This window comes from Streptomyces sp. NPDC046931, assembly GCF_040644655.1.
Taxonomy (GTDB): domain Bacteria; phylum Actinomycetota; class Actinomycetes; order Streptomycetales; family Streptomycetaceae; genus Streptomyces.
Genome location: NZ_JBEYWX010000007.1, coordinates 227359 through 285029 on the forward strand (window position 1 = coordinate 227359; position 57671 = coordinate 285029).

Sequence of the window (57671 nt, forward strand, 5' to 3'; positions counted from 1 at the left end):
CGTCGCCAACATCCCCGCCGGGGAGATCGAGCGGGAGCTGAAACTCGGTCCGGGCGGCCTCAGGGACGTGGAATTCGCCGTACAGCTCCTTCAGCTGGTGCACGGGCGCTCCGACACCTCGCTGCGCAGCCGCACGACCCTGGACGCCCTGAAGGCGCTCGCGGCCGGCGGCTACGTCGGGCGCACCGACGCCGTGCAGCTGGACGAGGCGTACCGCTTCCTGCGTTCCATGGAGCACCGCATCCAGCTCTTCCGGCTGCGCCGCACCCACCTCGTCCCCGAGGACGAGGCCGACCTGCGCCGCCTCGGCCGCTCCCTCGGCCTGCGCACCGGCCCCGTCGAGGAGCTGCTGCGCGAGTGGAAGCGGCACACCGGCGTCGTACGCCGGCTGCACGAGAAGCTGTTCTACCGGCCACTGCTCGACGCTGTCGCCCAACTCGGCCCCGGCGAGGCGCGGTTGAGCCCCGAAGCGGCCCGGGAACGCCTGGTCGCGCTCGGCTACGCGGACCCGGCCACCGCCCTGCGCCATCTGGAGGCGCTGGCCTCGGGCGTCACCCGCAAGGCCGCCATCCAGCGCACCCTGCTGCCCGTCCTGCTCGGCTGGTTCGCGGACTCCGCGGACCCGGACGCGGGCCTGCTCAACTTCCGCAAGGTCTCGGACGCGCTCGGCAAGACCCCCTGGTATCTGCGGCTGCTCAGGGACGAGGGCGCCGCCGCCGAGAACCTCGCCCGTGTGCTGTCCGCGGGCCGGCTCGCCCCCGACCTGCTGATGCGCGCGCCCGAGGCGGTGGCCCTCCTCGGCGACGGCGAGGGCGGCGGGCTCGAACCGCGCGGGCGGGCCCAGTTGGAGCAGGAGATCCTCGCCGCCGTCCGCCGCGCCGAGAGCGCCGAACAGGCGGTGACGGTGGCACGCGGGGTGCGCCGGCGCGAGCTGTTCCGTACGGCCGCCGCGGACATCGTCGGCTCGTACGGCAGCGAGGACGCGCCCGCCCGCCCGGACCAGGGCGAGCTGATCGACCTGGTCGGCGGCGCGGTCTCGGACCTCACGGCGGCCACCCTGGCGGGCACGCTCCGTGCGGTCGTGCGGGCCGGCTGGGGCGACACTCTGCCCACCAGGTTCGCGGTGATCGGCATGGGCCGTTTCGGCGGACACGAGCTGGGCTACGGCTCGGACGCGGACGTGCTGTTCGTGCACGAGCCGCGGGAGGGCGTGGACGAGCGGGAGGCGGGCCAGGCCGCGAACAAGGTGGTCGCGGAGATGCGGCGGCTGCTCCAGCTGCCGAGCACCGACCCGCCGCTCCTCATCGACGCGGATCTGCGGCCCGAGGGCAAGTCGGGACCGCTCGTGCGCACCCTGGCCTCGTACGAGGCGTACTACCGGCGCTGGTCGCTGGTGTGGGAGTCGCATGCGCTGCTGCGGGCCGAGCCCGTGGCCGGGGACGAGGACCTGGGCCGGCGCTTCATCGCGCTGATCGACCCGCTGCGCTATCCGGCGCGGGGGCTGGGCGCCGAGGCCGTACGCGAGATCAGGCGCCTGAAGGCCCGCATGGAGTCGGAACGGCTGCCGAGGGGCGCGGACAAGACGCTCCACACCAAGCTGGGCCGTGGCGGACTGTCGGACGTGGAGTGGACGGTCCAGCTGCTCCAGCTGCGGCACGGCTGGGCGGAACCGGGCCTGCGCACCACCCGCACCCGCGCCGCCCTGGCCGCCGCGCTCGAGGCGGGGCTGATGTCCGAGGAGGACGCCGCGATCCTTGACGAGGCCTGGGTGCTCGCCTCACGGGTGCGCAACGCGGTGATGCTGGTCCGGGGCCGGGCCGGCGACACGTTTCCGTCCGAGAGCCGGGAGCTCGCCGCGGTGGGCCGCTACCTGGGGTACGGGCCGGGGCACGTGGGCGACATGCTGGACGACTACCGGCGTACGACGCGCCGGGCCAGGGCCGTGGTGGAGGAGCTTTTCTACGGCTCGTGAGGGAAGGGGCGGCGGCGGGCCGCCCCTCATGCCTCCGCGGGCAGCAACACGGGGCCGCCGGCCCCCGCCACCCGGCGCGGCAGCGCGTACGGCAGGGCGCCGTACCACAGCCACGCCGCCGCGAAGCCGACCGAGACGCAGAGGGTCCCGCCGACCGCGTCCAGCCAGAAGTGGTTCGCCGTGGCGACGATCACCGTCAGTGTCATCGCCGGGTACAGCAGGCCCAGAACCCGCACCCACCGCACCGTGCTCAGCGCGAACAGCGTCAGGCCGCACCACAGCGACCAGCCGATGTGCATCGACGGCATGGCCGCGTACTGGTTCGACATGTGCTTCAGGTCGCCCGACGCCATCGAGCCCCAGGTGTGGTGCACCACCACCGTGTCGACGAAGTCCCCGCCGTTCATCAGGCGGGGCGGGGCGAGCGGGAAGAAGTAGTAGCCGAGCAGCGCGACCGCCGTCGTGGCGAACAGCGCCAGCCGCGTGGCCGCGTACCGGCCCGGATGGCTGTGGAACAGCCACACCAGGACCCCGAGGGTCACCACGAAGTGCAGGGTGGCGTAGTAGTAGTTCATTGCGACGATCAGCCATGTCACTGAGTTGACGGCACGGTTGACCGAGTCCTCGACCGCCATCCCCAGGAGGTGTTCGAGACGCCACAACCCGTCCGCGTTGGCCAGCGCCGGTGCCTTCTGCTCCGGTACCGCGTTGCGGATCAGGGAGTAGGTCCAGTAACTGACCCCGATCAGCAGGATTTCGAACCAGAAGCGTGGGCGGCGCGGAGTGCGGAGCCTGCGCAGAAGGCTCGCCCCCGTGCGGTCCTCCGTCGTGTCCGTGACGCCCTGTGGTGCGGCCGGCACCCGGCCTTCCACTGTCGTCACGGTCCTGTCACCCATAGGCACAGAGTCTGCCAGAAAAGCGTTGCCGACCGATCATCCCCCGGAAGGGTGGCGGTCGCATGTTCTCCACCTGGCGGACCCCTGCGGGGCCCCGAAACTCCTGCTCAGGTATGAGTCCGGTCCCCAGGCGCCGAAGCGGTCGATCCCCGCACCACCAGCTCCGGCATGAACACGAACTCACTGTGCGGCGCGGGTGTGCCGCCGATCTCCTCCAGCAACGTCCGCACGGCCGCCTGACCCATCGCCGGGACCGGCTTGCGGATCGTCGTCAGCGGCGGGTCCGTGAAGGCGATCAGCGTGGAGTCGTCGAAGCCCACGACCGAGATGTCCGTGGGGACTTCCAGCCCGCGCTGCCGTGCCGCGCGTATCGCCCCCAGCGCCATCATGTCGCTCGCGCACACCACCGCCGTGCACTCCCGGTCCATCAGTGCGGTCGCCGCCGCCTGGCCGCCCTCCAGGGTGTAGAGGGAGTGCTGGATCAGCCGCGACTCGACGTCCTCGGGAGCCAGCCCGAACTGGTCCTGCATCGTGCGGACGAATCCCTCGATCTTCCGCTGCACCGGCACGAACCGCTTGGGCCCGAGAGCCAGCCCGATCCGGGTGTGCCCCAGGGACGCCAGGTGGGTGACCGCCAGCGACATGGCGGCCCGGTCGTCGGGGGAGATGAAGGGCGCCTGCACCTTGGGGGAGAAGCCGTCCACCAGTACGAAGGGCACGCCCTGGGCACGCAGCCGCTCGTAGCGCTGCATGTCGGCGGTGGTGTCCGCGTGCAGGCCGGAGACATAGATGATGCCCGCCACCCCGCGGTCCACCAGCATCTCCGTGAGCTCGTCCTCGGTGGAGCCGCCCGGGGTCTGGGTGGCCAGCACCGGGGTGTATCCCTGCCGGGTCAGCGCCTGGCCGATGACCTGGGCGAGTGCCGGGAATATCGGGTTCTCCAGCTCCGGGGTGATCAGGCCGACCAGGCCCTCGCTGCGCTGGCGCAACCGCACCGGACGCTCGTAGCCCAGCACATCGAGAGCGGCCAGCACGGACTGGCGGGTGGTCGCGGCGACGCCCGGCTTCCCGTTGAGGACGCGGCTGACGGTCGCCTCGCTGACCCCCGCCTGCACCGCGATGTCGGCAAGCCGTGTGGTCACGGGATGGGACTGTACCGGCCGTGTCTCGGCTTGCCCACCAATCCGACGCCGGGCCCGGGCGGTCGGTCGGCCCGCTGCGGGTTGCTGCGTCATCGAACTCCCTCGTGATCGTGTTCGGCGTCCGTGTCCGCAAGAGGATGGTCCCTGCGCCGGAGACGTGTGGCAAGAGCTTTCAGAGTCTTGCACAAGTGCCCCTGACCCGGCAGACCAGCCGGTAGACCAGGTATACCAGGCCTCACGGCGAGGTCACGGACGGGTAACCATCACCGGTTCTTGCACTTTTTTTCTGCAAGCTCTTTCGCGCCGATTGCATCGCTGTTACGTTCACGTCGCCCGGCGGCAGCAACGGCGCAGTCGGAGTCGGCAGGGGCGGCGGACGGGACCGCCACCTGGAGCTACACGGGCTTTCACCCTCAAGGAGAACTCATGCGGCGTGGCATAGCGGCCACCGCGCTGGTGGCGTCCGTCGCCCTCGCGGCGACGGCCTGCGGCGGAAGCGACAGCGGCAGTGACAAGGCGGACGGTCCGGTCACCATCACCTGGTGGGACACCTCCAACGCCACCAATGAGTCGCCGACGTACAAGGCGCTGGTCCAGGACTTCCAGAAGGCCAACCCCAATATCAAGGTCCAGTACGTCGACGTCCCCTTCGACCAGGCGCAGAACAAGTTCGACACCGCGGCCGGCTCCAAGGGCGCCCCGGACGTGCTGCGCTCCGAGGTCGGCTGGACCCCCGCCTTCGCGAAGAAGGGCTACTTCCTGCCGCTGGACGGCACCGAGGCCCTAGCGGAGAAGGACAAGTTCCAGTCCAGCCTGATCCAGCAGGCCCAGTACGAGGGCAAGACCTACGGCGTGCCCCTGGTGACCGACACCCTCGCGCTGGTCTACAACAAGGCCCTCTTCAAGAAGGCCGGGATCACCGAGGCGCCGAAGACCTGGGACGAGCTGAAGTCCGACGCCGCGAAGGTGCAGGAGAAGGCCGGCGTCGACGGTTACTGGGGCTCCACCCAGGCCTACTACGCGCAGAGCTTCCTCTACGGCGAGGGCGCCGACACGGTCGACGCCTCCGCCAAGAAGATCACCGTGAACTCGGCCGCCGCGAAGAAGGCGTACGGCACCTGGCTGAGCACGTTCTCCGGCAAGGGCCTGCACAAGGCCGACACCACCGCCGACGCCTACGCCCACATCCAGGACGCGTTCGTCAACGGCAAGGTCGCCGCGATCATCCAGGGCCCCTGGGAGATCACGAACTTCTACAAGGGCTCGGCCTTCAAGGACAAGGCCAACCTCGGCATCGCCACCGTCCCGGCCGGTTCCGCCGGCAAGGCGGGCGCCCCGACCGGCGGTCACAACCTGTCCGTCTACGCGGGCTCGGACAAGGCCCACCAGGAGGCGGCACTGAAGCTCGTCAAGTTCATGACCTCGGCGAAGTCCCAGGAGACCATCGCCCTGAAGAACTCCACCCTGCCGACCCGTGAGGACGCCTACAGCGCCCAGGTCAAGGCCGACCCCGGCATCGCCGGCTACCAGAGCGTGCTCACCGCCGCCCAGCCGCGCCCGGCGCTGCCCGAGTACAGCTCGCTGTGGGGCCCGCTCGACACCGAGCTGCCCAAGATCGCGGGCGGCAAGGAGCCCCTGGACAAGGGTCTGAGCAACGCCGAGCTCGCGATCCAGAAGCTGGTTCCGGACTTCAGCAAGTAAGCCCCGAGTGGCCGCCGGATCTCCCTGAGACACAGGGGGAGAGATCCGGCGGCCACAGGCCGTGCCCGGCCCCTCCCCCTGCTCCTTCAGAAGGTGTCGAACCATGACAGTCGCCATCGACCGCGCGACCGGCAAGCGCCGCGGTGACCGCGCGCCTCGGCCCGGGCTGGGCCGGCGCCTCAGGAACGGATTCCACAAGCACTGGTACGCCTACGCGATGATCGCTCCGGTGGTCGTCGTTCTCGGCGTCATCGTGGGATACCCGCTGGTGCGGGGCGTCTACCTGACTCTCACCGACGCCAACAGCCTCAACTCGGCGCGCACGATCGGCGTCAACCACATCGACGCCACCTACAAGTTCATCGGGCTGGACAACTACAAGGACATCCTGTTCGGTCCGACGTCGTACGACCGCTTCTGGTCGCACTTCCTGTGGACCGTCTTCTGGACGGCCGCCTGCGTGCTCCTGCACTACACCATCGGCCTCGGCCTCGCGCTGATGCTCAACCAGAAGCTGCGCGGCCGCACCTTCTACCGGCTGCTGCTGGTGCTGCCCTGGGCCGTGCCGACCTTCGTCACCGTCTTCTCCTGGCGGATCATGCTCGCCGACTCCGGCGTGCTCAACCAGGTCCTCGACGCCCTCCACCTGCCCCAGCCGCAGTGGCTGGAGGACACCTTCTGGCAGCGGTTCGCCGCGATCATGGTCAACACCTGGTGCGGCGTCCCGTTCATGATGCTCTCGCTCCTCGGCGGCCTCCAGTCCATCGACTCCTCGCTCTACGAGGCCGCCGAGATGGACGGTGCGAGCGCCTGGCAGCGCTTCCGGCACGTCACCCTGCCCGGCCTGCGCTCGGTCAGCTCCACCGTGGTGCTGCTCGGCATCATCTGGACCTTCAACCAGTTCGTCATCATCTTCCTGCTGTTCGGCAAGAACTCCGCCCCGGACGCCCAGATCCTCGTCACCTGGGCCTACCAGCTGGGCTTCGGACAGCAGCCGCGCGACTTCGCCCAGTCCGCCGCGTACGGCGTGCTGCTGTTGTCGCTCCTGACCGTCTTCACCTCCTTCTACTTCCGCTGGCTGAAGCGCAATGACCAGCTCGCCGTCTGACGCCGCAGGAGCCGCCGCCATGAGCACCACGACCCTCGAAAAGACCCAGGCCGGGCCGATCCCCGCAGCGCTGCCCCGGCGCCGGACCCGAGGGCGGGGAGAGCGCGGCCCGCTGGGCGCCGCCCTGCTCCACGGCGGCCTCGTCGTGGCGAGCCTCATCGCGCTGGCACCGGTGGCCTGGCTGTTCTACCTGTCCCTCGGCCCGGACAAGGAGGACTACCTGCACCCGGGCGAGATCGCCGGCAGGCTCACCTTCTCCAACTACAGCTTCGTGCTGCAGCACACCGCCTTCTTCGACTGGTTCAAGTCGACGATGATCGTGGCCCTCGGCACCACCGTGATCGGTGTCTTCGTCGCCGCCACCACCGGCTACGCCGTCTCGCGCATGCGCTTCCCCGGCTACAAGCCGCTGATGTGGGTGCTGCTGCTCACCCAGGCCTTCCCGATCGCCATCCTGATCGTGCCGATGTACGAGATCTTCAGCGAACTCGGTCTCGTCGACACCTACTGGTCGCTGATCGTGATCAACTGCACCACGGCCGTGCCGTACAGCGCCTGGCTGCTCAAGGGATACTTCGACACCATCCCCTTCGAGATCGACGAGGCCGGACGCGTGGACGGGCTCACCCCCTTCGGCACCTTCTTCCGGCTGATCCTGCCGCTGGCCCGCCCGGGACTGGCCGTCGCCGCCTTCTACAACTTCATCACGGCGATCGGCGAGGTCGCCTTCGCGACCACCTTCATGCTCGACGACTCGAAGTACACCTTCGCCGTCGGACTGCAGACGTTCGTGAGCGAGCACGACGCGCAGTGGAACTACATGGCCGCCACCGCGGTGTTGATCGCGATACCCGTGACCGTGTTCTTCTACCTTGTCCAGAAAAACCTGGTGACCGGCCTCACCGCGGGCGGCACGAAGGGCTGACCACCCTCCCGGGGTTCCCGCGCGCCTGACCCGCGCGGGTGGCGGCCGCGGTGCTCGTCCGACCCCGCTGTCACCGCGGCCGCCAGTCACCTCCGCCCCGCCCAAGCCCCATGACCCGAACCTCTCCCCACTTTCGGCTTCGCTCGACCGGGGGGACCCTCATCGCATCAAGGACGCCATGAGCCAGCACTCCGCCGACCCGGCCCCGAACACCGCCCTCGCCACCGTCGCAACCCACCGCGACTGGTGGCGGGACGCGGTGATCTACCAGGTCTATCCGCGCAGCTTCGCCGACAGCAACGGCGACGGCATGGGCGACCTGGAGGGCGTACGTTCCCGCCTTCCGTATCTGCGCGACCTCGGTGTGGACGCCGTATGGCTCAGCCCCTTCTACGCCTCGCCGCAGGCCGACGCCGGCTACGACGTCGCCGACTACCGGGCCGTCGATCCCATGTTCGGCAACCTCCTGGACGCCGACGCCCTGATCCGTGACGCCCACGGGCTGGGGCTGCGCATCATCGTCGACCTGGTCCCCAACCACTCCTCCGACCAGCACGAGTGGTTCAAGCGGGCGCTCGCCGAGGGCCCCGGCTCCCCGCTGCGGGACCGCTACCACTTCCGCCCCGGCAAGGGCGAGAACGGCGAACTCCCGCCGAACGACTGGGAGTCCATCTTCGGCGGCCCGGCGTGGACCCGCGTGCCGGACGGCGAGTGGTACCTGCATCTGTTCGCGCCCGAGCAGCCCGACTTCAACTGGGAGCACCCGGCGGTCGGCGACGAGTTCCGCTCGATCCTCCGCTTCTGGCTGGACATGGGCGTCGACGGCTTCCGCGTCGACGTCGCCCACGGCCTGGTGAAGGCGGCGGGCCTGCCCGACCTCGGTACCCACGACCAGCTCAAGCTGCTGGGCAACGACGTCATGCCGTTCTTCGACCAGGACGGCGTCCACGACATCTACCGCCAGTGGCGCACGATCCTCGACGAGTACTCCCCGGAGCTCTCCGAGCAGGGCGGACCCCACGAGCGCATCTTCGTCGCCGAGGCATGGACCCCGACCGTCGAGCGCACTGCCAACTACGTCCGTCCGGACGAACTGCACCAGGCCTTCAACTTCCAGTACCTGGCCACCGACTGGGATGCGGGGCAACTGCGTGCCGTCATCGACCGGACCCTCGACGCGATGCGCCCCGTCGGCGCCCCCGCCACCTGGGTCCTGTCCAACCACGATGTGACCCGCCACGCCACCCGCTTCGCCAACGAGCCCGGCCTCGGCACTCAGATCCGCACGGCCGGAGACCGCGAGCTGGGCCTGCGCCGCGCCCGCGCGGCCACCCTGCTGATGCTGGCGCTGCCCGGCTCGGCGTACGTCTACCAGGGAGAGGAACTGGGCCTGCCGGACGTCGTGGATCTGCCGGACGAGGTGCGCCAGGACCCGGCGTACTTCCGGGGCGAGGGCCAGGACGGCTTCCGTGACGGCTGCCGGGTGCCGATCCCGTGGACCCGCACCGGGCCCTCGTACGGCTTCGGCAGTGGCGGCAGCTGGCTGCCGCAGCCCGCGAGCTGGGGCGACCTCAGTGTCGAGGCCCAGCAGGGCGTCCCCGGCTCCACCCTGGAGCTGTACCGCACCGCCCTCTCCGTGCGGCGCGAGCAGCACGGGCTGGGCGCGGGCGACTCGGTGGAGTGGCTGAGGGCGCCCGGGGGGGTGCTCGCCTTCCGCCGCGGGCATGTGGTCTGCGTCGCCAACACCGGCGGCGAGGCGGTCGTGGTCCCGTCGTACGGCCGTGTCCTGGTCGCCAGCGGTGAGGTGACGGAGGCGGACGGTGAGACCAAGGTGCCCGCCGACACGACGGTGTGGTGGACCACCGGCTGACCGCCGCGAGCCGTCTCATCCGGTTTCAGGGGCCCGTCGTCCGTAGGGGACGGCGGGCCCTTTCGGCTGCCGCGGGGGCCTATGCGGCCCCAACCGGCTTCAATCCGGCGCTATTTCGCGTATGTGACAGGAACATGTCCTGGGGGTTGACCGCCGAGGTCGGGACTCGTACGGTCTGCTGCACTGCAAGTAGTTGAAAACTTGCAGCAATTCCCTTCAGGGGATCTCCCGGGGGTACCCCAGACCCCCTCAGCAGATCCTTCAACGGAGAAGGACCCCCACACATGGCCAGCAGAACGCTGCCCGGCGCCCTCGCCCTCGCGGCGGCCGCGTCGGTCGCACTCGCCGTCCCCTCCGGGACCGCGCACGCCTCCCCGCCCGGCACCAAGGACGTCACCGCGGTCCTGTTCGAGTGGAACTTCGCCTCGGTCGCGAAGGAGTGCACCACCACCCTCGGCCCGGCAGGCTACGGATACGTCCAGGTCTCCCCGCCCGCCGAGCACATACCGGGCTCACAGTGGTGGACCTCGTACCAGCCGGTGAGCTACCGGATCGCGGGCCGCCTCGGTGACCGCACGGCCTTCAAGAACATGGTCGACACCTGCCACGCCGCGGGTGTGAAGGTCGTCGTGGACACCGTCGTAAACCACATGTCGGCGGGCAGCGGCACCGGCACCGGCACCGGCACGGGAGGCTCGTCGTACACCAAATACGACTACCCGGGCCTGTACTCGTCCGCCGACTTCGACGACTGCACCGCCCAGGTCACCGACTACCAGGACCGCTGGAACGTCCAGCACTGCGAACTGGTGGGCCTCGCCGACCTGGACACAGGGGAGGAGCACGTCCGCAGCACGATCGCCGGCTATATGAATGACCTGCTCACCCTGGGTGTGGACGGGTTCCGCATCGACGCCGCCAAGCACATCCCGGCCGGCGACCTGGCCGACATCAAGTCGCGCCTGACCAACCCGTCCGCGTACTGGAAGCAGGAGGTGATCTACGGCGCGGGCGAGGCGGTCCAGCCGGGTGAGTACACGGGCAACGGCGACGTCCAGGAGTTCCGCTACGCCTACGACCTCAAGCGGGTCTTCACCGGCGAGAAGCTCGCGTACCTGACCAACTACGGCGAAGGCTGGGGCTACTTGAGCGGCTCGATCGCCGGAGTCTTCGTGGACAACCACGACACCGAACGCAACGGCTCGACGTTGAACTACAAGAACGGCGCCGACTACACCCTGGCGAACGTCTTCATGCTGGCCTGGCCCTACGGCGCTCCCGACATCAACTCCGGCTACGAATGGTCCGACACGGACGCCGGCCCGCCCAACGGCGGCCGGGTGAACGCCTGCTGGCAGGACGGCTGGAAGTGCCAGCACGCCTGGCCGGAGATCAAGTCGATGGTCGCCTTCCGCAACGCCACGCGCGGACAGGCGGTCACCAAGTGGTGGGACAACGGCAACAACCTCATCGCGTTCGGCCGCGGCAGCAAGGGCTATGTGGTGATCAACCACGAGAGCACGACGGCCGACCGCTGGTTCGAGACCGCGCTGCCCGCCGGCACGTACTGCGATGTTCAGGGCAACCGGACGGTGACGGTGAACGGCAGCGGCTGGTTCCAGGCGTCGGTCGCCCCGAACACCGCCCTCGCCCTCTACGCGGGAAAGTCGAGCTGCTGACCCGCTGAGCAGGCCACCCACGGCCCGGCGCCCCCCGGAAGATCCATCGGAGGGCGCTTCTCCGCGCCCGGAACCAACGACCGCGGGGCGGGCGGAAAGTCGGCAAGATTGGCTCTGAAAGTCCTTGCTATGAGTTTCATAACTCTTGCTGTAAGCCTTTCTTCGGCGGTACGGTCGCGCCGGGCGCCGGGCGACGAAGCCGTCCCGCGGCGCAGGGGTCGGACCCAATCGAGCCGCATTCGCAAGGAGTTCACGCCTGTGATACCGAGATGGCCGGCGCCCCCGCGGCGCCGTACCCCCAGCCGGAGAAGGGTCACGGCCCTCACCGTCACCGCGCTCGCCGCGGCGCTGCTCCCGCCCCTCGCCGCCAGGGCCGACACACCGCCCGCGCCCCCGTCCGACGCCCGGCTCGCGGCCGAGCCCGCCCGGCACGACGACACCCGCGAGCAGTTCTACTTCGTGATGCCGGACCGCTTCGCCAACGGCGACCGGTCCAACGACCGGGGCGGCCTGACCGGTACACGTCTGGCCACCGGGTACGACCCCACGGACAAGGGCTTCTACCAGGGCGGTGACCTCAAGGGCCTGACGAGGAAGCTCGACTACATCAAGGGGCTCGGCACCACCGCCATCTGGCTGGCCCCCATCTTCAAGAACCAGCCCGTGCAGGGCACCGGCGCCAACGCCTCGGCCGGGTACCACGGTTACTGGATCACCGACTTCACCAAGGTCGACCCGCACTTCGGGACCGACAAGGACCTGGCGAACCTCATTTCCCGGGCGCACGCCAAGGGCATGAAGGTCTTCTTCGACGTCATCACCAACCACACCGCCGACGTCGTCGACTACGAGGGCCAGTCCCACGACTACCTGTCCAAGGGAGCCTTCCCGTACCTGACCAAGGACGGCCGCCCCTTCGACGACGCGGACTACGCGGACGGCACGAGAAGGTTCCCCGCCGTCAGCACGGGCTCCTTCCCGCGCACGCCGACCGTCCCGGCCGCCAAGAGAGACGCCAAGGTCCCCTCCTGGCTCAACGACCCGACGATGTACCACAACCGCGGCGACTCGACCTATGCCGGCGAGAACGCCGGCTACGGCGACTTCTCCGGTCTCGACGACCTGTGGACCGAGCGTCCCGAGGTCGTCAGCGGCATGGAGAGGATCTACCAGCGCTGGGTGCGGGACTTCGCCGTCGACGGCTTCCGGATCGACACCGTGAAGCACGTGAACATGGAGTTCTGGACGCAGTGGGCAACCGCGCTCGACCGGTACGCCGCCGCGCACGGCCGCAGGAACTTCTTCATGTTCGGCGAGGTCTACTCCGCCGACCCGTCGATCACCTCGCCGTACGTCACCCGGGGCCGCCTCGACGCCACCCTCGACTTCCCCTTCCAGGAGGCGGCCCGGGAGTACGCCTCCCAGGGCGGCAGCGCGCGAAAGCTCGCGGGGGTCTTCGCCGGCGACTACAGGTACACCACCGACAAGGCCAACGCGTACGAGCAGGTCACCTTCCTCGGCAATCACGACATGGGGCGGATCGGGTACTTCCTGAAGCAGGACGCCCCGAAGGCGTCCGACGCGGAGTTGCTGCGGAAGGACGAGTTCGCCAACGAGGTGATGTTCCTCAGTCGCGGCAACCCGGTCGTCTACTACGGCGACGAGCAGGGCTTCACGGGCTCCGGCGGGGACAAGGACGCCCGCCAGACGATGTTCGCCTCCAAGGTCGGGGACTATCTGGACGACGACGAGATCGGCACCGACCGCAGCCACGCGAGCGACGCGTACGACCCCAAGGCACCGCTCTACCGGGAGATCGCCGCTCTTTCCAGGCTCCGCAAGGCCAACCCGGCCCTCGCCGACGGCGTCCAGACCGAGCGCTACGCGGCCGACGGCGCCGGCATCTACGCCTTCTCCCGCACCGGCACCGACGGCGTCGAGTACCTCGTGGCCTTCAACAACGCCGACGAGCAGAAGACGGCCACCTTCGCCACCGGTTCCGCGGACATGACGTTCCGGGGCATCCACGGGACGGACGCGTCGGTCAGGAGTGACGCCGACAAGAAGGTCACCGTCACCGTCCCGGCCCGGTCCGCCGTCGTCCTCAAGGCCGCCCGTCCGCTCGGCGCGCCGGCCGCCGAGCCGACGATCACCCTGAAGGCCCCGGACGCGGGCGCCACCGGCACGGTGGAGGTCTCCGCGGGCGTCGGGGGCGGGCAGCTCAACCGCGTCGTCTTCGCCGCCCAGGTGGGCAACGGCCCCTGGCGGACGCTCGGTTCCGCGGACCACGCCCCGTACAAGGTGACCCAGACCCTCGCCGGGGACGTTGCGGCGGGAACCGCTCTGCGGTACAAGGCGGTCGTGGTCGACGCGGCGGGCCGTACGGCGAGCGCGACGGCCACGAGCACCACCGGCACCCCACCCGCCCCGCCGATCCCCACCGCCTCCTCCCGCGACCACGTGGTCGTCCACTACAAGCGCGCGGACGGCGACTACGGCAACTGGGGCCTGTACGCCTGGGGCGACCTCGCCGACGGCGAGGCGACCGACTGGCCGGCCAGCCACCCCTTCGCCGGCCGCGACTCCTATGGTGCCTTCGCCTACGTCGGGCTGAAGCCGGGTGCCTCGAACGTCGGGTTCCTGGTCATCGACAAGAACGGCACCAAGGACGTCTCCGCCGACCGCACCATCGACGTCACCAAGACCGGCGAGGTCTGGGTCGAGCAGGGCAAGGAGACCGTTCTCACCGAGAGGCCGGCCGCGGACTACCCGGCGCAGGACACGGCGAAGGCGGTCCTCCACTACCATCGCGCGGACGGGAACTACGACGGCTGGGGCCTGCACGTCTGGACGGGCGCCGCGAACCCCACCGACTGGTCCGGTCCCTTGAAGCCGGTGCGCACCGACGCGTACGGCGCGGTCTTCGAGGTGCCCCTCGCCGCCGGCGCCACCAGCCTCAGCTACATCGTCCACAAGGGCGACGAGAAGGACCTGCCGGCCGACCAGTCGCTCGACCTGAAGGCGAACGGCCACGAGGTGTGGCTGCTCAACGGGCAGGAGCACTACCTGCTGCCGCAGCCCGCGGGCAGCGCGGCCGCCCTGGACCTCACCACCTCCAAGGCGATCTGGATCGACCGGAACACGGTCGCCTGGAACGGTGTCGAGGGCGCTGCCTCCACGCAGCTGCTGGCCTCCCGCGACGGTTCGATCGCCGTGAAGGACGGCACGCTGACGAGCGACGACGAGCGCTGGCTGCGTTTGGGGAAGACCACGCTCACCGACGCCCAGAAGGCGAGATTCCCGCATCTGAAGGACTACACGGCCTGGTCCGTCGACCCGCGCGACCGCGACCGGGTGGGTGACGCGCTGCGCGGTCAGATCGTCGCCTCGCAGCGGGCCGCCAACGGGGCGGTGCTCGCGGCGACGGGCGTCCAGATCGCCGGAGTGCTCGACGACGTGTACCACGCGACGAAGGCCGTGCTCGGCCCGTCGTTCCGCCACGGCCGTCCCACGCTGGCCGTGTGGGCGCCGACGGCGCAGTCGGTGAAGCTGGACCTGGACGGCTCCACCCTCGCCATGAAGCGGGACGACACCACCGGGGTGTGGTCCGTCACCGGACCCGCGTCCTGGAAGAACAAGCCCTACCGGTACGTCGTGAAGGTGTGGGCGCCCTCCGTCCGGAAGGTGGTCACCAACAAGGTCACCGACCCCTACTCGGTCGCCCTCACCGCCGGCTCCGAGCGCAGCCTCGTCGTCGACCTGAACGACCGAGCGCTCGCGCCCGGCGGCTGGTCGACGCTCGTCAAGCCCAAGGCCGTACCGCTCCGGGACGCCCAGATCCAGGAGCTGCACATCCGGGACTTCTCCGTCGCGGACAAGGCCGTGCCGGCGAAGGACCGGGGCACCTACCTGGCCTTCGCCGACAAGAACGGCGACGGCTCCCGGCACCTGCGCGCGCTGGCGAAGGCGGGCACCTCGTACGTCCACCTGCTGCCGGCGTTCGACATCGCGACGATCCCCGAGAGGAAGTCCGAGCAGGCGACACCCGACTGCGACCTCGCGTCCTACGCCGCCGACTCCGACCGGCAGCAGGCCTGCGTCGCCGCGACCGCCGCGAAGGACGCCTACAACTGGGGCTACGACCCCTACCACTACACGGTCCCGGAGGGCTCGTACGCCACCGATCCGAACGGCACGGCCCGCACCCTCCAGTTCCGGCAGATGGTCAGGGCCCTGAACCAGGACGGCCTCAGGGTCGTGATGGACGTCGTCTACAACCACACCGCGGCGAGCGGCCAGGCGGGCACCAGCGTCCTGGACCGGATCGTGCCGGGCTACTACCAGCGGCTCCTCGCCGACGGCTCGGTGGCCGACAGCACCTGCTGCGCGAACACGGCGACCGAGAACGCCATGATGGGCAAGCTGGTCGTGGACTCCATCGTCACCTGGGCCGAGGAGTACAAGGTCGACGGGTTCCGCTTCGACCTCATGGGCCACCACCCCAAGGCCAACATCCTCGCCGTGCGCAAGGCCCTCGACGCGCTGACCCTCGAGAAGAACGGCGTCGACGGCAAGAAGATCATCCTGTACGGCGAGGGCTGGAACTTCGGCGAGGTCGCCAACGACGCCCGCTTTGTGCAGGCCACCCAGAAGAACATGGCCGGCACCGGTATCGCGACCTTCTCCGACCGCGCCCGTGACGCCGTGCGCGGCGGCGGCCCCTTCGACTCCGACCCGGGCGTCCAGGGCTTCGCATCCGGTCTGTACACCGACCCCAACTCCTCGGCGGCCAACGGCACGACAGCCGAGCAGAAGGCCCGCCTCCGGCACTACCAGGACCTCATCAAGGTCGGTCTGACCGGCAACCTCGCCGCGTACCACTTCACCGACGACGACGGCAAGGAGGTCACGGGCGCCGAGGTCGACTACAACGGCTCACCCGCCGGCTACGCGGACGCGCCCGGCGACGCACTCGCCTACGCCGACGCGCACGACAACGAGTCGCTGTTCGACGCGCTGACGTACAAGCTGCCGAAGGACACCTCCGCCCCCGACCGGTCCCGGATGCAGGTGCTCGCCATGGCCACGGCCACCCTCTCGCAGGGCCCCTCGCTCTCCCAGGCGGGATCCGACCTGCTGCGCTCCAAGTCCCTGGACCGCAACTCCTTCGACAGCGGCGACTGGTTCAACGCCGTCCACTGGGACTGCCGGGACGGCAACGGCTTCGGGCGGGGACTGCCGATGGCGGCCGACAACCAGTCCAAGTGGACCTACGCCAAGCCGCTGCTGGCCTCGGTCAAGGTGGGCTGCGAGCAGATCGAGGGTGCTTCCGCGGCGTACCGGGACCTGTTGCGGATCCGTACCGCCGAACCCGTCTTCTCCCTCGCCACCGCGGGTCAGGTGCAGTCGAAGCTGTCCTTCCCGCTGTCCGGGAAGAACGAGACCCCCGGTGTGATCACGATGAAGCTGGGTGATCTGGTCGTCGTCTTCAACGCGACGCCGGCGAAGCAGCAGCAGACGGTGGCGGCTCTCGCCGGGACGGGCTACACCCTGCACCCGGTGCAGGCCGCGGGCGCGGACCCGGTCGTCAAGACCGCCTCCTACGCCGAGGGATCCGGCACGTTCACCGTTCCCGGGCGCACCGTGGCGGTCTTCTCCCGGACCGCGCGCTAGGGCACCGTCGTGCGGGGGGCGTGCGAGGCCGGAATCCCGGCCTCGCACGCCCCCCGCACTACCGGGCTAGGGTGAGGGCGCCCGTAGGAGAACAGGAGCACCCTCATGCCGCAGATCACCGTCGACTACTCCGCACCGCTCGCGGACTCCTTCGACCGGCACGGGTTCGCCTCGGCGCTGCACGCCCAGGTGGTGGAGATCGCGGCCGCGCGGATCGAGGCGTGCAAGACGCAGTTCCGCCGCACCGAGGACACCGTGGTCGGCGCCGACCCGGAAGGTCACGCCGTCGTGCATGTCACCGTGGGGCTGCTGGCCGGGCGCACCGACGAGACCAAGGCCAGGCTGACGGAGGCGACGCTGGAGCTGCTGCGGCGGTATGCGAAGCCCGCCGGGCCTCTCGTCCTGCACGCGTCCGCCGAGGTACGGGATCTGGACGCGTCGTACCGCAAGTTCGAGAGCTGACAGTCCTCAGGAAGCCAGGGAGATCAGCCGGGCGGCCAGGTCCGCGAAGGGCCCGTCGGCCGGCTCGTCGCGGAGCACCCGGCGCAGCAGCGCCCCCATCTCGTCGTCGCGGGCGGCACTCACCGCCGTCAGCGCCACGAAGTCGTTCACGAGCTGCGCCTCCAGCTCCTGCCGCGGGATCCGCCGCCCGTCCAGCCAGATCAGCGCCGTCGACTCGACCAGCGAGATCCAGGAGCGGACCACCAGCTCCAGCCGCGCGGGCGGATCCTGCACCCCCAGATGCGCGAGGACCTGGACGTACGCGGCCTGGCGCACCGAGTCGACGAGCGCGTTGGTCCGCGAGGAACCGACGGCGGGCCCGCCGCGCATCAGCGCCGAGAAACCGGGCCCGTGGTCGTCGACGAAGTCGAAGAACCGGCGCATCACCCGCAGCAGCCGCACGCCCAAAGGGCCCTCCTGCGGCTCCACGAAGCGCTCCGCGAGATCCTCGGACGCCCGCTTCAACGCGGCCTCGTACAGATTGAGTTTGCCGGGGAAGTAGTGGTAGACCAGCGGCCGCGAGATGCCTGCGGCCGCCGCTATCTCGTCGATGGAGACCTCGTCCGGGGAGCGCTGGCTGAACAGTTCGAGCGCGACGCCGATCAACTGCTGCCGCCGCTCCTCGACTCCCATCCTGCGGCGTACCCCGATTGTCATACGAACACCTTACCGATTGAATCCAGCCTTGAGCAGGCCGGATCCGATTGGCGTGTTCACAAAGCCGGCACAGCTTCCTCAGCGAACCCCCACGACCGGCGGGCCGGTTCGGCGCGGTCACCGCAGCCCGCCGACCGTCCTTCCGTCCCTCAGCGTTCCCCGCAGCCCGGCCCGCGCCCCCCGCTGGGTCCGCACCGCCAGCAGGTTGCCCCGCGCCGAACCGCTCACCCCGCCGGTCGCCCGGACGGACGCGGTGTCCTCGCTGCCGGCGGCGAGCAGGTACCAGGTGCCCTCCGCCGACTTCCACAACACCCCGGCCAGCACATGGGGGTCCTTCGCCCCGCACGCCGCGACGCCCTCGGCCTGCGCCGCGACCGCCGCGGACCGCCCGCCCGGGGTGCGAAACTGCGCCAGTGCCCGTGGGACGTCGCCCCGCCATGTGTCCGCCCGGGTGCACACCCATGCCGCGGCCCCGGACCCGTCCGGCAGCGACTGCCGTGCGTACTCCCACGCGTTCACGGAGCGCACACCCTGTGACCGCACCACCCCCAGCGAGCACGCCAGCGGCGCCCAGGTGCGCAGCGCCGCCGCCCCCGAGGACTCCCGCGGTGCGGCCGGCCGGCCCACGGTGAGGCGGGCCGGGACCAGCTCCCCGAGGTCGGCCAGCAGCCGCGTGCCCGAACCGTCCGTGAGCTGGAGCACGTTCCACGACGTGCACGGGCCGGTCTGCTGGGCCGGACTCGCCAGCGGCGCGGTCACCCCGTCCACCGGATGCAGGTCCATCGCCGCGGACGACGGCTTCAGCAGGTCCCGCTTGGCCGTGCCCGTCACCCAAGGGGCCGTCAGATAGCGGACGTCGTGATCGGCCCGGTTCAGTACCAGCGCCTGCGCCTCCGCCCCGGTCGCCGCGTCCACCCGGGCGAAGTCGAGCGCGGCCCCGCTCGCGCCGTCCTTAGGCTCGGCATAGCGCACGATGCGCAGACCGTCGTGGAAGATCACCACGCGGGCCGCGTCGACCTGCCCCGCGTAGAGCAGCTGCGGCGGGCCGGCCGGTCCGCCCGAAGGGGTGCCGGGGGTGGCCGAGACCCGCACGGACTCCCCGGGCCGCGCCCATACGGCCAGGGCCCGCCGCAGCAGCGCCCTGTCACCGGTCAGACTGCCACGTGCGGGCCACACGGAGAAGTCGGTGCGCGCCGACGTCCGCCACACGGTGGGCGCCACCCGCGTCACCCGGTCCGGATCCAGGGCGGCCAGGGCGGCCGGGTTCTGCGCGTTGGAGGGGGCGGCCGCGCCGTCCGGGCCCCAGCCGCCGCTCGGCAGCGCGAGCAGGGCGCCGCACACCGCGACGGCCGCCGCGGCGGCGAGCGCGGCCTTGCCGTGCTGCCGGCGCCGCATCAGGTCGGTCGGCCGGGCCTGCAAGGAGCACGGATCGAACTCGGCGGAGTTCAGCAGGGTGTCCTGCGCCGGTACGGCCGCGGCCTCGCGGATCGCCGCCGAGGGGTTCGCGACGCCCGCCGCGCCCAGCAGCCTGCGCACCCCGTCCTCGGGGAGCCGCTCCAGACCGCGCAGCACATGGGCGGCGCGGGCCGGGGCGGACAGCGCGGACAGCCGCTGGTCCAGGGCGAGTTCGTCGGCGCCGCCCGAGCGCGGGAACAGCCGCAGCCCCCACACCTGGGGCAGCAGCGGCGGCAGCTGGGACCGCTTGGGCCAGGCCGTGCACCGAAGCGGCAGGCCCGCTTCCAGCGCCGACCGCAGCACCCGCAGCCGCAGCAGCAGGTACGCCGGGTCGCCGTCGCGGCCCCCGGCTCTTCCCGGACTGTCGGCCTCGCCCGGGAGGGGGGACCCCGGAGCGCCGTGGCGCCGCCCGCTCTGCGACGGGATCACGGCGGCGACGGTGCGCTTGCGGGGCAGCGCCCGCTGGACGAGGGCATGCGCGGTCAGCACCCGTCGGTTGCGGCCGAGGCCCGGCGGCAGCACCAGATAGGCGATCCGGACCAGCCGGGGGTAGTGCTCGACGAGCGCGGCCTCGGCCTGCTCGACGTCGATGACCGGTCCGAAGGCCGATGCGTGGTGGGGGGCGACGTCCTGTGACTGCACGTTCAGCAGAACGAACGAAACGGTGGTTGGTCACCTGGACGCGGGAGCGGCCCGTCCGGGGGCTCGGCACCTTCCGTCACGGTTCGGCGAGCGAGTGGGCGTCCGGTCCCGCGGGGCGGCACTCAAGCAGGCGGTCAGTCGCCGGGTCCGACCAGCAGGCGGGCATAGTTCGCCATCGACCGCTGGTAGCGCGGCAGATGGGGGGCGAGCGCGCCGAGCACCAGGGACAGTCCCTCGCGGTCACGGCCCAGGCTGGACAGACACAGGGCGAGGCAGGCGCGCACGGCGTCGTCCAGTTCGTCGCCGGGGGCGTCGAGTTCGGGGGTGAGCAGCCTGACGCCCTCCTCCGCCTGCCCGATGTTCCGCAGCGAGCTGGACAGCTGGATCTTCGCCCGGCGGCCGCGGTATCCGTCGAGACCACGTGCCAGCGCCTCCCGGTACAGCGGCACCGCCTTGTCCGAGTGGCCTGTGGAGTCCCAGGCGCAGGCCCGCTCGAAGGGGCCGAGCGGACTGCCGTCGGGCAGCTCGGCGGCCAGGGCGTCGATCACCGCCCGGAACTTCGCCGCATCCTCCTCGGCGTAGTCGTCGAGGGTCGCCCATGCGGCGGCCACCCGCTCGTCCCAGTCCTGCGTGCTCACGCTTCTCCCTCGTCCCGGGTGCCCGGCCGCTCACCTTCGCACATGCGTGCCGATCGGGGCAGCGGGTTTGTGTGATCCCGGAGGTGGACGGGGTGCGGTTGAGCACGGGACGCGTCACAGCCGTAGGGAAGGGCAGGGCCCTCGTGGGGGCTTCCAGCGGCATGGGCCGGAACGACCGGAGGAAGACATGAGGACGCGCGAGAAGCTGGCGGCCGGTGCGGCCGTCGCCCTGCTGATGCTGACCGGCTGCGCCGGGTCGGGCGAGTCGGGCGGCGCCGGGGGCAAGGCCCCGGCGACCGCGACCGGCAGCCTGGAGGATCTGGCGGCGGACGTGAAGTGCAAGCCGAACATCCAGACGGACGCAGACGAGATCCGGCAGGCCATCTGCACCAATCCCGACGGCAAGTTCGTGCTCGCCACCTTCGCCACCGACCGGGGTCAGCGTGAGTGGATCAACGACGCCAAGGACTACGGCGGCTACTACCTCGTGGGCCGCAAGTGGGTCGCCGTCGGGGACGACGGAGTGGTCAAGGCGCTGCGCGGCACGCTCGGCGGTGACGTCGAGATCGGGGTCGACCACCACGCGCACACGCACAGCGGCTGACCGGGAGCAGGCAACGGCGAAGGCCGGTGGCGGGATGACCCGCCACCGGCCTTCGTTTCCACTCGGGGATCAGGCGCAGTTCTGACCGCGGTTGATGCAGTTCGCGATCTTGTTCGCCAGACCGTTCTTCGTGACGCTGATGAAGTCGTCATGGTCGGTGGCCGACTTGTGGAGCTGCTCCGGGAAGCCGTCCACCGCGTAGGCGTTCTTCACCTGGCCGTTCTGGACGGTCGGCGGGGCGATGTCGTACACCAGCCGCATCGTCAGCTGCGGGATCGCCTTGAAGCCGTTCTGGCAGTTGCCATTGGCGTCGGCGAAGGCGACATGCGTGCGGTGGTTGGCGCTGTCGATGTTCTGACCGTCCCAGCAGCTCTGGAACGCGAACGTGCGGACCACCTTGCTGCCCTGCGGGCAGATCGGGTACTGCGTCGTCAGCTGGACCTTGTTCTCGAAGCCGGTGCAGCTCCAGTGCGCGTTGGCGTTCGCCAGACCGTTGGTGGTGGTCTTGGCGTCACCGGTGATGATGCGCAGGAACTGCGGCATCGCGACGACCTTGCTGGTCGGGCTGCCGACGTACTTGATCTGGGCCTGCACGGGGGTCAGGATCTTGCCGACGTTGCCTTCCTTGCCACCGCCGTCGGCGTTCTGGTCGAAGTCCTGGCTGCCGTCCTGGATTCGGACGACCGGCCAGTAGTACGACGACAGGTCGTTCCCGTTCTGGCAGCTCGTCCCGCCCTGGAGGAACGTGTTGTTGCTGGAGAACGCGTTGACCTTCTGATTGCCGACGTAGTCGTGCAGGTGGTGCGCGCCATTGGTCACGCCGGGCGCCACGATCACGTTGTCGGTGTTGTGGTTCTTGTTCGCGTTCACACCGCACCGGGTGGTGAACGTTCCGGTCGAGGCATTGCCGGACTTCTGCGGCTTGCCGGCGACATTCGGCTGCACCTTGGTGATGTCGACGAAGTCCGCCGCCACCGGGCCGTTGCCGGCCTGGCCGCCGATGTTCTGCTGCTGACCGCCCTGCTGCTGGCCGCCCTGCTGCTCACCACCGTTCTGCTGCTGTCCGCCGTTCTGCTGCTGACCGCCGTTCTGCTGCTGACCGCCCTGCTGCTGATCGCCGGTCTGCTGCTGTCCACCGTTCTGCTGCTGTCCGCCGGCGGTGGTCTGGTTGGCGGGGGTGCCGGTGCAGGAGGCGAGGACGTTCAGATTGCCGGGCGCCGTGCCGCCGACACGGGTGATCTCCAGCTTGATCCGGTCCAGGATCGCCTGACGCCGGTCCTTCAACGGCTGGAGGATGGAGTTCTGAACGAAACTCGCATCCCTGGTCTGAGCGTCTCGCGTGGTCGCCAGACGCTGGTAGGCGTCGGTGATCTGGCGGTCGAGGTTGGCCAGTTCACCGGCGACCTCGTTCCGAGCCTGGTTCGGTACGTTGGTGAGCTTCTGGCCCACGTCCGGGCACGAGATGGTCGCCACCTGCGCGCCGGCGGCCTTCGTCTGGTTGCCCCAGGCGTTGTTGCTCGTCTCGTGGGCCGATGCATAGTAGTTCGCCCAGATCAGCCCGCCCCCACCGAGCGCTAGGGCAGCCGAGGCGGCTATGGCCTTGGTGGCCAGCGGCGTACGGCGTTTTCGAGTGTTGCGTCCCATGGAACTCCTCTGACTTCCTTTCGGGGCGGAGGCGCCCGACAGGGGTGAAGCGGTGTCATCCCATACGCAGGAGGCCCGTGGGGTGTTCAGAAACCTAGGAAAAACTTAGAGGTTCATGAGGCCATTTCGGGCGCAAGGCTCACAGAAGCCCCTGTTTCAGAGGGAGTTGAGAAGGGTAGCCGGACATTCTTTGAATTCGATTCAACGTACTGCACCGTCCTCGCTTTTACCGGCCAGCACTTTCTCCTCCACCGCTGGATCGAGGCCCACCCGGGGACGGCCGGGCCGCCGGGGCGCCTTTCCGCCGATGCTCCGCAGCCAGTCCCAGGTGTCCGCCACGGTCTCCGCCACGGGCCGGCAGCGCAGCCCGTCCCGTACCGCCCGTGACACGTCCGCACCGTGCAGCGCCGCGTGGGCGTCGCTGTCCGGCGGCACCCACACCGGCAGCTGTGTCCAGGGCTCGATACCCGCGCCGAGGATCGCCTCGGGCGCGGTCCAGCGCAGCCGGGCACCGCTCCCGGTCACCCGTACGCACGCCTCCAGCAGCTCGCCCATGGTCGTGTGACCCCGCGGGCTCATCAGGTTGTACGGCCCGCTCAGCCCCCGCTCCACCGCACCGAGGATCCACTCCGCGAGATCCCGGACGTCGACGTACTGCAACGGCAGATCGCGCGGCCCGGGAGCGAGGACGGGACCGCCGCGAGCGATCCGGTCGAGCCACCACGGCAGCCGGTGGATGTTCTCGTACCGGCCCAGGATCAGCCCCGACCGCACCAGCAGGGACCTCTCCGTGCCGAACGCCGCCTGTGCGGCCAGCTCACCACCCCGCTTGTCCCGCGGGTAATCGGTGTGCTCCGCGTCCGCCGCGGCGTCCTGGACGAGGGCGGCGCCCTCGTCGTAGCCGGGGTCGGGTGCCCAGGCGTACACCGAGCAGCTCGACACGTACACATACCGCCCGGCCCGGCCGGCGAGCAGCCGGGCGGACTCGTGCACCGCGCGCGGCGCCGCCGACCACGTGTCCACGACGGCGTCCCACTCGCCTGCGGCCAGTGCGGCCGTGCCGCCGGGGGCGGTGCGGTCACCCCGTAGCAGCCGTGCTCCGGGCGGTGGCTCGTGCCGTCCCCGGTTGAAGACGGTCACCTCCCAGCCCCGCCCGACCGCCGCCTCCGCGACGGCCCGCCCCGCGAACTCCGTACCGCCCAGGATCAGAAGTCTCATGCCGACGACTGTGCCCGGCCGGCCCGCGGGGCGGAACCCGGATCTGCTGACAGAAGATCCGTTCGCCGATACGGCGGGTCAGCGACCCGGCGCGTACTTGTAGCCCACGCGCCGTACCGTCTGGATCGCCCGCCGGTGCTCGGCGCCGAGCTTGCGCCGCAGACGGGCGATGTGGACGTCGACGGTGCGCCCGTCGCCCACGTGTCCATAGCCCCACACCGTGCTGACCAGCTGGTCCCGGGTGTGCACCCGGTGCGGGTGCGCGACCAGATGGGCGAGCAGCTCGAACTCCAGATAGGTGAGGTCGAGTGGCCGCCCGGCCACCTCGGCGGTGCGCCGCGCGGTGTCGATGCGGACGAGCCGGTCACCGGTGGTGCGGTCGGCGGCCTGCCCGGCCGGGGCGTCGTCGTCCGCGGGGCCGGGCACGGCGACCGGCAGGAAGGGCGGCCGCTGGTCGGCCGGTACGAGCACCAGATAGCCGATCATCGGCGGCCGGCCCGGCAGCTCGGGCAGGGAGTGCGGCGGCGCCGGCAGCCAGGTGGCGCCCGGCGGCAGGAAGTCGGGCACCCCGGCGACCTCGTCCCGGTCGACGGCACGCAGCCGGTGCCGTACGGGGCCGTTCACCGGGGCGGTCTGGGCGTTGAGGGCGGCGGTCGGGAACGAACGAGTGGTAGCCATGGCAGGTCAGCTCTTTCGCGCGAGAAGTTCGTCGGGGAGGCCGACGACCGCGAGTGCGTGGCCGGGGTCGTCGAGGACGTTCGTCGTGCGCGCTGGCCGAAGGCCGGGGTGTACGGCTTTAGAGGGCCCGCGCGTTCCTCGCGCGACAACACACCCGGTCGAAGTCGTGGTGCTGACGGGAAGGCCAGAAGGGCTCGAGGTCGCGGCGACCCGTCGCGTTGTACTTCCGGATGCTGGCCATGGCTCCATTCAACCAGACCGTCGGGCCGGGCAGGAGTCTCCTCTCACGCATCGGACGCTTCCTTCCGGACGGCGCGAAGGGGGCGCCCACCGAGCGGTGGGCGCCCCCTTCGGAAGGCAGCGGTGCCGGTCAGACCTGGCCGGCCTTCTCCAGAGCCGTGCAGCAGGTGTCGACCATCAGGCGGGTGACCACGTACGGGTCGACGTTGGCGTTCGGGCGGCGGTCCTCGATATAGCCCTTGCCGTCCTTCTCGACCTGCCACGGGATGCGGACGGAGGCGCCGCGGTTGGAGACGCCGTAGGAGTACTCGTTCCAGGGGGCGGTCTCGTGCAGGCCCGTCAGGCGGTCGTCGATGCCGGCGCCGTAGTTCTTGACGTGGTCGAGGGGCTTGGAACCCTCGCCGAGCGCCTCGCACGCGGTGATGATGGCGTCGTAGCCCTCGCGCATCGCCTTGGTGGAGAAGTTGGTGTGCGCGCCCGCGCCGTTCCAGTCGCCCTTCACCGGCTTCGGGTCGAGCGTGGCGGAGACGCCGAAGTCCTCGGCGGTGCGGTACAGCAGCCAGCGGGCCACCCACAGCTGGTCGGCGACCTCCAGCGGGGCGAGCGGGCCGACCTGGAACTCCCACTGGCCCGGCATCACCTCGGCGTTGATGCCGGAGATGCCGAGGCCGGCCTTCAGGCAGTTGTCGAGGTGCGCCTCGACGACGTCGCGGCCGAAGATCTCGTCGGCGCCGACACCGCAGTAGTAGCCGCCCTGCGGGGCCGGGAAGCCGTTCTCCGGGAAGCCCAGCGGGCGGGAGCCGTCGAAGAAGGTGTACTCCTGCTCGATGCCGAAGACCGGCTCCTGCCCGGCGAACCTCTCGGCGACCTCCGCCAGCGCGGCACGCGTGTTGGAGGAGTGCGGGGTCATGTCCGTGTTCAGGACCTCGCAGAGCACCAGGACGTCGTCGCCGCCGCGGATCGGGTCGGGGCACACGAAGACCGGCTTGAGCACACAGTCCGAGGAGTGACCCTCGGCCTGGTTGGTGGAGGACCCGTCGAAGCCCCAGATCGGAAGCTCGGCGGCCACGGCTGCTTTCCCGGGGTCCGCCAGGATCTTCGTCTTGGAACGCAGCTTGGCCGTCGGCTCGGTGCCGTCGATCCAGATGTACTCAGCCTTGAAGGTCACGGGCCACATCCTTCGGGGGGTGGGTCTTGGCGCACTTGCGGGTGCCGCGGCGCAACGGCACCGCGTTTTCTGCCCGGCAGCGTGTCAACAGGCGATTTCTCGGCCATTGCCCCGGTGTGAACCCCGTGTTACCCGGGGCGTGTGTGCGTGACCTCACGCTGTGCCGGGCGCGGTGCCGGGGGAACGCCCGCCGCTCGGCGCCCGGCACGCAGACGGGTCCTGCTGCTCGTGGCCGAACAGCAGGACCCGCCCCCCGTCCCCGTCAGACGGCCGCCCCGGCACCGCCGGGCCGCTGCGGTACGGCGACCCGGCGGTCACCGACCACCGCCTGGTGGGGTCTGTAATCCGCTGACGTCACCCCACCTTCTCGATCACTGCCCGGCGGATCAGGAACTTGCCCGGCTCGCGGACCTGCTCGAAGGCCGCGTTGTTGAGCAGCACACAGCTGCCGGAGACCGAAGTGACCGTCACCGTCGTGGACTTGTTGTTGTCCAGGTTGGTGACCTTCAGCTTCGTGCCCGACGGGAACTGGTTGCTGGACGCCGCCGGGGCCCCGCCCTCGCCGGAGAGCGTCACGGTCGAGCCCTTGCAGACCTGCTCACCCGAGGCGGCGCCGGCGTTCCCGGCCTCCCCGTTGTTCCCTGCGCCGTTCGCCGGTGCCGACGTCGCCGGCGCGGCGGACGCGGACTGCTGTCCGGCCTGCCCGGCCTGGGGGTCCTGAGCCGACCCCCCGGCCTGCGCCGCACCGCCGGACTGCGCCGCCCCGCCCGCCTGGATGGACTCCCCGACCTGGCAGCCGGACGCCTCCTGCTTGCGCTTGATCTCGGCGACGACCGCCTCCCGGTTGGCGATCCGCGCCGCCGACTGGGCGTCCGGGTTCGCCTTCTGCGCGGCGATGAACGACTCGTTGTTGCCGAGCGCGGTGGCCAGGCCCTGGCAGGCCGTCGAGTTCGCCGCGTTCTGCACGTTCGCGGCGTTCGAGGTGGCCGCGAGGGCGAAGGCCCCGCTGCCCGCCACGGCCAGCGCGGTGACCGCCAGTGCGATCTTCTTCTTGGGGCTGAGGGTTCTCCTACGGGACATGCGCGCCTCCTGTCCCCGGCCACCTCGTCGGCGGCCGGTCGCGATAGGTACGCCGCTATGTACGAGACCCCGAACGAGGTTACTCAGCGGTTATGGAAGTCGTTGAAGTTACCTGGATCACATCGGAGTTGACGCCCGGCCGGGCGTCAAGGGACCGGGACGCCCGTCGCGAACGCAGTGCCGCCAAGGACTCTGTTCGAATTTCCGCGGACACGCGCGACACTTCTGGAACTGCCGTGACGGCAGATCAATTCACCAGCTCAGCCAGGCTTTTAGCGGCCTCTGCGGACTCCCCGATTGTCAGTGGCGACCGGTAGACTTGAAGCAGTGTTCGAGGGAGTTGCCGGGTGTTCGGACGGCTCCCTGACCGCGACAGGAGGATGCCCGTGCCCGCTGCCGCAACCAAGCCGAGGCCGACCCAGTCCACTGCCAGGCGGCCGGTCCCCATGGATCTGCCGTACGCGCCCCTGCTCAAGCGCCCGCTCCCGCCGGGGCGGCCGCGTGAGTGGTACGTCACGCACAATCGGCGTCTCAAGGCGATGCGTCTCGCGATCGCCCTGCTCGACTCCGGGGTGTACGTACCGAACCAGGCCCACAACGAGACGATACGGAGCACGGCGGAGCAGATCGGGGTGCACCCGCCGTCGGACACGACCTGCCACATGGTGCGGGCGCTGATGCGGTACTGCCGTTGAGGGGCTGAGCCGTCGGCCGGGTGTCTCCAGTCGCGGAGCGCCCGGCGCCGGCCCAGACCCTGCGAAGAGTGCGGCTCACATTCCTTCTCCGGGGGAGTGCCGCTAACGCGACAGTTCCTTCTCCAGCGGGGTCCGGAAGCGCGGTGTCACCCGGGTGCCGGCCAGCCATGAGGTCAGCCGGGCCGCCTCCGCCTCGATCGCCGCCGCGGCCTCCCGTCCGCCGCCCTCCGTCTCCAGCAGCCGCCAGACCACCTCACCGTCCGGACGCTGACCCCAGCCGCCGACCACCCGGCCGTTCCACCACACCGTCGGGCCCACGTTGCCGCTGCCGTCGAAGAGCGCGGGGCGCAGGTCCGGGGCCAGGTACCAGTCGCGCTCCTGCCAGCCCATCGCCGTGGGGTCGAGGCCCGGGAGCAGGGCGGCCCAGGGCTCGGCGGGGGCCGCCACCGGCTCCTCGTCAGCGGCCGTCACATACGCCGTCACCCCACCGTCAAGCGTCACCGTCGCCGCCGCGATCGCCGTCAGCGCCCGGCGCACTTCCGTGACCCGCCAGCCCGTCCACCACTTGAGGTCCGCCTCCGTGGCCGGGCCGCAGACCGCCAGCCAACGGCGCAGCAGCTCGGCCTGCGCCCCGTCGGACGGGACGTCGGGGTGGGGCGGTGCGACGGCCCACCGGAACTGCGACGACGTCCACGCACCCAGCGGGCGCCCGCGTACCACCCGCCCCTCGACGCCGAGCACCCGCATCAGCTGTGAGGACACGGTGTGCAGGCTCTCGTAGCTCCTGCCCGGCGCGTAGGTGAACTGTTCCTTCAAGCGCGGCTCGTCCTTGGTGAGTTCGGCGACCGTCGCCTGCCCGCGGCGGGCCAGCGCGGCGAGCGCCGAGCTCTCGACCTCCCGCAGCCACTCCTCCGTCAGCCGGCCACCGCTTCCGGCCACCATGTCCTTGACCAGCCCGGCCCGCGCCTTCGCCGCGTTGGCCGGTCCCGTCGACGCGTGCACCACGGCCGCCAGCTCGGCCGGAAACACGAACACGGTGTGCCGCATGCCGTGCATCCGCGTCAGCGTCCGGTCCTCGTAGAGTGCCCGGCCAACCTCCGCCACAGTGTTGTCCGCCTCGGCGAGCCGTGCCCCGACGGCCAGATACACGGTGGCCGGATCTGTTCCGTGCAGTGCCACCAGTGACCGGGCCACCTCCTCGGGCGTCGTCGCCCGCGCCCCTACGGCCAGCCGCTGCCGCAGTGCGAGGCGGGCCCGCCGCTCCGCCGTCCCGATGTGCCGCTGCCGCCCGCCCACACCAACCTCCCCGTCTCACCCTCGAGGGCGCCCATCCTCCCGCAGACCGGTCCACGAGCCCGGCGAAAAGCAGATGCACGGCGCGTAACCGTGTCCCTACGCTGGACACGCGTACCGGAGCCGCCCACCACCGGCTTCCGAAAGGACCGGCATCAGCCGGTGGACTCAGGGCTACTCCCACGCACCGTCCGCGGCCGCCCATCCCCAGCGACCCGCGGACACCCTGGCACAACCACCCACCCACGCCACGGAGGCCCGTCATGGGCACCATCGTCCTTGCCGGAACCGCAGTCCTCGTCATCCTGGGGTTCACCGACCACTCCTGGTGGCTCGCCGCCGGCGCCCTGCTCTTCCTGTACGTCCAGTACGGACGGGGCTCGTCCTCGGCATCGTCGGGCACGGGGGCCGCCCCGGGGACGGCGGCCACCTACCGGCAGTACCGCGAGCGTCGCGACCAGCAGGCCAAGTGGGAGCGCCGCTACCGCCGCGAGCGCCCCTTCGAGGCCCGGCGCCAGGCCCGCGAGAAGAGCAAGTGACCCGACTGGGGCCGCCCGTTCACAGACCGGGCGCGCCCCAGATCGGGAACCAACGCCCGAGGTCCTGCTCGACGCGCAGATCACCGGCGAGCGCGGCCTTGATCTGGAGCTCCAGCGCGTTGTCGCGGCGCTCGCCCGGCCCGGGAAGCGGTGCGAACGGGTAGAACGTGCCGCGCTTGTACAGATAGACCAGGCCGAGCCGTCGCCCACCCCCGTCCCGGAAGCCGGCCACCGAGCACAGCAGCTGCGGCCCGAACCCGTTGACCTCCATCGCGCTGTTCACCGCGTGCAGATCGTTGACCAGGGCGGGCAGCTGGTCGGGCGAGCGGTGCGACACCAGCCACGAGTAGCCGTAGTCGTCCCGCCGCAGCTCCACGGGCGGCCCCGTGCGGTCGGTGTCGGCGTCCAGGAGCGCCTGGACCTCGCGGTTCGCCTCGGTGAAGGCTCCGCCCTCGACCGTGGCGAAGCAGACCGCGCCGGTCCCGGTCGGGGTGAACCCGGCGGCGGCCTCGAGCGTCACCGCCGCCGACGGCAGGGCGAACAGCCGGTCGAGGTCGGGCGCCACCGGTTTCGTCCGGCCCAGCAGGATGTCCAGGAACCCCATCTGCCCTCAGCCCGCCTTGCCCGGCGCGGCCGCCTCGCCCAGCTCCGCGGAGATACGGGCGAGCTGCTCCAGCCGCTGCTCGAGGGTCGGGTGGGTGGAGAAGAAGCGCGAGATGCCCGGCTCGGCGCCGAACGCGGGCGTGAAGTAGAACGCGTTGAACGCCTGTGCCGTTCTCAGGTCCTTCGTGGGGATGCGGGCGATGTCCCCGGTGACCTTGGTCAGCGCGGACGCGAGCGCCGAGGGCCGGCCGGTGAGATGGGCGGCGGCCCGGTCGGCGGCCAGCTCCCGGTACCGGGACAGGGCCCGGATCAGCACAAAACTGATCGCGTAGACCAGCACGGAGATCCCCATCACCGCACCGAGGACCACGATGGTGTTCTGGTCCTTGCGCCCCCGCCCGCCGAAGAGCTCGGAGTAGAAGGCGAACCGTACGACCAGCCCCGCGATCACTCCCAGGAACGAGGCCACCGTGATCACGGCGACGTCCTTGTGCGCCACGTGCGACAGCTCGTGGGCGAGCACGCCCTCCAACTCGTCGGGCTCCAGCCGCCGCAGCAGCCCGGTGGTCACGCACAGCACGGCGTGGTCGGGGTTGCGCCCGGTCGCGAACGCGTTCGGCATGTCCAGCTCGGACACGGCCACGAGCGGCTTGGGCATGTCGGCCACGGCACACAGCCGGTCGACCACACCGTGCAGCTGCGGATACTCCTCCCGCTCCACGATCCGCCCGTGCATGGCGTACAGCGCGATCCGGTCGGAGAACCAGTACTGCGCGCCGAGCACCAGCGCCGCTATCACCACGACCAGCACCCAGGACTTCAGCAACGCGATCAACGCGGCGACGAACGCCACGTACAGCAATCCCAGCAGAAACAGCGTGACCGTCATCCGTACGGTCAGCCGCCGATCGCTCCGGAACCGGCTCTGCATCCTGCATCACCCCGCAGTACCCCGCAGTAAGGCACTCGTCCCAATCCCATTGTGCGCCACCCCCTCCCCATGAACCGGTCCCGAACGGCCCCATGGCAGGCAAAGAGTGCGTGAGGCCCGCGCGGACGCCCCGGCGGGCATCCCCGGGTCACCCGGACGCCGCCCCGGAGCAGTCGTCGACGGCGTCCACGAGCCTGACGTCCGTCAGCGGCACACCGACCTCGCCGTGGTCGGTCCTGAGGACGAGGCGGCCGGCTTCCGTCCGCTCCGCCTTCCCGCAGACCTCACCCCACGAGGTCCTCACCAGCAGACGGGGGCCCTCCTTCTCCGGCCCGTACCAGGTCAGTGCCACCCCCGCGACGAGCATGGCACCGCAGGCGATCGTGAGCACCACACCGCGGCCGAGGGCCCGCACGGAGCGCCGCGTCTCCATGTGGTCACCGATGTGGAGCGCCGCCGAGACCGCCGGGACACCCGTGGGCAGCCGGACCGTCGTGGGAGCCCCGTGTGCCGCCCTCAGCAGGAGAAGGGCACCCGACGCGCCGAACAGCAGGCACAGCAGCAGGGCGACGCCCACCAGGGCGTCGTAGGGTGACGCCAGCTTGCCGATGTCGGTGCGTCCCTTGATCAGCCCGAAGCTCAGCAGCCCGACGAAGAGCGCCGCGAGCCCGTTGCGCCAGGCGAGCGCCGCCGCGCGGGCCCGGGCGAGTTCGCCGGCCAGCAACTGGCGGGTCTGCCGCGCCGCCTGACGGTCGGCCGCCGTGCCCGGCGGGCCGGGAGACGCCCGCCAGTGCGTCGTCATGCCCGTTCCAGGATGATGTTCCAGTACGCCCCGCACCCCTCCTCCCCGGGCGGACGCCCGGGATGATCGGCGGTGCAGGTGCAGATCACCGGGACCTGGGCCGGTGAGGGCGCACGGCGCGGGCTGCGGAACACCCGGCCCGTGTGCGTGTACGTGAAGTCGCAGCCGCACCGGGGGCACCGGCCGCTGAACACGGCCACGTCCGCGTCGGCGGAGACGATCCGCAGGCCGGAGGTGTAGCGGGCGGCGAAGTCCCCCGCGGTGGTTTCGCGGTACGGCGTGGACGCGCCCGCGCCCGATGCGGTGTTCGTCAAGGCTGTGTCTCCTCCCCCGTACGCATCCCCAGGCATCCGGATGCGTCCGTCGGGCCCACTTCGGGGCCGTCCCCCGATCCGAAGGACGTCACCCAGCATGCCCGTGTGATCCGTACCGCTCCAGCGACTGGGCCAACCCCGCCCGGAACACGCCCGGTCGCCGGTGCCGGGAGGGCAGGCCGCCGGAGAACCGTCCCGAAACCGTCCGGAAACCGGGCGAGTTCCGGAAGGGCGCGGCTTCCTGCCGGAACCCTCGGTGAACGGGGTGTGCGAGCGTGCATCATGACACGGGGAGCACGGGGAGGATGACCATGAGTGATGCCGGTGCCGGATCTCTGCCCGAGCGGGTCGCCGCCGCACTCGCCCGCACCACGGGGTGCGCCGTTCCGTTCGAACCCGACTCCCATCGGGGGCTGAGCGGCGCGCGGCTGGACGAGGAGATCCGCGACCTCGGTCTTCTGCTGGACGAAGCCCGTGGTTCCGGCGGCGCGGACCGGCCGCGAGCCGCCCTCGAAGCCCGTGCCGGGGCGCTCCTCGGCACACGGTTCGTCCTGGCCGGGGCACCGGAGGACCGGGTGCGGGCCCTTAGCCTGCTGAACGAGGCCCGCACGTCGAAGCTTCTCGACGAGGACGACCGCTCGACCGCCCGCCGTGACCTGACGGCGCTCCTCGGGTCACGGCTGACCCGCCTGGTCCGGGACACGGGCGGCGGGACCGGGGACCGGTTGCGGGTGGACCAGCTGATGCACGCGTTCGCCGCGGGCATACCGGCCGACCAGGGCGGATCCGGCATCCTCGAGGACGTCCACCTCCTGCTCCGGCTGCTTCAGGAGTCGGACGCGGTGCCCGCCGGATCACCGGACCGCGCGGCGATGCACCGATTCGGCGCGGCCCTGGACGCCGTGGTGCGGGGGGACCTCGACGGCGTCGTGGCGATGGCCGAGGAGATGACGGCGTCCGGCACGGCCGGTCATGTTCCCCAGCCGATGCGGGCCCTGCTGCCCGTCCTGCTGGGGATGCTCCGGAACCATCCCGGGCAGCGGACCGAGACACAGGCGGACACCCCCGACTCCCCGGACGACCTCCGGCAAACGTTCCTGGAACTGACGGCGATGGCGGAGGTGATGGCCCCCGGAAGCCTTGCGCCGGAGGAGATCCCGAAGCTCCTGGACCGGCTGTCCGGGGCCGTGGACCCGTCCGGCGCACAGACGGACGGCTCACCCCTGTCCTCGAGGATGATCGCGGCCATGTCCCGCTTCGCCCTCGGGGTGCGTACGGGAGACATGGAGGAGTTCCGCGAGGCCCTGAAGCTCATGCGCGAGGCGTCCGAGTCCGACGAGTTCGACGCGCGGAGCCGGACCGAATGGCTGCCGGCGGTCGTCTCGGGGCTGCTCACGGGAGCCGCGCTCACCGGCGGCAGCCTCCAGGACCAGGAACTCGCCGACGTCCTGCTCGAGGAACTCGACCGGTACGACACGCCCACCGACACCCATGCCGTCACCCTCCGACTGTGCGCCGAATGCCTCCGCATCCAGACGGGTCTGGGCAACGCCCTCGACAGCGGTGACACCACGGCCGTCGAGTCACTCATCGACGACATCCACGAACTGGACGGCATGGCCACGGGAGCCGACGAGTGGGCGGGCGTCTTCGTGTCCTTCCTCCTGGGATCGGCCTACCTCGGCCTGGGCTCGCGCACCGGGCGCACCGAAGACGTCCGCAAGGCCACCCACCACCTCCAGCACGCCCTGGAGCAGACGGTGGACGTCCCCGCGCTGCGGAGCATGCTGGACGCCGTCTGGGCTCCCCTGCTCGCGCTGACCGCGGCCGTCGAATCGGACCCCGGTCGCATCGCCGAGGGAATCCGCCGCACCCGGTCCGTCCTCGCCCGCCCCGGATTCACCTTCGACTTCGAGCCCCGCGTCCGCGGCGCGGTCGCCATCGCGCTGCGCATGCTCCACCAGCTCACCGGGGACCCGGAGCCCCTGGACGAGGCCGTCCGGGAGCTGGAGCAGGCCCGGGCCCTGCTGCCGCCCGACGGCGCCCCGGCGACCGCCGTCGTCCATTGGGACCTGGCCCAGCTGCTGGCCGACCGCGCCGGAACCCGCCCCGGAACACCCGCGGAGACCGAGGACCTGCTGGCCGCCGTCGCCGGCGCGCGCGCCGCGCTGCGGGCGTCGGCCGACGAGGTGCTGCTCCAGCTCGGCGTGCGGCACGGCCTGCGGATCGCACGGCAGGGAGCCGACCGAGGACGTACGGCGGCCCTGTGGGCCCTGCGGGCCGGGCATCCGGAGGAGGCGGTCGGCTGCCTGGAGGCCGGGCGCTCGCTGGTGCTGGGAGCGGCGGCCGTGTCCGTCGGCGTCGCCGACCGGCTGGCCGCCCTCGGCGCCTCCGAACTCGCCGGCCGCTGGCGCGCCGCCGTGCCGGCCCGGCCGGCCGGCCCGGCGGCCACCGGCGGCGTACGGTCCCCCCTCGAACTGCTCTCCGCGTCACCCGAGGGCACGCCCACCCTGCCCGGAGACGTCCGGCGGCAGTCCCTGGCCCTGCTGCGCGGCCAGGAGGAACCCGTCGACGAGCCGCCGTCCGCGACGCTCACCGCGCTGCGCGCGGGACTGACGAGAACGCGGGCGGACGCGCTGGTCTATCTGGTCCCGGGCACGGCGGAGGAGGACGGCGCGGCCCTTCTCGTCACCCCCGGGCATCCGGTGGAGGCCGTACCGCTGCCCGCGCTCTCCGCGTCGGGACGGGCCCCGGTCACCGCCTACCTGGAGGCCGGGGCACACCGCCAGCGGCTGGCGGCTTCGCCGGACGGCGAGGTGACCCAGCAGGAGCGGAACCGGGCCGACCGGGCCTGGCTCGCCGCGCTCCAGGGGATGTGCGACTGGGCCGGACACGTGTTCTCCCCCGTCCTCGACCGGCTCGGGCTGTGGCAACGCGGCATGGCGGAGTCCGGCCTCGCCCGCGCCTCGGGCACCGAGGACCATGCGCCGGAGGCGGTGCGGCTGGTCCTCGTCCCATGCGGCGAGCTGGGCGTCGTACCGTGGCACGCGGCCGTTGTGCGCCCGCCCGCACGGTACGGCGGGCCGGACACCGTGCGCGTGTGCGAGATCGCCGTCCTCACCCATGCCGCGTCCGGACGCGAGTTCCTGCGCGCCACCGCCCGCGAGCGCATGACGCTCGCCGACCGGCCGGCCCTGGTGTTCCACGCCCACGCCGACCTGGCGTGGGCGGAGCACGAGGTCGAGACGCTGAAGGAGATCTACTACGGCCACGCCGAGACCTACTTCCGCGAAGAGGACCAGCCGGCCACCCCGGAGCGGGTCCTGGACCTTCTCGGCGGCAGCTCGGCGGCACCCGCCTCCCTGGTGCACCTCGCCTGCCACGGCCTGGCCGGCCCGGACCCGGCTAGCTCGGCCCTGCGGCTGGCTCCGACCCCCGAGGCCGAGCGGAACGGGGCCACCGACGCGGAACTCACCCTGAGCGCCCTGCTGGACACCCCGCACGACGGGGAGGCGCACCGCACGCGGGGCCCCCTGGTCGTCTGCAGCGCCTGCGAGACGGACCTCACCACGCGGGACCACGACGAAGCCCTCACCGTGACCTCGGCCCTGGTGCACCGGCTCGCCGCGGACGCCATCGGGTCCCGCTGGGCGGTTCCCGACAGCGAGTCCGAGGTCCTCATGCTGGTCCTGCACGACCGGCTCGCCGCGGGCCTCGCGCCGCCGGACGCGCTGCGCGCCGCACAGCGCTGGATGCTCACCCCGCCGGACCGGCGCCCTTCCGTCCGGGGCCTCGCGAAGATCGCCGCTCGCCGTGTCGACCGCGACTTCCGGGATCTGCCGGAGGCCTGGGCGGCCTTCGTTCACCAGGGCAGTCCGGCACCCGCCGGCACTGTGCCCGTCGCCGTCCAGGAGGGAGCCCTCGCATGACGTCGAAGGACCTGCTCGAACTGCTGGGAGCCCACTGGGTCTCCGTCCTGGCCGAACTCGACGACGAGGAGCGGACGGAGCTGGCCGGCTGTCTGCGTGCGCTGCACGAGGCGGCCGGAGCCGGGCAGCCCAGGGCAGTGGCGCGTGAGTTCCGCCGGCTGCGGCGGGCGCTCTCCGCGCTGCCGCCCGGTCACCCCGTGGCCGAGGTGCTCGAGGAGCGCCGGTACGCCGCCGGGGACCAGATCATGCCGTCGCTCGCCGCGATCGACGGCGTGCTCGACCTGCTGGGTGATCCGCCTCCGGGCCCGGAGGAACTGCGCCGGGCCGCCCGTGAGCGTCTGCTGTCCGTGCCCGCGCTGACCGCGCGGGAATTCGCCGACCTCGTCCCGGACCCGCCGGATCCGGGCGGGCTGATCCGTCTGAGCGATCCGGAGTGCGGATCCCGCTATCCGCGTTTCCAGTTCCGGCCCGGTACGGCCGAGCCCCTGCCGGTCGTACGCCGGATCAACGACGTTCTCCAGGCCGATCGCGACCCCTGGGGAGCCGCCGACTGGTGGCTGGGGGACAACAGCTGGCTGCACGGCGTCCCCGCGGAACTGCTCGGCACCCTGCCGGACGACCAGCTCGAACTGGCGGCGGTGGAACTGGTGGAGGGCGACTGATGGTAGGTCAGATCCCACCGGCCGAGGCGACCATGGAGCCGGTTCTCACCCTGCTCCCGGCCGACACGCTGATCTGGCGGTGCCACCGCCACCGCTACGGCGCCGCCGAGTTCAACCCGCGCACCGCTCACGAGTTCTTCAAGGGAAGCCGTTTCGACTCCACCGAGAAGGACCCGTACCCCTTCCTCTACGCCGCCCTCGACCCGGTGACCGCACTGGCGGAAGTACTGCTGCGCTCGGTCGAGTTCGGCGACCGCAGCGCGATCCGGCAGATCCCCTGGGCGCAGGCCTCCGCATACGCTCTGTCGGCGGTCCGCACCGCCGAGGACCTGGTCCTCGTCGATCTCACCAGCGCGGAGGCGCTGGCCGCGGTGTGGCAGGACGACTGGCTGGTCGACTGCCGTCCCGACGACTATCCCCAGACACGTTACTGGGTCCGGCTGATCCGTGAACACAGCAAGCGGGCCCAGGGCCTGCGGTGGACGTCCAAGCGCTGCCGGCCCCGTCCGGCCCTCCAGTTCTTCGGTGACCGGTGTGCCGGGCAGCCGCTGACCACCCGGTCGGAGTCGAGCCTCAGGCTCGACTCCGACACCGATGTGCAGGAGGTCAACCGGATGCTCGGCCCGCTGCGTGCCGTCATCTCCACGCCGGAGAGCTGACCGGCGCGAACGACCGCCGCCCCGCCCCCGGTTGGACGCCAGGGGTGAGGCGGCGGTCTTCGTGGTCAGCGGATCGCCTCGTGCCGCACGGTCGAGGGAAGAAGCGGCCAGGTGCGCGAGAGCTTCATGGCCGACTCGGTCACGGCGGGGTCGGAGGACTCCGTCATCACCCCGTCCAGGTAGGCGTAGGCCGCCGCCTCGTACAACTGGCGGGCGGATGCGATCCGTTCGTTCGCGGCCTCCCGCCGGTTCTCCTGCCGGGCCTGCCCCGTCTCGTGCGCGGCCCGCGCCCGCTCGGTGGCCGCGATGCTCTCCTCACGCCGCCGCTGGAGGTCCGCACGGCGCTCCAGCGCGCTGCGGAACGCGTCGAGGTAGGGGTGTTCCCTGAACAGGCCGAGCAGGAAGCCGATTCCCCCGGTGAGCAGGAGAAGCGCACAGAACAACCAGGTCACGGTCTGCGATGTCAGATGCAGCCGGTCGATCAGATTGTCCGTCGTCCCGGAGCCCAGCCCGCTGAAGCCGTCCGTGCCGGCCGGCGCGGTGGACGCCGGCTCGTGCTGTGTCACGAACTTGGCGCGAACCGTGCCGAGCACCCAGGACAGGTATCCCCACACGCCGAGCAGCGCGAGGGACGGCAGCCACGCAGCCTTGAGGGAACCCGTCGCCGCACGCCAGCGCAGCGTGCGGCCCGCCAGGTGCGGCGCCACGACCATGGCTATCGCGGACGAGATCGCCAGCGTGCCGGACATGAGGTCCGCGCCGGCGCTGCCGACACCGTGGAAGGGCTGGTACGCGATCCAGTAGATGGGGATCTCGACGGCACAGATCGCCCCGAGCAGACCCCAGGTCATCCATCCGGGGAGGCCGGGCCGGATCGGAAGGCCCTCCCAGGCGGTGGCCGAGGCGGCGTCCTGTGCCTGGGCGCGTGCGGCGCGGTAGACGTCCTCCAGGTCGGGGGAGTGGGCGGTCCCTGCCGAAGGGACGTCCGCCGTCCCGGCCGGAGCGGCGTCCGCCGCGGGCACCGACTGCCAGCCGTCGGCCTCCGTCTCAGGGGCCGGGTTCGGTCCCCGGTCCCCGGACGGGGCCTCGCCGGCCGCTCCCGTGGGGCCCGCGGTGGCTTCCGGCTCGTCGTCCCCCGCCGTGCCCGGCGGCCGCGGGGTTCCCTCGGCGCGGGGGAAGCGGGCCCGCAGCCACCGCTCCTCTATCTGTTCCCGGAAGCCGTCCCGGAAGCGCATCCAGCGGGAGGACCGCCTCGCGAGGAGGTCCAGCTGCGCTCTGCTCGTCCCTATCTCCTCGGCGGTCTCACGCAGACGCTGGTCGAGCAGTCTGGTCTCGGCCTCGCCGGCGGTGACGTCGGACGCCGCCCGTGCGTCGCTGAGCCGCGCCACCTCCTCGGCGACGTTCAGCTCCTCCCCGATCCGGTGGATGACCAGGTCGCGGACCGAGGCCAGTTCCGCGAAATAGGGCACGCGGTCACCGCTGCCCAGGACCCACGGATCCAGCACCTTGCGCTTCGCGGCCTTCCTGCCGTGCCGGCGGGCGTCGCTGAGGACTCTTTGCTCCGCCGCGTCGTCGAGGACGATGGCCCGGCGCCGCGGCAGGGCGCTCGGGACGGAGCCCCGGCCTGCGGCGGACTGCGGCTGGGTGGTCCGTCCGGGCAGCGACGTGTACCGGCGGCGCCGCCGCGGTTCGGGTGACTCAGCGGTAGTCGTTGTGGACATGGGCCTTGGCCCTCCCCTCGATCGCTTCCAGCCAGAAGGACTCGAAGTCCTTGTATGCGCTGGGTTTTGCGTTGTACTGCATGCCGAAGCCGACGGGATAGACGTCCATCCCCTTGATCCCGGGCAGCCCCCGCTTGTCCACCAGGGAGTCGATCACCTTCTTGCGCGCGCCCTCCGTGGAGATCGACGCCCTGGACAGCGCGAACTCCGGGTCGGCCTGGTCGAAGTCGCTCACGACGAGGAGCTTCGCCCCCGCGTCCGCCGACGGGACGCTCTCCCCGATGCGGGCCAGGGCGCCCCACACGTCCGAGCCGTTCTGCGTGCGTGCGCAGGCGAGTTCCGCGAGGGCCCGGCTCGCCGCGGCGCCGCGGGCCTTGTTGCGCAGGCTCTCCTGGTCGGTCGTCGCGTTGTGCGGGGGGTCGAGATCGACCCGGTCCTCACGGCACGTCGAGGTCTGTGAGGCACGCGTTATCGGCGCGTAGTCCAGCGAACCGCACTTCTGGTCGCGCAGGAAGCCGATGAGGGAGGACTTGAGCTTCGCCTCCGAGTCGAACCCCTGCCGGGTCGCGGCGCCCGAGCCGGATCCGTCGACGACCAGCCCGCACGGTGTGGTCAGGGCCTCCGGCTGGGGACTGCACGACGCCAGAGCGGCGAGGAGCCCCACCACGGGAGGGAGTGCGGCCAGCCGACGGCGAACACGGGACGACGGCCGGGGCGCGAGAGGTGCCGAGGGATGCACGATGACCTTCCTTTGCTGCAGGGATCTCATCCCCGGTAGGCGCTTTCCGCGGTGGACCCGTCCCGGGCGGGCTGGTGGTCGAGGATGTACAGGGCCTGCGCGACGGCGGACGGGTCCGAGCCGCGCTCCGGGAGCCCGGGCGCGTACCAGCGGTCGCTGAGCAGGCCGTCGTCGAGGTGGTGCCAGGTGCCGTCCAGCGCGACCTTCCCGGGCAGCCAGCCGGCGGGGCGGTGCTCCTCCAGGGCGTGCGCCCGCCGGGCACGGGTCCAGGCCGTGTCCCAGTAGCAGGCCAGCAGCTGGTTCGCCTCGTCGGCGAGCAGCTGGGCGCGGGAACGGCAGACGGACGCCGCCGACCGCCACGCACCGACCATGCTCCCGAACCTGGCCAGCGCGGCGGGTGCGGGCACACCGCGCACGGAGTACTGGGTCACCACGCGGACCGACTCCGCCTGGATGCGGGTGCTGAGTTCGCTGTGGCCCGCGAACATACGGGACCGCAGCCGTGCGGTACTGCGCTGCACCTGCGCCCTGACCCCCAGGACGTAGGGCGGCAGAACGTCGTCGGGCGGGTTTTCCGACGCTTCGGCCTCCGCCATGAAGGCCGCCATTGTGGACGCGTCCCGGAGGCCGTGCCATCGGGCACGCGTCATGGAGAGAAAACCGATTCTCACTCTTCTGGCTCGACCGCCAGTTCGGTTTATGGAGATCATTTCGAGAGCCCCCCTTCCTCGCGGGCATCTCCCGGTGGGGGCGCCACGCGACTGCGGCCGAGACTAGCGGAATCCAGCCTCGTCGGGACCGGCTCAGTGCACCGGAATTCACCGCTCCCACACGTGTTCCGGGAAACAACCGGATTTCGCCCGGAAGGAACCCGGATAATGGCCGGGGGCCAATTGCGGGCCGGTGCGCACGCCCTCGATACTCCATGCCGGGGACGAGGAGGGGGATGCCGTGGAGGTCCGCATCAGCGGGGTGCACTACCCGCTGGAAACGCTCGGCCCGGGCCGGCGGCTCGGTGTCTGGTTCCAGGGGTGCTCCCTGGCCTGCGCGGGGTGTATGTCCCGGCACACCTGGGACACGCGGGGCGGCACACCCGTGCAGGTGCCGGATGTGCTCGCGCGGTGGGAGGCGGCGCTCGCCGCGGGCGCCGCGGGACTGACGGTCAGCGGCGGCGAACCGCTGCAACAGGCGGACGCGCTGGCCGAACTGCTGGCCGGCGCGGACCGGTTGAGGGGCGCGTCCCGGCGGGAACGGGGGGCCGCCGGGGCCGCCCCCGTCGACCTGCTGGTGTACACGGGCTACGAGTTCGAGGAACTGACCCCCGGGCAGCGGCACGCCCTGTCGTACGCCGACGCCGTGGTCACCGGCCGGTTCCGGGTTGCGGAGCCGACGAGGCTCGTCTGGCGCGGATCCGCCAACCAGAGGATCAGGCCGCTCACGCCGCGGGGAGCGGTCCGTTACGGGCCTCACCTCGCGCGGGAGACCGACGGAGCGCGCCTTCAGGTGGAGACGGGCACGGAGAGCCCGGCCGCCGTCCGTGTCTACGGGGTCCCGCTCAGAGGCGAGATGACCTGGATGGAGCGGCGGCTGAAGGAGTCCGGAGTGACGCTCAGCGAACGGAGCTGGCGGCCTTGAGCAGTTCGGCATGCTCCTGTCTGCGCGTCACCAGGTGCACGGACCAGCCGGGATCCTGGCGCAGTTCCTCCCTGACGGCCCACAGGAGCCAGCGGGCGGCGATCTCGGGGGACAGGCCGCCACGGCCGGCCCCGAGGAGCGGGAAGGCGATCGTGGACAGCGGGATCGACAGGAAGTCCCGTTCCCTGCACGCGAGTTCGAAGCAGGCCCGTACGGCCTCGGCCAGCACGGCGGGTGTCACATGGTAACTGTCGCCGTTCCCGGAGGGGGTGGCGATCGCCGCGTGCAGGATCCGGCGTACCCCCTGCGCGGCCAGCGCACCCGAGGAGGTGGCGACCACCGTTCCCGGCGGCACGGCCATGCCGGTCCTGCCGTTCCGCCGCAGCCACACGCTCAGTTCGCGGGCGAGGACATCGTCGACGATCTCGCCGGAGGTGTCCCGCACGGCCGCGGCCCGGCGCAGCGCGCCGGAGACCGTGGGGCGGAAGGTCTTGGACATCTCCAGGTAGGTGTTCTCCGAGGAGACGAGGACGTCGACGTCCCTCATCTGCTCGATCGGGCACACCCGGACGGTGATCCGGTCCGTCACGCGGACGGGGGCCGCCGTTTCCCGTGCGGGTTCCGGCGCCGGGGACCGGGGCGTCGCGGCCGCGGACGGCAGGGGCCTGCCCGACACTCGTCCGCCGGCCTCGCGGGCCAGGGCGAGGATGGCCGCGGCCAGGTCCACCATGACATCGCGCTCCTGGCTCTTGCGGAAGCGCTCGGTGGTCACCCCGAAGACGGCCGCCGCCGCCTTCCTGCGGTCGGCGCCGGGGGCTCCCCGGCGGTCGGCGAAGATACCGAAGGAGTGGGCGGCCGCCCGCGCCATCGGGTCGCAGGAGCTGTCGTCCCGGAGGGGGTTGCCGCCGGCCAGCCGTCTTACGGCGGCGGCCAGCAGCGCCTCGATGCCGTCCTGTTCGTCCTCCTCGCCCCGGCACAGACCCGCGGCGACGGCCGCTGTGCGCAGCGACTCGCGGGTGCAACGCCGCAGTTTGGGCAGTCCGGGCCGCCTGAGTCCTCTGAGTTCTTCGACGAGGCTCTGGTGCGAGGGCAAGGAGCGCATGCAGAGCATCGTAATCCGGCCGGTGCGCCGATGGGTAAGCAGAAGCGAATGCTCCCATTCCGTTTATCGGCGGGCGCGAGGATAAACCCGGACCGTATTCCCGAAAACCCTCGCCATGCGGAACGCCATCGGTATTGTCGTGCGTCCCGCTGCCATGCATCCCGCTGCCATGCGTTCCGCTCCTATTCGCCCTCCGCGTATTCTCCCCGGCGGTCGCCCCGCGTTTTCCGGAAGGCCGGCTGATGACGAGCACTCCTCCCACCCGATTCGTCGACCCCTCGGACGGCGCCTTCACCGATGCCCGCGCCATCGAAACGCGCCCTGTACTCGGTGCCGTTCCCCCGGAGCTCGACCGGCGATTCACCCGGGTCGCCCTGCTGCGCCGAGGGGAAAGACCCGCGGAGGCGGTCGTCCTGCGCGTACTCGACCGCGAAGGGCGTCACGCCTCGCCCGAGGTGCCCCTGGTGCTGAAGTGGTACCACCGCCTCCACGCGCCCGACGAGGAGGTCACCCGACAGCTGAAGGCGCTGGGCGAGGAGCCCGGAGCGACGGTGGAGCGACTCCTGGAGTCGGGGACGGCGGACGGGCACCCCTACCACCTCTACCGCTCGCACGGCGAAGAGGACCTGGGGCCCTACCACGCGGCCCACCCGGACGGCATGCCGCCCGAGAAGGTCAGGAACGTGGTGGAACAACTGCACGCCGCGGTGACGGCCCTGCACCGACGGGGCGTCGTCCACCGGGACATCACCCCCGACAACATCATGGTGCCGGCCCAGCGCCCGGACTCCGCGGACCTCGTGCTCATCGACTTCGGCGCCGCCGTGTACCGCCCGGACGAGATGACGGACCCCCGGCACGACTGGCGGGGCAAGCCCCTCTACCTCGCCCCGGAGGCCGGCCCGCTGCGCCAGACCGTCTCCGAGGAGGGCGACTGGTGGTCCGTGGGCATGGTGATCGCTCAACTCGCCCTGGGGAAACACCCCGTGGACTTCCGCGACGACGAGACCGTGCTCGGGCACATAGCCACGCACGACCCCGACGTGAGCGGCATCAGGGACCGCAGGACCCGCAATCTGTGCGAGGGACTGCTGACCCGCGCGCCGGAGGACAGATGGGGGGCCCGCCAGGTCGACGCGTGGCTGCACGACGAGGATCCCGACGTCGCGGCCCGGACCGACGGGCGGATCCTCGGCGGCGAAGCCGAGCGTCCCACGGTGCGTCCCTTCCCGTTCCACGGGCAGGAGTTCACGCAGACGGAGGTCCTGGCCTGGCACCTGGACGTCAACCACCGTGCGGCCGGGCAGATGCTGGCCGACACGGAGGACCGCTCGAAACTGGTGGAGTGGCTCGAGCAGTTCGACACGGTGGGCGGACGCAGTCCCGAGGAGCGGCGACGACTCGCCGCGCTGCGCCGGGAACTCGCGGACCCGCCCTCCCCCGAGGGCGTCGTGCGCCTGATCAACTGGCTCGGACCCAGCCTCGACGTGGCGTGGCACGGGGCTCCGCTGCACGTCCAGGGAACGCGCAGGCTGACCGCGTCCGCCCGGCAGGGCGACGCGAGCGCCGGCACGCTGGTGCGGGACCTGGCCCGACATCCGCAGATCCTCGCCCTGCTGGCGGAACGCCCTCAGGGCGAAGGGCTGGACGAGGCGGCCAGACGCTGGCAGTCCCTGAGAGGCCGCTGGAGCCCCGCCGTCCAGGAGATCCTCCGCTCCGGTGGCGTGCGCCGGGTGCGAGGCGCCCGCGCCGCCCTGCGGCGGACGGTCGCCGTGGACGCATGGCTCCTCGACCTGGCGCGCGAGCCCGACCGCACCTCGGCCGTGCTCGCCGATGCCATGGGCCGCTTCCGGCGGGCGCTGCCGATGCCGGTGCCCTGGTTCGACGCGCTCCTGGAAACCGGTGACGATCCCCTGAGACTGCTGGCCGCCCATCTGCTGTCCGCCCATGCCCGGGCGGAGGCCGGCCGGCTTCACGAGGAGCGGGTCACCGAGGAAGCCGAGCGGATGATGGCCCAGGACCAGGACGGTCTGTTCACCGTCCTGCGCCGCCTGGACCGGCTGCCCACCCTGGGCTGGGCGCTGCTCGGCGCCACCGTGGTCACGGCTCCCTGGTGCTTCGTCACCGGACTGGCCGACGTGCTGGGCCGCGCCTCCCAGGAGGCGGTCGTCCTGGCCTGGCTGGAGGCACTGCCGGGGGCGGCGGTCGTGTTCGCGGTGGAGCTGCTGACCGCCGTCTACATCGGTCCGCCCTTCTACCACCCGCGCAGATCGCTCGCCGGACTGGTGATCCGCACCGCGGAGCGTCCCGCGAGGCTGGCGCGGTCCCGGGGCATCGTCAGCCTGCTGCCGGCGGCGGCCCTGCTGACCCTGGCCGTCTTCGTGGGCTTCTACGCGATCGTTTTCGCTCCCTGGGCCTGGCCGCTGGCCACGGCCGTGGGCGTCGCCGGGTGGAGCCTGCGCCGCTGCCACGTCTGGCGGAGGGAACGACGGGCCCATCTCGACAGTCGCCTGGCCAACCGCCGGGCCGGCGCCGGCGCGCCCCGTACGTGAACAGCGACATCCGGGCTGCGGCGCCCGGAGGAAGAAGGGAAGACAGGCTATGAGCGCAGGACTGGCGGTTCCCACCCTGGACGTGGTGGCGCCGACCGTGACCTTCCCCCCGCCGCCGCCCCCGGTCGATCCGCAGACACTGCCGCACACCGGGATGCTCGACCTGCATCACGCGGCTTCCTCGCATCTGGCGGACGCCGCGGGGCACACGCTGCACCAGGCCGCGGACGCGGCGCTCCAGGCGCTCGGCTCGCTCAGCGGCGTCCTCCTGGCGGGACGTGCGGCCCTGCTCACCACGCGCGTACTGGCCGCCGCGGCCGTACGGGCCGCCGAGGAGCAGCGCTGCCTCGAACGGCAGCAGGAACTCTCCGCCACGGCCGCACGGCAGTGGGAGGCCGCCGCCTTCGCCGCCGTGCGGGCCAACGCCCGCAGAACGGCCCTGCTGGCCCGGGCGGCACGGGCCGCCCGGGGACCCGGTGGGGGGCCACCGCTGCCCGACCTTCCGCCGCCGCTGGAGCCGATCGGCACACAACTCGATGTGCTGCGACAGCAGTTGAGCGCCCTGGAAGCGGCCGTGCAGCAGGCCGAGGAAGCCTACGCGGCCTGGGAGATCAAGCGCCTCGGCAGCTGCCTGGAGTCGGCGGTCGAGGACGACGACTGGCAGCGCACCGTGCGGGACCACCGGCAGAGGATGCTGCGCCGGTTCACGCGATCGCGCACGGCGGAAGCCGAGCGGAGCGAAGAGGAGACACCGGACCCGCTCGCCGGCACGGAACAGACCGTGGAGGAGGTCCGCAAGGCGGGGGCGGACATCCTCAGCGCCCTGGACCCCTCCGCCGCTTCCCGGACGGCCGAGCTGGCGGCCGCCGCGGTCGGTCATGCGGTGCGCCAGGCCGCCGCCAACCCGAGGAGGGCGCGGATCCACCTCAAGGAAGCCCGGAAGTTCGTCCGTGACGCCAACAGCACGGCGCGCAGCGCACGCGAGGCCGAGGAACGTGCCGCCGCCCAGCTCGACTTCCTCTCCTACGAGCCGCCCGAGGGCGCCGAGAGGCTGGAAAGGGCCCCCGAGGAAGAGGGGTTGCTCCGCCGGTTCCTGGAGGAGGGGGTCCCGCTCAGCCCGGCCGGGCGGGCGTCGGTGGAGCAACGGGTGAAAGAACGGCTGGGCGCCCTGGAGGCGCTGTATGTGAGGGAGCAGTGCACCAGGGTCATGGCGGAGCTGGCGGAGAAGTTCGGCGGTCCGGCCGGCGCGGGACGGCCCGCCGGGCAGGAGCTGAGGCTCGACTGGACGCCCGAGGGATGGGAGCCGGACCACTGGCTCAGGGCGACGCTGGACGGGGGGACGTTCCGCGTCGCCACCATGTACCGGGGAACGCCGGGTGAGCGTACGCCCCCGGAGCGCGCACTCGACGACGCGCGCTGCAAGGAGGCGCAGGAGCAACTGGCCCGGTTCCGGGAGATCGCGCGGGAGTCGGGTCTCACCGTGGACTTCGTGATCGAACGCACCGAAGGAGCGGTCCCGGGCCTGCCGGGGGACGACGCCGTCCGGCTGGACGAGGTGATCAGCGAGATGCGCGACGCATCGGACGAACGACGGGACGGCCCGTCGCACCGAACGGTGGACGACGACGGTCGCCGCTAGGGCGCAGGCAGGACCCGTGAGGCTGGGGAGGAAAGTTGGAGCTGTCCAAGGGAGATTCACTCCCGTCGTTCGTCAGGGAACTGACCGACACCTTGAGTGTCCACTCGCATTACGTTCTGCACGGCAACATCCGCGACCTGCACCTGGTCAGCCGCCAGGGACGGGAGCGGTACAGTCCGCTGCTCGAAGTGCTGTGGAACCCGCTGTTCGACCTGGGCTACCAGGCGCTCGTGCTGTGTGACCAGGTGAGGGGCTTCCGGGTGGCGGCAGCGTCCCAGGAGGCCAAGACGGCCGTCGAGGAACTGCTGTCCACGCGGTGGTTTCCCGGGGGCAAGGCGTCCGAACGCGAAGCGGTGCTCGACCAGATGCGGGCCGTCACCTCCGGGTGGGCCGACCAGCGTGCCCAGATGCTGCGTGACGGCAGGCAACTGCCCGCGCTCCGTGTCGCCCTGGTGATCGATCACGCGTCCCGCCTGGTCACCGACCCGACGCGGCTGACCAACGACGAACGTGACTTCTTCCTGGCCTGTCTGAAACTCGCCAACGAGACCAGCCCCGTGGCGACCTCCCGGGCGGCGGGCCGCATCGGCAGACGGACCCCGGTCGACCTCTACAACCCGGTGATCTGGCTCGCTGACAGCGAGCGTGACCTCCCGAACTGGCTGGTCTCCGGGAGCGAACGCATCCGCGCGGTGGCCGTGCCCGAGCCGGACGCGGACGAGAGGAAGACGATGGCACGTCTCCTCCACGAGCGGTACGAGGGGCCCGTCCGCCCGCCGGGGCCCTCGACCGACGGACAGAGCACGGAGGCCGAGAAGGCGGTCGCCTCCTTCGCCCGGGCCGCGGCCGGTATGAGCCTGCGAGCCATGGACGAGAGCGTGAAGCTGGCGCGGGCCCGGGGCATTCCGTTCCGTGCGCTGTCGGACGCCGTGCGGATCTACCGGCTGGGGGTGGAGAAGAACCCCTGGAGCCGTGAGGAGATCCGCCGGCGCATCGTCCAGGGTGAGGACGACCATCCGGACAACCAGCTGTCCATCCGCCGCCGGGTGCGCGGACAGGAAGCCGCCGTGGCGATGACGCTGGACATCCTCAAACGCGCCGCCATGGGGCTGTCGGGTGCGCAGGCGACCAGTCCCGGTCACCGGCCGCGCGGTGTGCTCTTCTTCGCGGGCCCCACGGGAACGGGGAAGACCGAGCTGGCGAAGGCCGTCGCGGCGGTCCTGTTCGACAGCGACCAGGCCTATCTCCGTTTCGACATGAGCGAGTTCTCCGCGAAGCACTCGGCCGACCGCCTGGTCGGGGCCCCGCCGGGATACGTGGGCTACGAGGCGGGCGGGGAACTCACCTCCGCCGTCCGCGAGAACCCCTTCCGGGTCATCCTCTTCGACGAGATCGAGAAGGCCGACCCGGGCATCCTCGACAAGTTCCTGCAAGTGCTCGAGGACGGCAGGCTGACCGACGGGCAGGGCGTGACCACCTACTTCAGCGAATGCGTGCTGATCTTCACGTCCAATCTCGGGATGCTGCGCACCGATCCGGCGACGGGGGAGCGGGAGTGGATCGTCAAGCCCGGCACCCCCTACCGCCGGCTGGAGGCCACCGTCAAGGACAACATCAAGAAGCACTTCGAGCAGGTCATCGGGCGGCCCGAGCTGATGAACCGGATCGGCGGGAACGTCGTCGTGTTCGACTTCATCTCCGACGAGGTGGCCGAGGAGATCTTCCATCTCCAGGTCGGGAACATCCAGCGGCAGCTGGCCGCGGGCCACCAGGTCACCCTGGAGCTGGAGGACAAGGCCCGACGGCAGCTCCTCGGCTACTGCACCAAGGACAAGTGGAACGGAGGGCGGGGCATCGGCATGGTGCTCGAGACCCACCTCATCAATCCGCTGGCCCGGGCCCTGTTCGCCGATCCGGACATCGGCGGTGCGACGGTCGTCGTGTCGGAGGTCCGGCAGGCCGAGAGCGGGCGGGTGGACCTGATCGTCGACGTCAAGAAGGGAACCGGCAGCGGTGGAGGTTCTGACCTGGGGTGACGACGAGGAGGAACCGGACGCGCACGACGACGCCACTCCTCCCGGTCCCGAACGCGGTCCCGAACAGGATCCCGGGCCCGGCGCCGACGCCACCCCGCCCGGCCCCGAGCGTGATCCCGGGCAGCAGCACGGACACGGCGACGACGACACCTGGGTGACCGTCGAGGACACCGCCAAAGGGCGTCCGCCGGGACCCGCGCCGTCCCCGCCGGCGAGCGGCCTCCCGTGCCGCCACTGCGGAACGGTCGTCATGCCGGGTGCCGCCGCGTGCCCGGTCTGCCTGAGGCCGCCCGGCACCGGCGCCGGGCAGCCCGCCGAGCCGGCGGCCGGGGCACTGAGGCTGGTCTTCGGGGGCGCCGGCCGGTGTCTGGAGGTGCCGCCGGGCGCCGAGGTGCACCTGGGGCGCAGCCGCGGCTGGGCACCTGAGACCGCCGAATTCCTCTCCGAGGCCACCGTCTCGGCCCGGCACGCCACCGTCTCGTACGCGTCGGACGGCACGGCCTGGGTCACCGAGGTCGCGCAGGGCGCCACCAACGGGACACGGCTGAACCGGCGGGTGCTCGTGCCCGGGCAGCGCGAACGGCTGCGCAATGGCGACACCGTGGAACTGGGCCCCCGGGTCGACTTCACGGTCCGGCTCCACGGTACGGCCGAGGAGAACGACCCGGAGGACCCGCCTACTCGGCCCTGAGCGCAGACGAACGAAGCCGGCGCCCGCCGCCACCGGTTCGCCGACATCCGGGTCACCCAGAACCGTCGGGCCACTTCCCGGTGACTGGCCCCGGCCTCGATCAGATCGGCGGCTACGAGCCGGACTGGCTGAGTACCTCGGGCACGCGGACCCCGGCTTCACGCTGCGCACCTACACGCACCTGTTGCCGAACAGCCGGGATCGAGCCCGCAAAGCCATCGACCAGGCACTCCAGAGCGGCAGGACGACGCTGCCTGGGCCGGCCCCGGAAACCGGGGGCGAAAAGCCGAGGGCCGGCTCTCCCGTACTGGGAGAGCCGGCCGACGGCCCACAGCCGGCCCAGGGGAGCGGTTACCCGCTCTGACCTGGGGCGATATCACACGTCGAAGTAGAGCTCGAACTCGTGCGGGTGCGGACGCAGCTGGAGCGGAGCGATCTCGTTCGTGCGCTTGAAGTCGATCCACGTCTCGATCAGGTCGGCCGTGAAGACGTCGCCCTGGAGGAGGAACTCGTGGTCGGCCTCGAGGGAGTCGAGAACGGCCGGGAGCGAGGTCGGGACCTGCGGGACACCCGCGTGCTCCTCGGGGGCGAGCTCGTACAGGTCCTTGTCGATCGGCTCGGCCGGCTCGATCTTGTTCTTGATGCCGTCCAGGCCCGCGAGAAGCAGGGCCGAGAAGGCCAGGTACGGGTTGCCGGAGGAGTCCGGGGCGCGGAACTCGACGCGCTTGGCCTTCGGGTTCGAGCCGGTGATCGGGATACGCATGGCCGCGGAGCGGTTGCGCTGCGAGTACACCAGGTTGACCGGCGCCTCGAAGCCCGGCACCAGGCGGTGGTACGAGTTCACCGTCGGGTTGGTGAAGGCCAGCAGCGACGGGGCGTGCTTGAGGATGCCGCCGATGTAGTAGCGGGCGGTGTCCGACAGACCGGCGTAGCCCTGCTCGTCGTAGAACAGCGGGTCGCCGTTGCTCCACAGCGACTGGTGGACGTGCATGCCCGAGCCGTTGTCACCGAAGATCGGCTTCGGCATGAAGGTCGCGGTCTTGCCGTTGCGCCAGGCCACGTTCTTCACGATGTACTTGAAGAGCTGGAGGTCGTCGGCGGCGGCGAGCAGCGTGTTGAACTTGTAGTTGATCTCGGCCTGGCCGGCGGTGCCCACCTCGTGGTGCTGACGCTCGACCTTCAGACCGGCCTTCTCCAGCTCCAGGGAGATCTCGGCGCGCAGGTCGGCGAAGTGGTCGACCGGCGGGACCGGGAAGTAGCCGCCCTTGTAGCGGACCTTGTAGCCACGGTTGTCCTCGAGGGCGCCCGTGTTCCAGGCACCGGCCTCGGAGTCGATGTGGTAGAAGGACTCGTTCGCGGTGGTCGCGAAGCGGACGCTGTCGAAGACGTAGAACTCGGCCTCGGGACCGAAGAACGCCGTGTCGGCGATCCCGGTGGAGGCCAGGTAGGCCTCGGCCTTCTTCGCCACGTTGCGCGGGTCACGGGAGTACTGCTCGCCCGTGATCGGGTCGTGGATGAAGAAGTTGATGTTGAGCGTCTTGTCGCGGCGGAAGGGGTCGACCCGAGCGGTCGACAGGTCCGCGCGCAGCGCCATGTCGGACTCGTGAATGGCCTGGAAACCACGGATCGACGATCCGTCGAAGGCCAGCTCCTCATCCGGGTCGAACGCCTCAACGGGCACCGTGAAGTGCTGCATGACGCCCGGCAGGTCGCAGAAGCGGACGTCGATGAACTTGACGTCCTCGTCCGCGATGAACTTCTTGGCCTCGTCGGCGTTCTGGAACATCCAGCTCCTCCTACTCCCGACCGTCCGTGCCGGGGTGGTAGTTCCTCGTGCGGCCAGTGCGGTGGCACACGCTGTAGCCGACCATAAGGACGGGGGATTTCTCAGGCGTGACCCATTTGTTTCTCCCAGGTTAACCAGCCTGAGGCCGGGCGACCCCACCTCACCGCGCGCGAAATCGGGCGCAGTACCGTGGACGGGTGGACAACAGGCAAGCATTCGGCTCGTGGCTCTCCGGCCCCCGCGCGGCCATGGAAGAAGCCGGAGCGGACTTCGGGTACCGGGGAGAGCAGCTCGGTCTGCCGAAGGAGGGACCGGGCTCGGTCGCCGGCCCGGGCCGGCGCATCGGCGCGCTGGCCGTCGACTGGGGTCTGTGCGTGCTGATCGCATACGGTCTGATCACCGACGGCTACACCCCCCGGACCACGCCGAACTGGGCACTGCTCGTCTTCCTCGTGCTGAGCGTCCTGACGGTCGGTACGGTCGGCGTCACCCCCGGCAAGCGGCTCTTCGGCATTCGGGTGGTGGCCGTGGACACCGGCCGGGTGGCCCCCCTGCGCGCCCTCGCGCGCACGCTCCTGCTGTGCCTGGCGATCCCGGCCCTGATCTGGGACCGCGACACCCGCGGCCTCCACGACCGCCTGGCCAAGACGGTGGAGATCAGAATCTAGCCCCCGCCCACGCCCCCCGCCTCAGGGGCGCGGGGAACTGCGCGAACACCCCACCGACCACCCCGACCGACCCGCGCCCAGGACCCCTCCCGAGCCACCCCACCCCCAAAACAAGCGGGGCCCTCGAAGAACCGCACGGGTTCTTCAAGGGCCCCGAAAACCCGGGCGGGCCCAGCGGCAGCGTCACCGCTGGCGACCACCCCGCGGCATCCGCATCCCCTTCGGCAGCGGCCCCTTCGGCAGCGGCATGTTGCTCATCAGATCGCCCAGCGCCCGCAGCCGGTCATTGGTCGCGGTCACCTGCGGACCGGTCAGCACCCGCGGGAACTTCAGCATCGTCGTGCGGAGCTTCTTCAGCTCCACCTGGCCCTCGCCCGTGCCGACGACCAGATCGTGCACCGGCACGTCCGCGACGATCCGGGCCATCTTCTTCTTCTCGGCGGCCAGCAGGCTCTTGACCCGGTTGGGGTTGCCCTCGGCGACCAGCACGATGCCGGCCTTGCCCACCGCCCGGTGCACCACGTCCTGGCTGCGGTTCATCGCGACCGCCGGAGTGGTGGTCCAGCCACGGCCGATGTTGTCCAGAACCGCCGCGGCGGCGCCCGGCTGGCCTTCCATCTGGCCGAAAGCGGCGCGCTCGGCCCGGCGTCCGAAGACGATCGCCATCGCGAGGAAGGCGAGCAGGAAGCCGAGGATGCCGAGATAAACGGGGTGGTGGATCAAAAAACCGATCGCGAGGAAGACACCGAAAATGATGATTCCGACAGCCGCGAGTACAAGACCGATCTTGGGGTCGGCCTTGCTGGTCATCTTGTAGGTAAGGGCGATCTGCTTCAGTCGCCCGGCGTTCGCAGCGTCCGCTGCCGGTTCCTTCCTCGCCATGCCACGAAGTCTACGTGGCCCAGGGAGCGGCGACGACGGCAGTGCCGCGTGTGGGGGGAGCGGTGGGGACGCTCCGGGAGGGGAGGAGGAGGGGAGAGAGAAGGGAAGAGCGGTCGTCCTACGAGCGGGACGATGCCGCGGATTCGAACACGCGCTGCGCCTCGACGCGGGCCTTGGCGCGGCGGCGGTCCTCCAGGACGGAGGTCCAGGCGTTCTGGCGGGCGGTGCGCTGCCCGCCGCTCATGAGAAGCGCCTCGATGGCACGGAGTGCATCGGTGAACGACGGGATCGCGGTGGCGCGTACGGGCGCGGCCTGCATGGCGGAGGTTCCCCCTCGGGTCGGCGATTGGGCAGGGGCTGTACGTGGCGTGAGTCCAGCGTCACTGTTTGGTGTTACCAGGGCGTGACTGACCGGTCAAACGCCAATGAAGCCTTGATGCGGAGTCCCAAAAGCCTGACGCGGCCCTGACGGCGCCCCCATCTGCGGGGACGGTCGGGACCGCGTCAATCGGCCATTACGGCTCAGTAGTCGGTTGTGTGCGGGTTCACACGCGGGAACTGGCACGGGGTGCCGGCAGCATATGCGAACCGGTGTCAGACGGCCTGCGAAGCGATGTACGCGCCGCGCTTCTCGATCGCCATCCGGTAGAGCCGTCCGGCGCGGTACGAGGAGCGGACCAGCGGGCCGGACATGACACCGGAGAAGCCGATCTGTTCGGCCTCCTCCTTCAGCTCCACGAACTCCTGCGGCTTGACCCACCGCTCCACCGGGTGGTGGCGCACGCTCGGGCGCAGATACTGCGTGATGGTGACCAGCTCGCAGCCGGCGTCGTGCAGCTGGCGCAGCGCCTCGCTGACCTCCTCGCGGGTCTCGCCCATGCCGAGGATCAGGTTCGACTTGGTCACCAGGCCGTAGTCGCGAGCCTGGGTGATCACCCTCAGGGAGCGCTCGTAGCGGAAACCGGGACGGATGCGCTTGAAGATCCGCGGGACGGTCTCGACGTTGTGCGCGAAGACCTCCGGACGGGAGGAGAAGACCTCATCGAGCTGTTCGGGCACCGCGTTGAAGTCGGGGGCGAGAAGCTCGACCTTGGTGTGACCGCCCTCGCGGTCCGCCGTCTGCCGGTGGATCTCCCGGACCGTCTCGGCGTACAGCCAGGCGCCGCCGTCCTCGAGGTCGTCGCGGGCGACACCGGTGATCGTGGCGTAGTTCAGGTCCATGGTGACCACGGACTCGCCCACGCGGCGGGGCTCGTCGCGGTCGAGCGCCTCGGGCTTGCCGGTGTCGATCTGGCAGAAGTCACAGCGCCGGGTGCACTGGTCGCCGCCGATGAGGAAGGTGGCCTCGCGGTCCTCCCAGCATTCGTAGATGTTGGGGCAGCCCGCTTCCTGGCAGACCGTGTGCAGGCCCTCGCTCTTCACGAGGTTCTGCATCTTCGTGTACTCGGGACCCATTTTCGCCCGGGTCTTGATCCACTCGGGCTTGCGCTCGATGGGGGTCTGGCTGTTGCGGACCTCCAGGCGCAGCATCTTGCGTCCGTCGGGTGCGACTGCGGACACGTCGGCTCCCTGCCTGTCTGCGTAGACTTTCGATTCTTCGGCGTACACAGCGTACGCCCGTGATGTATGGGCCCCCGTGTGTGGGCCAACCACGGGCAGCGGGGGTGCATTCCCCCGCTCGGCCGCTACACCGACGTCCGCTCGATCTCCCGCGGCTTCAGGTCGGCGTTCTCCAGGACGTCCTTCAGGTGCCGTTCGACCACCGGCAGCACCTCGCCGACGGTCACGTCCCGCCCCAGCTCGTTCGCCAGGGAGGTGACGCCCGCGTCCCGGATGCCGCACGGGATGATCCGGTCGAACCAGATGTTGTCGGGGTTCACGTTGAGCGCGAAGCCGTGCATCGTGACGCCCTTGGCGACCCGGATGCCGATCGCCGCGATCTTGCGGTCCTCCCGGCGCTGGCCGGCGTTGGAAGGCGCGTACTCCGGGCCGTTGAGCCGCGGGTCGAACTCCTCGTCGGTCAGACGCGGGTCGAAGTCCAGGGAGAGACCGCCGAGGGACGGGCGCTGTTCCACCGGGTCGCCGAGCACCCAGACGCCGCTGCGGCCCTCGACCCGGGTCGTCTCCAGGCCGAACTCCGCACAGGAGCGGATGAGGGCCTCCTCCAGACGGCGCACATGGGCGACGACGTCGACCGGGCGCGGGAGCTTCTGGATCGGGTAGCCCACCAGCTGGCCGGGGCCATGCCAGGTGATCTTGCCGCCGCGGTCCACGTCGATGACCGGCGTGCCGTCCAGGGGGCGCTCGTCGGGCGCCGTGCGCCGGCCCGCCGTGTAGACCGGCGGGTGCTCGAGGAGCAGGCAGGTGTCGGGGATCTCCTCCGCGAAGCGGGCGGCATGCACCCGGCGCTGTTCGTCCCACGCCTCCTGGTACTCGACGGCATCGGCCCCGAACCCCATACGGACGAACCGCAACTCACTCACGGCAAGCGCCTCCCTAGAAGCTTCGTAAGGCGCGACGGACGCCCACGCCACTGTACGTCCGACCGGGTGACGGTGGGGCCGGGTGCCCCGTCAGCCGGACCGGGCAATCCTCACACGATCGGATGAATGCATATCGAAGACTGCGATCACCCGCTCACTCTCCGCTACATTCGCGCCGTCCACGAGGCCATGAGGGCTGCTCACCAAGGCGATACGGGTACCGCGGCGACCCGGGGAGGCGCACATGCCTCCCCGGGCCGGTGGCGGTGCCCGGAAGGCAGGAGACCGCACCGCAGATGACGGAACGACCCGCGCAGCGCACCCCCAACCGACAGCTCGCCGCGCTCATCGCAGAAGCGGGGTTCTCCAACGCCGGTCTCGCCCGTCGCGTCGACCAGCTGGGTCTCGAACACGGGCTCGATCTCAGATACGACAAGACATCCGTGACCCGATGGCTGCGCGGGCAGCAGCCGCGCGGCACCACGCCCGCGCTCATCGCCGAGGTGTTCACCCGGCGGCTCGGACGCCGGCTCACCGCGCAGGACCTCGGGCTGGACGCCTGCGCCCCGGTGTACGCGGGCCTGGAGTTCGCCGCCACCCCGGAGGAGGCCGTGGACATCGTCAGCGGTCTGTGGCGCAAGGACTCCGGCAGCCATGCCGAGCTGCGCAAGATCGCGTTCACCCCGGCCGGGCTGGTGGTGCCCAGCCGGGACTGGCTGATCGGGCGGGCCGACGACAGGGTGAGCCGCGGCGAGACGATCGCCCGCGTCCCCGCCCAGGGCCGTCCCGCGTCCCCCAAGTTCTCCACCGCACCCGAACCGGGGGGCGCCTCGTCGCGGCAGCGCAGCCAGTCCGAGCGCGGACCGGGCCAGAAGGTCACCGGCGGGGACATCGCCGCGCTCCGGTCGGTGGGCGAGCTGTTCCGGGCCCTCGACCACGCGTACGGCGGGGGACACGCCCGCCAGGCGCTCGTGCGCTACCTGGAGCACGAGGCCGAGCCGATGCTCCGCGGCACCTACGGCGAGCAGACCGGCCGCCGGCTGTTCGCCGCGGCCGCCGACCTCACCCGGCTCGCCGGCTGGACGTCGTACGACATCGGCGCCCACGGTCTCGCCCAGCGCTACTTCGTCCAGGCGCTGCGGCTGGCCCAGGCGGCCGGGGACCGCCTCTACGGGGCCTATGTCCTGATCACCATGAGCCGGCAGGCCGTCTATCTCGGTCATGGGCGCGAGGCCGTGCAGCTGGCGCGCGTGGCCCAGCAGGGCGTGGGCACCTCGCCGCCGCCCGCCGTCCAGGCGCTGCTGCACGCCGTGGAGGCGCGCGGCCACGGTGTGCTCGGCGAGGTACGGGCGTGCACGGCCTCGCTGGTGCGGGCCGAGCGCGCGCTGGAGTCCGCCCGGCCGGGCGACGACGCCCCCCACTGGGCGCGGTTCTTCGACGAGGCGCAGCTCGCCGACGAGTTCGGGCACTGCCACCGGGACCTCCAGCAGTACCGGGCCGCGGTCCAGCACGCCGAACGCTCGCTCCAGCTGCGGGCGCCCGGCTACGCCCGCAGCAGGCTGTTCTGCCGGGTCGTGCTCGCCTCGGCACGGCTCGGCCTCGGCGAGCTGGACCTGGCCTGCCAGCTCGCGGCCGAGGCCGCCGGGCAGGCGTCGGAGATGCGGTCGGTGCGGGCGGTGGAGTACGTACGGGACTTCGAGCGCCGACTGGAGCCGTACCGGGACGCGGCACCCGTGCGCGGCTACCGCGACAAGGTGGCCGCGCTGGGCTGAGCCTCAGGCCGCCGTGGGCAGCGGGTCCGCGAGGCGGGTCGGGCCAG

At 71.2% G+C, this 57671-nt stretch carries 46 protein-coding genes and 1 pseudogene (2 of these 47 only partly in view); 22 read left to right on the top strand and 25 right to left on the bottom strand.

From position 1 onward, the window contains the following. Window positions 1–1972, top strand: partial view of a bifunctional [glutamine synthetase] adenylyltransferase/[glutamine synthetase]-adenylyl-L-tyrosine phosphorylase gene (locus tag ABZ876_RS16315; RefSeq protein ID WP_361780496.1) — the 3' portion only. It extends 1028 nt beyond the left edge of the window; only the last 1972 of its 3000 coding nucleotides appear in the window; its start codon lies beyond the left edge, outside the window; the stop codon is at window positions 1970–1972. A 26-nt stretch (window positions 1973–1998) separates the two neighbouring features. On the opposite strand, the gene ABZ876_RS16320 is transcribed toward ABZ876_RS16315, so the two are convergent. Then, window positions 1999–2868, bottom strand: coding sequence for a phosphatase PAP2 family protein (locus ABZ876_RS16320; protein ID WP_361780499.1), 870 nt, complete (start codon window positions 2866–2868; stop codon window positions 1999–2001). Window positions 2869–2975: 107 nt separating this feature from the next. Then, window positions 2976–4010 (bottom strand): LacI family DNA-binding transcriptional regulator, encoded by a 1035-nt coding sequence (locus ABZ876_RS16325; RefSeq protein WP_361780502.1) that lies wholly within the window; start codon window positions 4008–4010, stop codon window positions 2976–2978. A 426-nt stretch (window positions 4011–4436) separates the two neighbouring features. Here ABZ876_RS16325 and ABZ876_RS16330 point away from each other — a divergent pair, with 426 nt between their 5' ends. The 7 genes from ABZ876_RS16330 to ABZ876_RS16360 all read left to right on the top strand — a co-directional run bounded on the left by ABZ876_RS16330 (window position 4437) and on the right by ABZ876_RS16360 (window position 17428). Then, on the top strand, window positions 4437–5711 hold the full coding sequence (locus ABZ876_RS16330) for an extracellular solute-binding protein (RefSeq protein WP_361780505.1): 1275 nt from the start codon (window positions 4437–4439) through the stop codon (window positions 5709–5711). Window positions 5712–5814: 103 nt separating this feature from the next. After that, window positions 5815–6819, top strand: a complete 1005-nt coding sequence (locus ABZ876_RS16335; protein WP_361780508.1) for a sugar ABC transporter permease — start codon at window positions 5815–5817, stop codon at window positions 6817–6819. Window positions 6820–6838: 19 nt separating this feature from the next. Then, the gene (locus ABZ876_RS16340; protein ID WP_361780511.1) at window positions 6839–7744 is read left to right on the top strand and encodes an ABC transporter permease subunit; all 906 of its coding nucleotides are present in this window, start codon (window positions 6839–6841) and stop codon (window positions 7742–7744) included. Window positions 7745–7922: 178 nt separating this feature from the next. After that, window positions 7923–9614, top strand: coding sequence for a glycoside hydrolase family 13 protein (locus ABZ876_RS16345; RefSeq protein ID WP_361780514.1), 1692 nt, complete (start codon window positions 7923–7925; stop codon window positions 9612–9614). 284 nt (window positions 9615–9898) lie between these two features. Continuing rightward, window positions 9899–11293, top strand: a complete 1395-nt coding sequence (locus ABZ876_RS16350) for an alpha-amylase family protein (protein ID WP_361780517.1) — start codon at window positions 9899–9901, stop codon at window positions 11291–11293. A 258-nt stretch (window positions 11294–11551) separates the two neighbouring features. Next, window positions 11552–16966, top strand: coding sequence for a pullulanase-type alpha-1,6-glucosidase (gene pulA, locus ABZ876_RS16355; protein WP_361780520.1), 5415 nt, complete (start codon window positions 11552–11554; stop codon window positions 16964–16966). A gap of 105 nt (window positions 16967–17071) precedes the next feature. After that, window positions 17072–17428 (top strand): isomerase, encoded by a 357-nt coding sequence (locus tag ABZ876_RS16360; RefSeq protein ID WP_361780523.1) that lies wholly within the window; start codon window positions 17072–17074, stop codon window positions 17426–17428. A gap of 6 nt (window positions 17429–17434) precedes the next feature. Here ABZ876_RS16360 and ABZ876_RS16365 read toward each other — a convergent pair whose 3' ends face one another. The 3 genes from ABZ876_RS16365 to ABZ876_RS16375 form a co-directional block, all read right to left on the bottom strand. Beyond that, the gene (locus ABZ876_RS16365; protein WP_361780526.1) at window positions 17435–18124 is read right to left on the bottom strand and encodes a TetR/AcrR family transcriptional regulator; all 690 of its coding nucleotides are present in this window, start codon (window positions 18122–18124) and stop codon (window positions 17435–17437) included. Between the two features lie 117 nt (window positions 18125–18241). After that, window positions 18242–20221 (bottom strand): hypothetical protein, encoded by a 1980-nt coding sequence (locus ABZ876_RS16370; protein ID WP_361780529.1) that lies wholly within the window; start codon window positions 20219–20221, stop codon window positions 18242–18244. A gap of 134 nt (window positions 20222–20355) precedes the next feature. After that, the gene (locus ABZ876_RS16375) at window positions 20356–20859 is read right to left on the bottom strand and encodes a tetratricopeptide repeat protein (protein ID WP_361780532.1); all 504 of its coding nucleotides are present in this window, start codon (window positions 20857–20859) and stop codon (window positions 20356–20358) included. Window positions 20860–21046: 187 nt separating this feature from the next. Here ABZ876_RS16375 and ABZ876_RS16380 point away from each other — a divergent pair, with 187 nt between their 5' ends. After that, window positions 21047–21463, top strand: coding sequence for a hypothetical protein (locus tag ABZ876_RS16380; protein WP_361780535.1), 417 nt, complete (start codon window positions 21047–21049; stop codon window positions 21461–21463). A gap of 69 nt (window positions 21464–21532) precedes the next feature. Here ABZ876_RS16380 and ABZ876_RS16385 read toward each other — a convergent pair whose 3' ends face one another. The 5 genes from ABZ876_RS16385 to ABZ876_RS16405 all read right to left on the bottom strand — a co-directional run bounded on the left by ABZ876_RS16385 (window position 21533) and on the right by ABZ876_RS16405 (window position 27491). Further along, the gene (locus tag ABZ876_RS16385; protein ID WP_361780538.1) at window positions 21533–23107 is read right to left on the bottom strand and encodes a DUF1996 domain-containing protein; all 1575 of its coding nucleotides are present in this window, start codon (window positions 23105–23107) and stop codon (window positions 21533–21535) included. A 201-nt stretch (window positions 23108–23308) separates the two neighbouring features. Beyond that, complete coding sequence (locus ABZ876_RS16390) at window positions 23309–24325, bottom strand: NAD-dependent epimerase/dehydratase family protein (protein ID WP_361780541.1); 1017 nt, start codon at window positions 24323–24325, stop codon at window positions 23309–23311. 78 nt (window positions 24326–24403) lie between these two features. Beyond that, window positions 24404–25003, bottom strand: coding sequence for a winged helix-turn-helix domain-containing protein (locus ABZ876_RS16395; RefSeq protein ID WP_361780544.1), 600 nt, complete (start codon window positions 25001–25003; stop codon window positions 24404–24406). A gap of 370 nt (window positions 25004–25373) precedes the next feature. Continuing rightward, on the bottom strand, window positions 25374–26411 hold the full coding sequence (gene glnII / locus ABZ876_RS16400) for a glutamine synthetase (RefSeq protein WP_361780547.1): 1038 nt from the start codon (window positions 26409–26411) through the stop codon (window positions 25374–25376). A gap of 354 nt (window positions 26412–26765) precedes the next feature. Continuing rightward, on the bottom strand, window positions 26766–27491 hold the full coding sequence (locus tag ABZ876_RS16405; protein ID WP_361780550.1) for a hypothetical protein: 726 nt from the start codon (window positions 27489–27491) through the stop codon (window positions 26766–26768). 380 nt (window positions 27492–27871) lie between these two features. Here ABZ876_RS16405 and ABZ876_RS16410 point away from each other — a divergent pair, with 380 nt between their 5' ends. Then, window positions 27872–28186: a hypothetical protein gene (locus tag ABZ876_RS16410; RefSeq protein ID WP_361780552.1), complete on the top strand. Its 315-nt coding sequence runs from the start codon at window positions 27872–27874 to the stop codon at window positions 28184–28186. Window positions 28187–28288: 102 nt separating this feature from the next. Here ABZ876_RS16410 and ABZ876_RS16415 read toward each other — a convergent pair whose 3' ends face one another. Then, entirely contained in the window at window positions 28289–29482 is a 1194-nt protein-coding gene (locus ABZ876_RS16415) for a winged helix DNA-binding domain-containing protein (RefSeq protein ID WP_361780555.1), read from the bottom strand. Window positions 29483–29742: 260 nt separating this feature from the next. Here ABZ876_RS16415 and ABZ876_RS16420 point away from each other — a divergent pair, with 260 nt between their 5' ends. Next, on the top strand, window positions 29743–30018 hold the full coding sequence (locus ABZ876_RS16420; RefSeq protein WP_361780557.1) for a hypothetical protein: 276 nt from the start codon (window positions 29743–29745) through the stop codon (window positions 30016–30018). A gap of 19 nt (window positions 30019–30037) precedes the next feature. Here the strand turns inward: ABZ876_RS16420 and ABZ876_RS16425 are convergent, their stop codons facing one another. The 4 genes from ABZ876_RS16425 to ABZ876_RS16440 form a co-directional block, all read right to left on the bottom strand. Next, window positions 30038–30622, bottom strand: coding sequence for a hypothetical protein (locus ABZ876_RS16425; RefSeq protein ID WP_361780560.1), 585 nt, complete (start codon window positions 30620–30622; stop codon window positions 30038–30040). A 6-nt stretch (window positions 30623–30628) separates the two neighbouring features. Then, a complete protein-coding gene (gene htpX, locus ABZ876_RS16430) occupies window positions 30629–31552 on the bottom strand; it encodes a zinc metalloprotease HtpX (RefSeq protein WP_361780563.1) in 924 nt (307 codons plus the stop codon). A 148-nt stretch (window positions 31553–31700) separates the two neighbouring features. Beyond that, the gene (locus tag ABZ876_RS16435; protein ID WP_361780566.1) at window positions 31701–32354 is read right to left on the bottom strand and encodes a hypothetical protein; all 654 of its coding nucleotides are present in this window, start codon (window positions 32352–32354) and stop codon (window positions 31701–31703) included. Continuing rightward, window positions 32351–32668, bottom strand: a complete 318-nt coding sequence (locus tag ABZ876_RS16440; protein WP_361780569.1) for a hypothetical protein — start codon at window positions 32666–32668, stop codon at window positions 32351–32353. Before ABZ876_RS16440 ends, ABZ876_RS16435 begins: the two co-directional genes overlap by 4 nt. A gap of 311 nt (window positions 32669–32979) precedes the next feature. On the opposite strand from ABZ876_RS16440, the gene ABZ876_RS16445 reads away from it, so the two are divergent. The 3 genes from ABZ876_RS16445 to ABZ876_RS16455 are packed head-to-tail and all read left to right on the top strand — an operon-like array spanning window position 32980 to window position 37918. After that, entirely contained in the window at window positions 32980–36597 is a 3618-nt protein-coding gene (locus tag ABZ876_RS16445) for a CHAT domain-containing protein (RefSeq protein ID WP_361780572.1), read from the top strand. After that, window positions 36594–37259, top strand: a complete 666-nt coding sequence (locus tag ABZ876_RS16450; protein WP_361780575.1) for a hypothetical protein — start codon at window positions 36594–36596, stop codon at window positions 37257–37259. The genes ABZ876_RS16445 and ABZ876_RS16450 overlap by 4 nt, the downstream gene beginning before the upstream one ends. Then, entirely contained in the window at window positions 37259–37918 is a 660-nt protein-coding gene (locus ABZ876_RS16455) for an RES family NAD+ phosphorylase (RefSeq protein WP_361780577.1), read from the top strand. Before ABZ876_RS16450 ends, ABZ876_RS16455 begins: the two co-directional genes overlap by 1 nt. A 65-nt stretch (window positions 37919–37983) precedes the next feature. Here the strand turns inward: ABZ876_RS16455 and ABZ876_RS16460 are convergent, their stop codons facing one another. The 3 genes from ABZ876_RS16460 to ABZ876_RS16470 all read right to left on the bottom strand — a co-directional run bounded on the left by ABZ876_RS16460 (window position 37984) and on the right by ABZ876_RS16470 (window position 40974). Beyond that, entirely contained in the window at window positions 37984–39639 is a 1656-nt protein-coding gene (locus ABZ876_RS16460) for a hypothetical protein (RefSeq protein ID WP_361780580.1), read from the bottom strand. Continuing rightward, window positions 39617–40306, bottom strand: a complete 690-nt coding sequence (locus ABZ876_RS16465) for a hypothetical protein (RefSeq protein WP_361780583.1) — start codon at window positions 40304–40306, stop codon at window positions 39617–39619. The genes ABZ876_RS16460 and ABZ876_RS16465 overlap by 23 nt, the downstream gene beginning before the upstream one ends. Window positions 40307–40404: 98 nt before the next feature. After that, window positions 40405–40974, bottom strand: a complete 570-nt coding sequence (locus tag ABZ876_RS16470) for a hypothetical protein (RefSeq protein ID WP_361780585.1) — start codon at window positions 40972–40974, stop codon at window positions 40405–40407. Window positions 40975–41329: 355 nt separating this feature from the next. On the opposite strand from ABZ876_RS16470, the gene ABZ876_RS16475 reads away from it, so the two are divergent. Beyond that, window positions 41330–42013: a 4Fe-4S single cluster domain-containing protein gene (locus ABZ876_RS16475; RefSeq protein WP_361780588.1), complete on the top strand. Its 684-nt coding sequence runs from the start codon at window positions 41330–41332 to the stop codon at window positions 42011–42013. Here the strand turns inward: ABZ876_RS16475 and ABZ876_RS16480 are convergent. Continuing rightward, a complete protein-coding gene (locus tag ABZ876_RS16480; protein WP_361780591.1) occupies window positions 41988–43115 on the bottom strand; it encodes a macro domain-containing protein in 1128 nt (375 codons plus the stop codon). The genes ABZ876_RS16475 and ABZ876_RS16480 overlap by 26 nt on opposite strands. A gap of 242 nt (window positions 43116–43357) precedes the next feature. Here ABZ876_RS16480 and ABZ876_RS16485 point away from each other — a divergent pair, with 242 nt between their 5' ends. The 5 genes and pseudogenes from ABZ876_RS16485 to ABZ876_RS16505 all read left to right on the top strand — a co-directional run. Then, window positions 43358–45667, top strand: coding sequence for a serine/threonine-protein kinase (locus ABZ876_RS16485; protein ID WP_361780594.1), 2310 nt, complete (start codon window positions 43358–43360; stop codon window positions 45665–45667). Window positions 45668–45716: 49 nt separating this feature from the next. Beyond that, entirely contained in the window at window positions 45717–47306 is a 1590-nt protein-coding gene (locus ABZ876_RS16490) for a hypothetical protein (protein WP_361780597.1), read from the top strand. A gap of 35 nt (window positions 47307–47341) precedes the next feature. Further along, window positions 47342–49342: an AAA family ATPase gene (locus ABZ876_RS16495; RefSeq protein WP_361780600.1), complete on the top strand. Its 2001-nt coding sequence runs from the start codon at window positions 47342–47344 to the stop codon at window positions 49340–49342. Further along, window positions 49320–50033, top strand: a complete 714-nt coding sequence (locus tag ABZ876_RS16500) for an FHA domain-containing protein (RefSeq protein ID WP_361780603.1) — start codon at window positions 49320–49322, stop codon at window positions 50031–50033. The genes ABZ876_RS16495 and ABZ876_RS16500 overlap by 23 nt, the downstream gene beginning before the upstream one ends. 124 nt (window positions 50034–50157) lie before the next feature. After that, window positions 50158–50397: pseudogene (locus ABZ876_RS16505) on the top strand (hypothetical protein); the annotation flags it as partial. A 12-nt stretch (window positions 50398–50409) separates the two neighbouring features. Here ABZ876_RS16505 and glnA read toward each other — a convergent pair. Next, entirely contained in the window at window positions 50410–51819 is a 1410-nt protein-coding gene (gene glnA, locus ABZ876_RS16510; protein ID WP_361780606.1) for a type I glutamate--ammonia ligase, read from the bottom strand. Window positions 51820–52016: 197 nt separating this feature from the next. On the opposite strand from glnA, the gene ABZ876_RS16515 reads away from it, so the two are divergent. Next, window positions 52017–52487 (top strand): RDD family protein, encoded by a 471-nt coding sequence (locus ABZ876_RS16515; RefSeq protein WP_361780609.1) that lies wholly within the window; start codon window positions 52017–52019, stop codon window positions 52485–52487. 183 nt (window positions 52488–52670) lie between these two features. Here the strand turns inward: ABZ876_RS16515 and ABZ876_RS16520 are convergent, their stop codons facing one another. The 4 genes from ABZ876_RS16520 to lipB all read right to left on the bottom strand — a co-directional run bounded on the left by ABZ876_RS16520 (window position 52671) and on the right by lipB (window position 55852). Beyond that, complete coding sequence (locus ABZ876_RS16520) at window positions 52671–53369, bottom strand: DUF4191 domain-containing protein (protein WP_361780612.1); 699 nt, start codon at window positions 53367–53369, stop codon at window positions 52671–52673. A gap of 118 nt (window positions 53370–53487) precedes the next feature. Further along, window positions 53488–53688, bottom strand: coding sequence for a hypothetical protein (locus ABZ876_RS16525; RefSeq protein ID WP_361780615.1), 201 nt, complete (start codon window positions 53686–53688; stop codon window positions 53488–53490). A 275-nt stretch (window positions 53689–53963) separates the two neighbouring features. Continuing rightward, window positions 53964–54929, bottom strand: a complete 966-nt coding sequence (gene lipA, locus ABZ876_RS16530) for a lipoyl synthase (RefSeq protein ID WP_361780618.1) — start codon at window positions 54927–54929, stop codon at window positions 53964–53966. Between the two features lie 125 nt (window positions 54930–55054). Next, a complete protein-coding gene (gene lipB, locus ABZ876_RS16535; protein ID WP_361780621.1) occupies window positions 55055–55852 on the bottom strand; it encodes a lipoyl(octanoyl) transferase LipB in 798 nt (265 codons plus the stop codon). 296 nt (window positions 55853–56148) lie between these two features. Between lipB and ABZ876_RS16540 the strand changes: the two genes are divergently transcribed. Next, a complete protein-coding gene (locus ABZ876_RS16540) occupies window positions 56149–57624 on the top strand; it encodes a regulator (RefSeq protein WP_361780624.1) in 1476 nt (491 codons plus the stop codon). 3 nt (window positions 57625–57627) lie between these two features. Here ABZ876_RS16540 and ABZ876_RS16545 read toward each other — a convergent pair whose 3' ends face one another. Next, a protein-coding gene (locus ABZ876_RS16545; RefSeq protein ID WP_361780627.1) for an NAD(P)/FAD-dependent oxidoreductase crosses the window boundary here: on the bottom strand, window positions 57628–57671 show its final stretch. 1375 nt of this gene lie beyond the right edge of the window; the window shows 44 of its 1419 coding nt (coding positions 1376–1419); the start codon falls outside the window, past its right edge — the gene reads right to left on this strand; its stop codon occupies window positions 57628–57630.

Bases quoted from the DNA above. Each gene is read 5' to 3' on its own strand.
- ABZ876_RS16320 (WP_361780499.1), bottom strand. From the start codon at position 2,868: ATGGGTGACAGGACCGTGACGACAGTGGAAGGCCGGGTGCCGGCCGCA.
- ABZ876_RS16330 (WP_361780505.1), top strand. From the start codon at position 4,437: ATGCGGCGTGGCATAGCGGCCACCGCGCTGGTGGCGTCCGTCGCCCTC.
- ABZ876_RS16335 (WP_361780508.1), top strand. From the start codon at position 5,815: ATGACAGTCGCCATCGACCGCGCGACCGGCAAGCGCCGCGGTGACCGC.
- ABZ876_RS16340 (WP_361780511.1), top strand. From the start codon at position 6,839: ATGAGCACCACGACCCTCGAAAAGACCCAGGCCGGGCCGATCCCCGCA.
- ABZ876_RS16345 (WP_361780514.1), top strand. From the start codon at position 7,923: ATGAGCCAGCACTCCGCCGACCCGGCCCCGAACACCGCCCTCGCCACC.
- ABZ876_RS16350 (WP_361780517.1), top strand. From the start codon at position 9,899: ATGGCCAGCAGAACGCTGCCCGGCGCCCTCGCCCTCGCGGCGGCCGCG.
- ABZ876_RS16360 (WP_361780523.1), top strand. From the start codon at position 17,072: ATGCCGCAGATCACCGTCGACTACTCCGCACCGCTCGCGGACTCCTTC.
- ABZ876_RS16365 (WP_361780526.1), bottom strand. From the start codon at position 18,124: ATGACAATCGGGGTACGCCGCAGGATGGGAGTCGAGGAGCGGCGGCAG.
- ABZ876_RS16380 (WP_361780535.1), top strand. From the start codon at position 21,047: ATGAGGACGCGCGAGAAGCTGGCGGCCGGTGCGGCCGTCGCCCTGCTG.
- ABZ876_RS16385 (WP_361780538.1), bottom strand. From the start codon at position 23,107: ATGGGACGCAACACTCGAAAACGCCGTACGCCGCTGGCCACCAAGGCC.
- ABZ876_RS16390 (WP_361780541.1), bottom strand. From the start codon at position 24,325: ATGAGACTTCTGATCCTGGGCGGTACGGAGTTCGCGGGGCGGGCCGTC.
- ABZ876_RS16395 (WP_361780544.1), bottom strand. From the start codon at position 25,003: ATGGCTACCACTCGTTCGTTCCCGACCGCCGCCCTCAACGCCCAGACC.
- ABZ876_RS16405 (WP_361780550.1), bottom strand. From the start codon at position 27,491: ATGTCCCGTAGGAGAACCCTCAGCCCCAAGAAGAAGATCGCACTGGCG.
- ABZ876_RS16410 (WP_361780552.1), top strand. From the start codon at position 27,872: ATGCCCGTGCCCGCTGCCGCAACCAAGCCGAGGCCGACCCAGTCCACT.
- ABZ876_RS16420 (WP_361780557.1), top strand. From the start codon at position 29,743: ATGGGCACCATCGTCCTTGCCGGAACCGCAGTCCTCGTCATCCTGGGG.
- ABZ876_RS16425 (WP_361780560.1), bottom strand. From the start codon at position 30,622: ATGGGGTTCCTGGACATCCTGCTGGGCCGGACGAAACCGGTGGCGCCC.
- htpX (WP_361780563.1), bottom strand. From the start codon at position 31,552: ATGCAGAGCCGGTTCCGGAGCGATCGGCGGCTGACCGTACGGATGACG.
- ABZ876_RS16435 (WP_361780566.1), bottom strand. From the start codon at position 32,354: ATGACGACGCACTGGCGGGCGTCTCCCGGCCCGCCGGGCACGGCGGCC.
- ABZ876_RS16445 (WP_361780572.1), top strand. From the start codon at position 32,980: ATGAGTGATGCCGGTGCCGGATCTCTGCCCGAGCGGGTCGCCGCCGCA.
- ABZ876_RS16450 (WP_361780575.1), top strand. From the start codon at position 36,594: ATGACGTCGAAGGACCTGCTCGAACTGCTGGGAGCCCACTGGGTCTCC.
- ABZ876_RS16455 (WP_361780577.1), top strand. From the start codon at position 37,259: ATGGTAGGTCAGATCCCACCGGCCGAGGCGACCATGGAGCCGGTTCTC.
- ABZ876_RS16460 (WP_361780580.1), bottom strand. From the start codon at position 39,639: ATGTCCACAACGACTACCGCTGAGTCACCCGAACCGCGGCGGCGCCGC.
- ABZ876_RS16470 (WP_361780585.1), bottom strand. From the start codon at position 40,974: ATGGCGGAGGCCGAAGCGTCGGAAAACCCGCCCGACGACGTTCTGCCG.
- ABZ876_RS16480 (WP_361780591.1), bottom strand. From the start codon at position 43,115: ATGCGCTCCTTGCCCTCGCACCAGAGCCTCGTCGAAGAACTCAGAGGA.
- ABZ876_RS16485 (WP_361780594.1), top strand. From the start codon at position 43,358: ATGACGAGCACTCCTCCCACCCGATTCGTCGACCCCTCGGACGGCGCC.
- ABZ876_RS16490 (WP_361780597.1), top strand. From the start codon at position 45,717: ATGAGCGCAGGACTGGCGGTTCCCACCCTGGACGTGGTGGCGCCGACC.
- glnA (WP_361780606.1), bottom strand. From the start codon at position 51,819: ATGTTCCAGAACGCCGACGAGGCCAAGAAGTTCATCGCGGACGAGGAC.
- ABZ876_RS16520 (WP_361780612.1), bottom strand. From the start codon at position 53,369: ATGGCGAGGAAGGAACCGGCAGCGGACGCTGCGAACGCCGGGCGACTG.
- ABZ876_RS16525 (WP_361780615.1), bottom strand. From the start codon at position 53,688: ATGCAGGCCGCGCCCGTACGCGCCACCGCGATCCCGTCGTTCACCGAT.
- ABZ876_RS16540 (WP_361780624.1), top strand. From the start codon at position 56,149: ATGACGGAACGACCCGCGCAGCGCACCCCCAACCGACAGCTCGCCGCG.